This window comes from Streptomyces caatingaensis (assembly GCF_001187435.1).
GTDB lineage: Bacteria > Actinomycetota > Actinomycetes > Streptomycetales > Streptomycetaceae > Streptomyces > Streptomyces caatingaensis.
On record NZ_LFXA01000014.1, the window covers coordinates 1 to 57,671 of the forward strand.

Genomic DNA, 57,671 nt, shown 5'->3' on the forward strand with positions numbered 1-57,671 from the left:
TCCAGGATCACCCCGGAGGCGCCCACCTGTTCCAGTGAACGCACCACGTGGCAGGCCGTCTCGGGGTCCACGTAGCCGTCGTCGATGTCCACGAGCAGGTGCTGGCGCGGGAACGCCTGGCGCAGCCGCTGGACGAAGTGGACGAGGTCGGGCCAGGCGATGAACCCGATGTCGGGCAGTCCGTAGTGGGAGGCGGCGAAGCCGAAGCCGGAGACGAACATGCCGTCGTAGTGCTGGGCCGCCACGGATGCGGAGAACATGTCGAAGACGCCTATGAGCGGGGTGGTGCCGTCGGCCTTTATCGCCTCGCGTAGCCGAGCCGGGTGGTTCACGGTACCCTCCGGGGTGAGTGGGGAACGCGCCGGCCACACTGCCGCCAAGCATCTGTGAACGGCCGGGGCGTGCCGATCCGTTGAGGACCCGGGTGTGCGCCGTGGCGACGGCGTGCACCCGGGTTCTTCGTGTGTGCGGTGGTGCTCCGGACCCGGAGATTAGTCAAGCAATGGTCATGGAGCAATGATCGGAAGGTAAAGTCCCGGGCGGTGCGATGCTTTTGCGCCGACTGTGCGGCCGCATGCGCGTGAGCCGCCCGGGCCCGGCGGGTCAGCCGCGCACCGGCACCCGGTGCGCCACCGCGGTGACGTGCAACTCCCCGAAATCAACGGTGTCGTCGAGCGGGACCGTACGGTAGGAGCGCGCGGCCGGCGGCGTCACCCGCAGGGACGCCCCCTTCTGCGCGTCCGTCCCCGTGTGCGTCCAGGCGACGACGGCCTGCGCGGCCTGCCCCGGCTTCAGCAGGACGAGCTGGTTGCCCGGGTCGTCCGCGTACCAGGTGGTGCCCCGCACCGTCGTGGTGGGCAGCGCCTTGTGCCGCGCGTCCTCCAGCCCCAGGCCGGGGTACCCGCGCAGCGCGCACGTGCGCCCCGTCGTGTTCCTGAACTCCAGCGTCCCGCCGGCGTGGTTCATCCCGCCGCCGAGCCGGTCGGCGAACGAGATCCGCAGGTCGTCCGTCCCGCACGTGGGCGTGGCCCGCCCGGCGGCCTGGACGGTCCCCGGCGCGGCGACGGCGAACGCGATCCCCACGGCCGCGGCCGCCCCCGCGATCCGCATGACGGTCTGACGTGTCACGAATACCCATCCTTTCCCCGGAGTTCACCCGTGTGTTCCTTGCCAGGGGGGCGCCTACCCGCGCCGGAGGGCGCGCGAACGCCCGCGCACCACCGCGCGTTCCCCGCCCTTCACCCCTCCGTCACGACGGACGGCGCGAAACGGACCTGCCCCCTCCACAGCCGTCCCCGCCCCCGCTACCCTGCTCCGCTCCCACCCCTCCCCTGCTCCACCAGCACCTCCAACACCCCGCGGATCCGCCCCCGGACCTCCTCGGCCCCCATGACTCCATCCGCTCCAACCACCCCCGGAGCCACCGGAATCCGCACACAGACCGCCTCCGCCACGGCGCCCCTGAACGGCGTCGGCCGGGAGGGCTCGCAGTCCGGCGTGGACGCTGGTGTGGGACGACCCGGGCCGACGAGCCGGGCCCCTATACCCCCTCCGCCAACTCCCATGCCTCCCGGGCGCCTTGACCACCTGCGCGGGTGGTGCGACCCCGTACGCCCTGTGCGTCACTCTCCGTGCCTGACAGGATCCTCCTCGTACGTGCCGGCCGTGTCCGCGGGGGGAGAGCCATGGCTCAGGACGACGATGTCATCGCCATCGTGGGCGCCGCCTGCCGGCTGCCCGGGGGGATCGAGGACCTGGCGGGGCTGTGGTCCGCCCTGGAGGCCGGCCGGGATCTGGTCACGATCGTGCCGGCGGACCGGTTCGACCCGGGCGCCTTCGTCGACGAACACCGGCGCCGGCCGGGCCGCAGCTGCACCCCGGCCGGCGGGTTCCTGGCCGACGTGGCGGGTTTCGACGCCGAGTACTTCGGCGTCTCCCCGCGCGAGGCCTCCCGCATGGACCCCCAGCAGAGACTCCTGCTGGAGCTGGCCGTCGAGGCGCTCGACGACGCGGGCATCGCCCCGGCCGCGACCGCCGGTTCGGACACCGCCGTGTTCATCGGCGTCTCCAGCCACGACTACGGGGACCTGCAGTCCGCCGACCCGGAGAGCGCCAACGCCTACTCCATGTCCGGCGCTGCCATGGCCAACACCGCCAACCGCCTCTCCCACACCATGGACTGGCACGGCGAGAGCATGGCCGTCGACACCGCCTGCGCCTCGGCCCTCACCGCCGTCCACCGCGCCTGCGAGCACCTGCGCGCCGGCCGCTCCCGCACCGCCCTCGCGGGCGGCGTCAACATCCTGCTCAACCCCTTCGGCTTCGTGGGCTTCTCCGCCGCCGCCATGCTCTCCCCGACGGGACGCTGCCGCACCTTCTCCGCCGCCGCCGACGGCTACGTACGCGCCGAGGGCGGCGGCGTCGTCGTCCTCAAACGGCTCTCCGACGCGCTCGCCGACGGCGACCGGCCGCACGCCCTCGTCCTGGCCTCCGGAGCCAACAGCGACGGCCGCACCCCGGGGATCGCCCTGCCCAACAGCGCCGCCCAGGAAGCCCTGTTGCGCGAGGTCTACGCCCGGGCCCGCGTGGAGCCCGACGACCTCGCCTACGTCGAGGCCCACGGCACCGGCACCCCCTCCGGCGACCCCATCGAGTGCGCCGCCCTCCACCACGCCCTGACCGCCCGCCGCACCAAGGGCCCCCTGCCCATCGGATCGGTCAAGAGCAACCTCGGCCACCTGGAGGCGGCGTCCGGCATGCCCGGACTGTTCAAGGCCCTCCTCGTGCTGCGCCACCGCCGGGTGCCGCCCACCCTGCACGCCGAACCGCTCAACCCCCACGTCCCCTTCGCGGACTGGAAGCTGGCCCCGGCCGTCCGCCCCCTCCGGCTCGACGCGACGCCCCGGCCCGTCGCCGGCGTCAACTCCTTCGGCTTCGGCGGCGCCAACGCCCACGTGGTCCTCGCCCCACCGCCCGACACCCCCGCGCCCGTACGGACCACCACTCCGTCCGCCCTGCCGGTGCTCGTCACCGCCCGCACCCCCGCCGCCCTCGCCGCGGCGGCCGCCCGCCTCGCCGACCGGCTGACCGGCCCCGACCGCCCCGACTTCCACGACGTCGTCCACACCCTGGCCCGCCGCCGCGGCCGGCACGAACACCGCGCGGTGGTCCTGGCGGCCGGCCCCGCCGACGCCGCCCACGGACTGCGGGCCCTGGCCGACGGCCGCGAACCACCCGCCGGTGCCGCCGCCGAGGAGGCGGTGACCAGGGGCAAGGTCGCGTTCGTCTACTCCGGAAACGGCTCGCAGTGGGCCGGGATGGGCGCCGACCTCCTGGCGACGGAACCCGTCTTCCGTACGGCCGTGGAGGAGGCCGACGCCGCCCTCCGCCCCCACCTGGGCTGGTCCGTACGGGCCGAACTGGCCGGCCGCTGCGCCCGGCCGGCCGACGCCGAGTTCTCCCAGCCCCTCCTGTTCGCCGTCCAGACCGGGCTGACCGCCCTGCTGGCCTCCCACGGCATCGTCCCCCGCGCCGTCCTCGGCCACAGCGTCGGGGAGATCGCCGCCGCCCACGCCGCGGGCGCCCTCGACCTCCCCTCCGCCGCCCTGGTGGTCGCCGCGCGCAGCCGCGCCCAGGCACCGACCGCCGGCCACGGCCGCATGGCCGCCGTCGGCCTGTCCGAGCAGGACGCCCGCGCCGAACTCGCCGCCCGCCCCGGCACCATCGAGATCGCCGGGATCAACAGCCCCGTGGACGTCACCCTCTCCGGCCCCGAGCACGACCTCCTGGCGCTCGGACGCGACCTCACGGCCCGCGGCGTCTTCCACCGCATGCTCGACCTCCACCACGCCTACCACAGCCGCGCCATGGACCCCGTCGAGCAGCCCCTGCGCGCGGCCCTCCGCGCACTGCGCCCCCGCCCCGGCACCCTCCCGTTCCTCTCCTCCGTCACCGGGGAACTCCTGCCCGGCGACCGGCTGGACGCCGCCTACTGGTGGCACAACGTCCGCCGCCCCGTCCTCTTCGCCCCGGCCGCCGAAGCCCTGCTCGACGAGGGCTGCGACATCCTCGTCGAGATCGGCCCCCACCCCGTCCTCACCCCCTACCTCAAGCGGACCGCCGCCCTCTGCCCCGAGCCCGTCGCCACCGTCACCACCTGCACCCGCTCCGGCGACGGCCCGGCCGAACTGCGCCGGGCCGTCGCCCGCGCCCTGGCCGCCGGGGCCGACGCCGACTGGACCCGAGCCCTCCCCGGCACCGGACGCGTGGTGGACCTCCCCGCCTACCCCTGGCAGCGCGAACGGCACTGGAACGGAGAGCCCGGCTGGTGGACCCGCCGCGGACACGGCCGTCCCTCCCCGCACCCCCTCCTCGGCACCCGGCTGCCGGCCGCCGAACCCGTCTGGTCCGGCACCCTCGAACCCGCCCGGCTGCCCTGGCTCGCCGACCACCGGGTGGACGGGGCCGTCGTCATGCCCGCCGTCGGCTACGCCGAGATGGCCCTCGCCGCCGTGCGGCAGACCGCCGGCGGACCCGCCGAGATCCACCACCTCACCATCGGCCGGCCCCTGCCCGTCCCCTGGGACGACGAGACCACCGCCCTGGAGGTCCAGGTCTCCCTCTCCACCGAGGACCGGACCCTCCGCGTGGCCGGGCGCACCGCCGGAACGGACGGCGACTGGCAGGAACACGCCCGCTGCCGCGCCCGCCGGCTGCTGCGCCCCGCCCCCGAGCCGCTCGACATCGACTCCGTCCTCAAGCGCGTCCACACCGACATCTCCGTGGACGAGGCGTACCGCACGGCCGCGGACCGCGGCCTGCACCTGGGGCCCGCCTTCCGCACACTCCACCGGCTCGTCCTGGGTGACGGGGAAGCCCTCTCCGCCTACCGGGCCACGTCCGACACCACCGGCCCCGGCACCCAGCCGGCCCTGATGGACGCCGGACTGCAGACGGCCTCGCACCTGACGGGCGTCATCAACGGACTCGACGCCCTCTACCTGCCGGTCGCCGTCGACACCATCAGCTCCTGGAACGACCTGCCGCCCGCCGGCTGGATCCACGCCCGCCGGCAGGGAACCGGCGAGCTGGAGTCCTGCTGGGACCTCACCTTCACCGACGACGACGGCACCGTCGCCCTGGAGATGACGGGCTGCCGGCTGCGCCGCGCCGCCGGCTCGGCCGCGCCGGTGCAGCGACTGGAGACCGTCCTGCGCGCGGCACCGCGGCCCGACGACGACGGCCGGCCGTCCCCCATGCCCGCCCCCGGCGCCCTGCTGGCGGCGACCGCCCCGCGCCGCGCCGCACTGGCCGCCGCGTACGAGCGGACACACCCCGCCCGCACGCGGGCCGCCGAACAGGCCGTGCGGGCCCACCTGTTCCTGCGCACGGTGACCGAAATCCTGCCCGGCGCCGACACGTTCACCGTCGAGAGCCTCCTGGCCGCCGGCGTGCGGCGGGAGCAGGCCGGAACCGTACGGCTGTTGTGCTCCCTCGCCGAGGAACAGGGCCTCCTGGAGCGGACCACCGCCGACGGCGACGCCCCCCGGTGGCGGCCGGCGGGCCCGCCCGATCCCGGCGCCGCGCTGCGCGCCGCCCTCACCGAGGGGCCGCCGCCCGACCCCGCGGCCCTGGCCCTCACCGCCCGGTGGGGCGAACGGCTGACCGGCATCCTCCGCGGCCAGGCGGCGGAGGAGGACGCCGAGACCGACCTGCACCTCGTCCGGCAGTGCCAGGAGGGCGGGGCGGAACGCCGGTTCCTCGACCGCACGGCCCGCGAGCTGGTGCGGGCGACGGCCGAGGCGTGGCCCGCGGACCGGCCCCTGCGGATCCTCCAGACGGGCACGTGCGGGGAGGCGGGCACGGCTGCCGGCGGGCTCACGGCCGAGCTGCTGTCCGTCCTGCCTCCCGACCGCACCCGGTACGTCCTCGGCGACGCCGCGCCGCCCTCCGGAACGCGGCCCCGGCCCCACACCCGGCACACCCTCGACCACCGCCGACTGGACCTGAACGCCGATCCGGCCGCCCAGGGTTTCACCGAGGGCGGTTTCGACCTCGTCGTCGCCGTCGGCCCGCCGGGCCGGGCCGCCGACCCGCGCCCCGCGCTGCGACGGTGCGCGTGGCTCCTGGCCGACGGCGGAGCGCTCCTGGTGCTCGACGGGCAGGACACCCCGGCCGGAGCCCCGGCCCGACGTCCCCACCCCCTCACCACCGCCGGGCTGTTGGAGGAGGCGGGCTTCGGCGACGTGCACGCGGTCACCCCCGGCCGTACGGTCCTCCTCGGCCGCCGCACCCCGCGACCCGCACCCCTCCCTCCCGCCGCCCCGCCCCCCGCCTCGCCGCCGCCGTCCCACTGGATCGTCGCCGCCGAGCGGCCCGACGACGCCCTCACCGGGGCCCTCGCGGCCGCGTTGGAGAAGTACGGCACGGTGAACGTCACGCGCCCGCCCGCCGGGGACGACGCGGACGGCGGCTGGGAGGCCGTCCTCACGGCCGAGGCGTCCCGGCGCCCGCACATCGTGCTGCTCCTCGGCGAGGACCCGGCCGCCGCCGACGACCCGCACGCCGCCCTGGACGAAGCCGTGACCCGCCTCGGCACACTGGCCGCGCTCGCCCGCCGCGACCGCTTCACCTCGGCGGCGCACCCGGCCCTCTCCCTGGTGACCCGGCCGTGCGGGGCCCTGCCCGCGCCCGAGGCCGCCACCCACCCGCGCGACGCGGCCGTCTGGGGCGCCGCCCGCACGTTCGCCAACGAACACCCCTCGGCCACCGTCCGCCGCGTCTCCCTCGAACGCGGCCCCGACCCCGAGCACGACGCCCGCAGGCTCGCCCGCGAACTGGCCGTCCCCACCGAGGACGACGAGGTGGTGCTCACCCCGGGCGGCCGGTTCACCCCCACGACCGCCCCCCAGCACCCGCCCGCCGGCCCGCCCGGCACCGGCGGCCCGGGCGCGTACCGGCTGGAGCTGCGCGAGCCCGGACTCTCGCCCCGGCTGGCCTGGACGGCGGAGGAACCCGTCACGCCGGACGCCGGCCAGGTGGTCATCGACGTCCGGGCCGCCGGACTCAACTACCGCGACGCGCTGTTCGCGGCCGGCCTCCTGCCGCCGGGCGCCGACCCCGACGCGGCCTCCGCCCGCGGGCTCGGGCTCGAATGCGCCGGCGTCGTCACCGCCGTCGCACCCGGAGCCGGCGCGTTCGCCCCCGGCGACCGCGTCTTCGCCATCACCCGGGGCGCCCTGGCCTCCGGCCCGGTCGCGGACGCCCGGCTGGTGGCCCCGATCCCCTCCGGAACGGACTTCGCCGCGGCCGCCACCCTGCCCGTGGTCCACCTGACCGCCCACTACGCCCTGAACCACCTCGCGCGCCTCGCCCCGGGAGAGACGGTCCTGGTCCACGGCGGAGCGGGCGGCATCGGACAGGCCGTCCTCCACGTCGCCCGGCACCGGGGCGCGACGGTGATCGCCACCGCCGGCACCCCCGCCAAGCGCGCCCTGCTGCGGCTGATGGGAGTCGAGCACGTCCTCGACTCCCGCGGACCCGGCTTCGCCGACGCGGTCCGCGGGATCACCGGCGGCCGGGGCGTCGACGTCGTCGTCAACTCGCTCGCCGGCGAGGGCCTCACCCGCAGCGCCGAGGCGATGGCCGCCGGAGGCCGCTTCATCGAGCTGGGCAAACGCGACATCTACGCCAACAGCCCCTTCCCCCTGGGGCTGTTGAGGGACAACCAGGCCTTCTTCGCCGTCGACCTCGCCCGGCTGCTCCGGGACCCGGGAACCCTCGCCGCCGCCTTCCGCGAGACGGCCGGGCACATCGCCGCCGGACACTACCCGCCCCTGCCGTACCGCCTCTGGCCGGCCCCGCGCGTCGACGAGGCGCTGCACACCCTCCAGCACTCCCGCCACCTGGGCAAGGTGGTGGTGGACCTGGGCGAACGCCCGCCCGTCGAAGCCGCCCCGCGCCCGGCCCGCCTCGACCCGGACGCCACCTACCTGCTGGCCGGCGGCCTCGGCGGCCTCGGCGCCGCCACGGCCGGCTGGCTCGTCGAGCAGGGCGCCCGGCACCTGGCCCTCGTCGGCCGCCGGGGCGCGGACACCCCGGGCGCCGCCGGCCTCGTCGCCTCCCTCGCCGCCGCCGGCGCCCACGTCACCGTGCACGCCGCGGACGTGACCGACGCCGGCGCCCTGGGCCGCGTCCTGGAGACCGCCGCGGCCGCCGGACACCCCGTGCGCGGCGTCGTCCACAGCACGATGGGCGTCGACGACGCCCCGCTCGCCGAGCTGACCCCCGAGCGCGTCCGCGCCGTCCTGGCCCCCAAGATGCTCGGCGGCATGCTGCTCGACCGCCTCACCGCCGGCCGGCGGCCGGACCTCTTCCTCGTCCACTCGTCCGTCGCCGCGCACGTCGGCAACCTCGGCCAGGCCCCCTACGCGGCCGGCAACCTCGCCCTCGAAGCCCTCGTCCGCGCCCGCCGGCGAGCCGGGCTGCCCGGCCTCGCGGTCGCCTGGGGCGCGCTGGCCGGCACGGGCCACGCCGCCCGCGACCGGCAGGTCACCGAGCGGCTCTCCCGGGCCGGCATCGGCACCCTGACCGCCCAGGAGTGCCGGGCCGCCGTCGAGGCGTGCCTGTCCGCCGGCACCACCCACCTCACCGCCGGACGCTTCGACTGGGAACGCGCGCGGCACGTCCTCCCCGCCCTGGACCGCCCCCGCTTCGCCCCCCTCCTGGCCTCCGGCGCGCACCGGCCCGACGCCGGCCCCGGGGAGCTGCGGCGGCGCGTCGCCGCCCTGCCCCCGGACGACGCGGAGGCCCTGGTGGCCGACGTCCTCACCGAGGAGCTGGCGGCCGTCCTGCAGACCGACGCCGGCCGGATCGACCGGGCCCGCCGGCTCGACCGCCTCGGACTGGACTCCCTCATGGCCGCCGAACTCGTCGTCGCCGTCCGCCGCAGGCTCGGCTGTTCCCTCCCGTCCGTCGAAGTCGTCCAGGCGGCGGGCGTCACCGACCTCGCCCGCCGCTCCCTGCCCAGGATCCTCACCGCCCCGGCCGGCCGCACATGACCCGCACCGGGCAAGGACCCGCACGAGCCGCACCCACGCCAGGAAGGCCCATGCACGAAGACCCCGCCGAGATCCGGAAGACCGCGTACGAGGGCTACCCGATCGCATGCCGCATCGTGCCGAGCACCGCGCCGCCGGACGGCCGGCTGCTCCCCGACCCCCTCCTGTTCGTCGGCGGCGCCTTCCAGAACAAGGACTCCTGGCTGGTCCACCAGCGGTTCCTCACCCCGTACGCCGACGTCATCACCGTCGACCTGCCCGGCACGGGCGACACCGGACGGCTGCCGGTCCGCCACGGCAGCGCCTTCTACGCCAGGGCGCTGGACCATCTGCTCACCGAGCTCGCCCGCCCGCGCGTCAACCTCGTCGGCGTGTCCTACGGCGCCTTCGTGGCCTACGGATTCGCGCAGCGCAGCCCGGAGCGCGTGGCGCGGATGGCGCTGTCGGGCATGTCCGACCGGCTGCCCGCGGAGATGCGCGCGGTGTGCACGCGCCTCGCGGGGCTGCTGAGGTCCGGGCGCACCGTCGAGTTCGCCGAGACCGTCCTGGCCCACATCATGCCCTCCCGGCCGTCCGGCCCGGCCGGCCGGGGCGAGGCGCTCGCGTTCATGCTGCGTTCCCAGTTCACCGGCCTCCCGCGCGGGACGGCCGAGCAGTACGCCGACCACTACGAGCGCGTCCTCGCGCACCCCCGGCTCCGCCCCGGCCTCCGGGACGTCCCGACGCTGGTGTTCACGGGCGAGCACGACGCCTGCACCCCGCCCGACGCCGGGCGCCGCGTGGCCGCGGCGATCCCCGGATCCCTCTTCGCGACCGTGGCCGACGCGGGCCACCTGGTCTGCCTCGAACGCCCCGAGGAGTTCTCCGAGATCCTCCTCCGCTTCTTCTCCGGCCGCCGGATCGACGAACTCCCGTACTGCGCCTGTGAACCGGGCGTCCCCTCACGGGCGGGCTGAACGGGGATGCGAACCGGCCGGATCAGAACGTTCCTCGGCATGGCGGCGGCCGTCGTCCTCCTCACCGTCTCCGCCGCGGCCGCGCCCGCCGCCGGACGGGCGGCGCCCGCCGCGCCACTTGTCACCGTCGTCCGGACGGCGCCCGGCGTGGGCCTGCGGACGGAGGTCTACCGGCCGGCCGGCCCCGGCCCGCACCCGCTGCTCGTGATGCCCGGTCCCTTCCTGGTGCCCGCCGAGGTCTACTCCCTCCGCGCACTGCGCTTCGCGGCGGCCGGGTTCGTCGTCGTCGCCTACCAGCCGCGCGGCTTCCTCGGCTCGGGCGGCACGTACGGCCTCGCGGGCCCGGCCGACGTAGCGGACGCCTCGAAGATGATCACCTGGGCGCTGGAGCACACCGCCGCGGACCCGCACCGCGTGGGCCTGTGCGGGGTCTCGTACGGGGCCGGGCTCGGTCTGCTGACGGCCGCCGCCGACCGGCGGGTGCGGGCGGTGGCCGCCCTGTCCGGCTGGGCGGACCTGCTCGACGTGACGTACGGGGGCGGCACGCGGAGGCTGCGGGTTCCGCTCCTCCAGGCCCTGATCGCCCTGGCCGAGGCCCGCCTCGACCCCGAACTCGGCCCCGTCCTGCGCGACTTGGCGACCAGCCCGGAACCGACCCCCGCCTTCCGCGCCTTCGCGCGGGCCCGTTCCCCGCTGACGTACCGGGACCGGCTCAACGCCAACGGCACCGCCGTCCTGATGGCGCACGGCTGGCTCGACCCCCTGGAACCCCCCAACGGGATCGGCGCGTTCTTCGACGGGCTCACGGTGCCCAAGCGCCTCGAATACCGGCGCGGGGGCCACGCGACCCAGGAGATCCCCGGGTTCGCCCTGCCCAGCGAGGAGTGGGCCGGCGCCCAGCGCTGGCTGGAACGCCGGCTCGGCGTCCGGAGCGACGGCGTCGGCGAGGGGCCGCCGGTGCTCGTCGAGGTCCGCGGCCACGGCCTCGCCCACCCCGAGGAGCGCTTCGCCCGCCCCTGGCCGGCGGCCACCGCCCCGCGGGCGCCCCGTCTGGAGCCGCTGACGGGCGCCGACCCCACGATCAACGCCTTCGCCGACTCCGGGGCGAACGGCGGGTCGTTGATGGTCAGCGGCCTCCTCGACCAGCTCCTCGGCATCTCCCCGCCCGCCCTGCCCCGGCTCCTGCCGCCCACCGCCGCCGCCGTCTGGCAGACGGCCCCCGCCCGCCACGTCCAGCGCCTCAGGGGCATCCCGGCCCTGCGGACCACGGTGACCCCCTCGGCCCCGGCGGGCACCTTCATCGCCTACCTCTACGACGTCACCCCCACCGGCACCGCCCAACTCATCACCCACGCCCCCTACTCGTTCGCCCACCACACCCCCGCAACCCCTCTCCACGCGCACCTCGACCTCTTCGCCACCGCCTACGACCTCCCCGCCGGCCACCGCCTCGCCCTCGTCATCGACGGCCTCGACCCCCTCTACCTCTCCCGCAACCGCCCCGGCTCCACGCTGACGTTCCACTCGGACCGGACGGAGCTGGTCCTGCCGACGCGGCCGGACTAGCCGACGGCTCGTCAACTGCCCGGGTTCCCCGGCCGTGCCGGGTGGGGGGATTGCTTCGCGACGGCTTCGCGTACGGCCGGGGCGATCTCGGTGGCCCAGCGGCCGACGGAGGCGGGGTCCGGCGTTCCGCCGCGGGGCGAGAAGAGCGTGAAGCCCGCGGCGCCGTGTTCCAGCACGGCGTGGGTGAGTTCCTCGGTCCACTGGGCGGTGGAGCCGCCGAGCCAGCGGCCGTCACGGTCGCGGGTGGCGGGCAGGGGACGGTCGGTGATGCGTCCGGGCAGGTTGAAGACGGTGCGGATCTCGCCCGGATCACGGCCCACGGCCGCCGCGGCCTCGTCGATGACCGGCCGCGAAGTGCGGTAGCGCTCGCTCTGCCAGTCGGCGGCGTGGCCGGGGATCCAGCCGTCGGCGACCCGGCCGGTGGCGGCCAGGGATTTGGGGCCGACGGAGCCGGTCCACACGGCGGGTGCGGCCACGGGGGCCGGTTCGATGTCGTTCACCCGGTAGTGGCGGCCTTGGTGGGTGACCGGTGGGCCGCCTCCGGACAGCTTCTTGACCAGGACGACGGCCTCTTCGAAGGCGTCCACGGCCTCGGCCGGTGTCAGGCGCGGCACGCCCATGTCGGCGATGCGGTCCCACCGTCCGCCGGCGCCCATGCCGAGCACGATGCGGCCGCCGGAGAGCGCGGACAGCGTCGTCACGGTGCGGGCGAGCATGGCCGGCGGCCGGGTCGGCAGGTTGGTGACGTTGGCGAAGCCGGCGATGTGCCGGGTGCGGCCGAGGACGAAGCCGATGGTGGCGTAGGCGTCCAGGCGCTCCCCGAGGTAAGGGTGGTCGGACAGAGAGAAGTGGTCGAGCCCGTCGCGGTCGGCCTGTTGCGTCATGCGCAGCAGCTCGGCCGTGTCCTCGACGACGCTGTGCGCGCCGAAGCCGAAGACCACTGGTGGTACGGACATTGCTCCGCCTTTCGTTCGATGCGGCGACGGGGCCGTGCCGCTGGTCGATGAGCTTGCAGGTATGGCTACCAGGCGTATGCCTCGGGCGCGGGCCTGGTCCCGTTCGGCGCGGGCGGCGGTGCCCTCCCGCCGCTTGCGCAGGAAGCCGCCGAGGACGCCGCCGTTCAGCGGGCCCCCCGGGACCACGCCGATGCCGTAGTGGCGGGCCGCGGGCAGCACCGATGTTCAGCGCGCATGGTGCCCAGGACCGGCCGGGAGACCGACGGGCCGCTGCGGCCGAGGCGGGTGTACTGCACGGCGGTCACCACCCTTGGGCGGCGGTCGGGCCGAACTGGCCGGTGAAGCGGCCGGTGAACAGATCCGCGCCCTTGAACTCGGCGACCGTCGAGGCCGGGGCGGCGAACGGGCCCTCGGGCGAGGGCAGTTGGCCGACGCCGCCGTTCGGGCCGAGCGGCAGCAGGATCACGGGGTGCCCCAGCGGCTGGTACGTGGCGGTGGGCGGCCTCCCGTTCAGCTGGGCGGTGATGTCCTGCGCGACCACCTCGGCGTGCTGCATCGCGTAGCCGGCCATCTTGGCCTCGGGGACATCGGTGAGGTCGCCGACCGCGTAGACGTGTTCGTGGTCCTGGACGGTGAGGCGTCCGGTCACCGGCACCCGGCCCTCGGGTGTACGGGGGGTGAGCTTGCCGTCGGCCAGATAGTCGCTGTTGACGGTGGTGCCGTAGGCGCGGAACCAGATGTCGGCGGTGATCGTCCCGCCCCCGGTGGTGGTGACGGTGACGGTCCCGGCCCGGCCGGACTCGGTGCTCGGCGGCTCCGTCAGGGCCGTGTCCAGGCGCACCTCGATGCCCTGGGCCGCCAGTCGGCGGTGCAGGTCGGCGACGACCTCCGGCCGGAAGCCGGGCAGCAGCTCCTTCGCCGGATCGACGATGGTCACGTGCTTGTCCGGCCAGACCTCCTTGAGCTCCCCGGCCAGTTCCAGCCCGACCGGGCCGGCGCCGAGGATCAGCACCCGCTGTGCCGGCAGCAGTTCCTTTCCGCCGGGATCGACGGAGACCGCGCGGTCGCGTATCACCGTGCCCTTCGGCAGCAGCGTCTCGAACGGGAAGAACGTGTTCGGCGCCCAGTCGGGCCGGGCCGGCGCCCGCAGCGATCCTGCCGCGTTGACGAAGTCCTCCCGCGGATCGATGAGCACGACGTCCGCCCCGGGCTCGGACCCGAGCGCCTTGGCGACCGCGGCGCCTCCGTAGCCTCCGCCGACGACCACGACCGTGCGACTCATGGCATGACCTCTCTCGACACGAAATCACGTTCGCTGTACGAACTTAACTAGTTCGCCTCACGAACCAGAAGGTAATAGTTCGCAGCGCGAACCGCAAGAGGTCTTCCGTGCCGGACGCCCTGACCTGCGGCCGTGGCGTGAGAGTTCACAAGTAGTTCGTGGCGCGAATGTATGATGGCGGCATGAGAAAACCCTCGGACGAGGCCATGGGAGTCGTCGCCGGACTGGTGCGGTCCTCGTTCCTGGTGGACGCGGTCTACAGCGAGTCCGCCCGGGAGTACGGCATCACGCACCAGCAAGGACAGCTGCTCTGTGTGCTGATGGCGCAGCCGTACGGGATGAGCGAACTCGGCGGGATGCTCCGGCTGGCGAAGTCCAGCCTGACCGGTCTGGTCGATCGCACCGCCCGGCGTGGCCTGGTGCGGCGCGAGCCGTCACCCGACGACGGCCGCGCGGTCGTGATCGCCTTGACCGAAGCCGGCGCCGAGCTCGCGGACGACTTCTCCACCGAGACCTGCCGGCGGCTCTACGCCCTCACCCGCTGCCTGGACCACACCGACCGCACCCGCCTGGCGGCACTGCTCGCCCGAGTGGTCTCGGAGAACGAGGTCCCCGCCGTGTTCACCGACACCGGCCCCGGCGAGCCGAGCGCCAGCGCCTGACCTCCTGCCGGAGCGCGGCGTCTCGCGCGGTGACCTTCGGCGAGGACGTCTGCCGCGCCCGCACCGGCAGCCTGCCCCGAGCCCTCGCGCCCTTCCGCGGCCCGGCGATCGGGCTCGCCCGCCTCGCCGGGTGGAGGCGGAACGCCGCCGCCCGCGACCACGCCCTCCCCTGCCCGTCTACTCCGCTTGGTTCCCTCCGGGCTCAGCCGCCGCCGGCGGGACCGGCGCCCGGAACTTCTTCTCCAGGTCCGCGCCGCGGATCACGCCCGCCGTGTGGTAGGTCAGGCCCCACGCGTCGATGGCCGAGGCGTCCGCGAAGACGCACATGGTGTGCAGGTGGTCGCGGTCGACGGGGTCGCCCTGGCGGATCCAGCCGCCGGTGTCCGACGCGCGGTCGCCGAATCGGGTGGTGCCGCCGAGTTTGGCGCAGTAGGCGGAGGAGGGGTTGCCGACGGGGTGGGTGGGGAGGGCGGGTTTGCGGAGGTAGGCGAGGGAGGCGAGGGTGGGGGCGTCGGCGGCGAGGGTGTCGGTGGGGAGGACGAGTTGGGTGTGGTCCTGGGCCGACTGGAAGTGGCAGAGTTCGCGGACCGCGCCGAGGGGCGTCAGGCGGGCGCCGTTGTCGTAGTAGGCGCGGTACGCCGCGGGGTGGCCGCCCTGCCGGGCGCACCAGGAGGCGGGGCGGGGCGCCTCGTCGGCCGTGGCCTGGGTGGTGAGCAGGAGGGCCGCGCCCGTGGCGAGGGACAGGGCGGCGGCCGTGGCGCGTGCTCGCATGAGGTCCTCCCGGGGGGCGGGTTCCGTACGGGACGGGGGACAAGCCTGGGGGAGGGGTGGCGGGGCGTCAACGGGCGCATTCGGTCAGTCCGTTCGCGGACCTGTGCGGGCCGGCCGGTTCGTATTGATCGTTTTGTATCGAATGGGTGAATGCCCGGCTTGGGTCATATACGCGTTGTTGCGACGGGAAAAGCCTTTCTCCAGGCATGAGTTGGTCATCGGTCGCCACCCCTGGGGGAGTTGCCATGGAGTCGTGCGGGTCGTCCGTCCCGGTGGCGGTCGTGGGGGTGGCCTGCCGGCTGCCCGGGGGCATCACGCAACTCGACGGGCTGTGGCGGGCGTTGGCGGACGGCCGGGACCTGATCAGTCCCGGTCCGCCGGACGGGCGGTTCGACGCCGCGCGGTTCAGCGATCCGGATCCCGAGCGGCCGGGACGGGCGTACACCATGGCCGGCGGGTATCTGGAGGACGTGGCGGGCTTCGACCCGGAGTACTTCGGGATCTCGCCCCGCGAGGCCCGGCACATGGATCCGCAGCAGCGGATGCTGCTGGAGATGACGGCCGAGGCCCTCGACGACGCCGCCATCGCCCCGGCCGCCCTGGCCGGTTCCGACACCGCCGTGTACGTCGGCGTCAGCGATCTGTCCTACGGCGGGCTGCAGATGAGCAAGGTGGAGGAGATCTGCGGTCATTCGATGAGCGGTTCGGCCCTGTCGATCACGGCGAACCGGCTGTCGTACGCCTTCGACCTGCGCGGCCCCAGCCTCGCGGTGGACACCGCCTGCTCCTCGTCACTGACCGCCGTCCACCAGGCGTGCGAGGCCCTGCGGACGGGCCGCAGCCCGGTGGCCGTGGCCGGCGGCGCCAATCTGCTGCTGAGCCCGGCCCACTTCATCGGGTTCTCGAAGGCGATGATGCTCTCGCCGCGCGGGCGCGTCGCCGCGTTCTCCGCCGGGGCGGACGGCTATGTACGGGCCGAGGGCGGCGGGGTCGTGGTGCTCAAGCGGCTGTCCGACGCGCTGGCGGACGGCGATCGCGTGCACGCGGTGATCGCGGCCAGCGCGTCCAACAGCGACGGCCGCACCTCGGCGATGACCGTGCCGAGCACGGAGATGCAGCGGCGGCTGCTGCGCGAGGCGTACGAGCGGGCCGGGGCCGCCCCCGACCAGGTGCTGTACTTCGAGGCGCACGGCACGGGCACGCCGGTGGGCGATCCGCTGGAGTGCCGGGCGGTCGGCGAGGCGCTGGGCGTGCGCCGCACGACCGGGCCGCTGCCGATCGGTTCGGTGAAGACCAACCTGGGCCACATGGAACCCGCTTCGGGGATGGCCGGACTCTTCAAGGGCCTGCTCGTGCTGCGGCACCGCACCGTCCCGCCGTCCCTCCACGGCGACCCGCCCAACCCCGCGATCGACTTCACCGGCCTCAACCTGAGCCCCGTGCACGACGCCTGTCCGCTCGCCGGACGCGAGGACGGCGTGGTGGGCGTGAACAGCTTCGGCTTCGGCGGCGCCAACGCGCACGTCGTCCTGAGCCCGCCGCCCGCGCGGGCGAGGACGGAACTCCCGCCGGAGCACGGTCCGTTGCCGCTGGTCGTCTCCGCGCGCACCCACGACGCGCTCGCGCAGGCGGCCCGCGCCGTCGCCGGCCGCGTGCGCGAGGCGACGCCCGGCGACTTCTACGACCTGTGCTGGACCGCCTCCCGCCGGCGCGGCCGCCACCCGCACCGCGTGGCCGTGCTCGCGTCCGGACCGGACGAGGCCGCCGGGCGGCTGGAGGCCCTGGCGGCGGACGGGGCCGGGCTCGCCGCCGCCGAGGTGCGGGTGCCGGAGCCGGGCGGCACCGTCTTCGTCTACTGCGGCAACGGCACGCAGTGGCCCGGCATGGGCGCGGCCCTCATGGCGGGGGAGCCGGCGTTCCGCGCCGCCGTGGAGGCGGCCGACGCCGAACTGGAGCCGCTGCTGGGATGGTCGGTCGCCCGCCTCCTGGCCGGCACGCACGGCACGGCGGACGGCACAGCGGACACCGCGACGGACGCGATGACCGAGGCCATGACCGACACCGCCCGCGCCCAGCCCGCCCTCTTCGCCTACCAGCTCGGGCTGACGGCGCTGCTGGCGGAGCACGGGGTGCGTCCGGCCGCGGTGCTGGGCCACAGCGTCGGCGAGGTGGCCGCGGCGCACGCCTGCGGCGCGCTCGGCACGGCCGAGGCCGCCCGGGTGGTCGCCGCCCGCAGCAGGACCCAGGCCGCGACGGCCGGGACGGGCCGGATGGCGGCGATCGGACTGGGCGAGCCGGACGCCCGCGAGGCCCTCGCCGCACACGGCGGACGCCTGGAGATCGCGGCGGTCAACAGCGCCCGGGACGTGACGGTCTCGGGAGACCCCGCCGCCCTCGACGCCCTCGGCCGCGAACTGGCCGCACGCGGCGTCCCGTTCCGCGCGCTCGCGGTGGACCACGGCTTCCACAGCGCCGCCATGGACGTCATCGAGGAGCCGCTGCGGGCGGCCCTGGCCGGTCTGACCTCGCACGCCCCGCGCCTGCCGATGTACTCCACGGTGACCGGCGACCCCGTCGGGGCCGGCGAACTCGACGCGGCGTACTGGTGGCACAACGCCCGCCGGCCGGTCCGCTTCGCGGACGCCGTGCGCCGCGCGGCCGGTGCGGGGCTCGGCGCCGTGGTGGAGATCGCCCCGCAGCCCGCCCTGGCCGGGGCGCTGTGCCGCATCGCCGCCGACGCGCCGCGGGGCGCCTTCCCCGTCGTCTCGCCCGTCTCCAGGGAGCGGTGCGCCGGCGCCGACGTCCGCCGGGCCGCCGCCCGGCTGCTGGCCGCCGCCGAACCGGCCGCCCTCGACGCCCGGTTCCCCCGCCCCGGCGCCGTCGCCGACCTGCCGCCCTACCCCTGGCAGCGCCAACGGCACTGGCACGGCACGCCGGAGCACTGGATCCGTACCAGCGGCGACGGCGTGCTCGTCCACCCCCTGCTCGGCGAACGGGTGCCCGTCCTGGAGCCCACCTGGCACACCGCCGTCGAGCGCACCCGCACCCCGTGGCTCGCCGACCACCGCATCGCGGGCGCGGTCGTCATGCCCGCCGCCGGGTTCGTCGAACTCGCGCTGGCCGCCGCCCGGGAGGTCCACAGCGCGGGCACCCCGGCCGAGATCGACGACCTGGACATCGTCCGCGCCCTGCCCCTGCCCTGGGACGCCGTGACGGACGTCGGGCTCCAGACCTCCCTGTGCGACGAGGACGGCATCCTCCGCGTCGCCAGCCGCATCGGGGAGCCGGGCGGCTGGCGGCCGCACGCCCGGGCCCGGGTCCGGCGCCTGGCCGCCGCCCGGCCGGACGGCATGGACACCGACGCGGTGCGCGCCCGGCTCGGACGCGCCCTGGACACCGGCGAGTTGTACGCCGGACTGGCCGAGGCCGGCCTGGAGTACGGCCCGGCCTTCCGGGTCCTGCGGGACCTGCGCGCCTCCGCCGGGGAGGTCCTGGCCGGATACCGCTGCGACCCGCCGGACGACGGCTACGGCGGTTACGTCGTCCATCCCGCCCTGCTGGACGGCGCGTTGCAGGCCGGCGCCCCGCTGCTGGAGGTCGCGGAGGACGGCTACCTGCCGGCGCGCATCGACCGGGTGCGGTTCTGGGCGCCCCCGGCGCCGGACGGCCTGGTGCACGTCCGGCAGCGCTCGCGGACCGCCCGGGAGGCGGTGTGGGACGTCACCGTGGCCGGCCCCGACGGGACGGTGGCCCTGGAACTGACCGGCTGCCGTCTGCGGCGGGTGGGACTGCGCGCGGGCGGCCGCGCGGAGGAGTACGCGTCCGTGCTGCGGGCCGCGCCGCTGGCCGGACAGCCCGTGCCGCCGTGGACCCCTCCGGCGCCGAGCGAGGTGGCCGCGGCGGCCGCGGAAGGGGTGCGCCGGGTGTGGGAATCGGCTCCGGTCGTCGGACAGTTCGCGACCGGGGCCCCGATGTTCCGCCGCATGACCGCGGAGTGCGCGGTCCGGGCGTTCGCCCGGCTGCTGCCGGGGCGCGGGACGTTCACCTTCGACGACCTCACCGCGGCCGGGGTGCTGCCCCGGCACGGGAAGCTCGTGCGCCTGCTGGCCCGCCTCGCCCGGGACGAGGGGCTGCTGGCGGACGAGGGCGCGGGCTGGCGCCGGCTGCCGGCGGCCGACGCGCCGGAACGGCCGAGGGGCTGGGAATTCCTCTCCACACTGGCCTCCTGGGTCGCCACCGGCTGCCTCGGCCAGCGGTTCGCCCTGCACCTGCCGGACCTGCTGTGCGGCCGGCGGGACCCGCTGGACCTGCTGTTCCAGGACAGCGGCCCGGAGCTGGCCCAGCTGTACTACGACCTCGACCCGCCGACCGCCCTCCACAACCGGCTCGCCGCGGAACTGCTGGCGGCCGTGGTCCGGTCCTGGCCGCCGGACAGGCCGCTGCGCGTCCTGGAGATCGGCGCCGGCACCGGCGGCCTGACCGCGCACCTGCTGCCGCTGCTGGACGACCGCGCGCGGTACGTCTTCACCGACGTCTCCGCCGCCTTCTTCCCCGCCGCCCAGGCGCGGTTCGACGCCCCCGCCGCGCACCTGTCCTACCGCACGCTCGACCTCGACCGCGACGCCGCGGACCAGGGGTTCGACGACGGCTCCTTCGACGTGGTGGTCGCGGGATTCGCCCTGCACACCGCGGCCGACCTGCGGCGTTCCCTGGGGCGCCTGGCCCGGCTGACCGCCCCCGGCGGATACCTGCTGGCCCTGGAGACCCACGAACCGGAGCTGCTGGCACTGCTCTTCGGCGCGATGGAGAGCTTCTGGAGCGCCCAGGACCGCGAACTGCGCCCTGACAGCGTCCTGTTGCCCCACGACCGATGGCCGGGCGTGCTGGCCGACGGCGGCTTCGAGGACGTCGTCCAGACCGACGTGCCCGGAATGCGCGAGCAGTTCTCCGTGCTGCTCGCCCGGACGCCCGCCGGGCCGCCGCCGGAGTGTCCCGGCCCCGCACCGTCCGAGGACCGCTCCTGGCTGCTCGTCGCCGAGCACGAGGAGGAGCACGCCCTCGCCGGGCTGCTCGCCGCCCGGCTGGCCGCCGCCGGCGGCTCCCTCCCGGAGGTACGGCCCTGGCCGGCCGGGCCCGGGGAGTGGGAGAAGGCCCTCGCGGACGACCCGGACGCCACCGTCGTCCTGATGCTGGGCGCCGCGTGCGACCGGGCGGCCGGAGAAGACCCCGCGGCCGCCGTCGAGCTGGCGGTGCGCCGGGCCGCGGCGCTGCGCTCCCTGGCCCGCGCCGAGCAGGGCCGGACCGGTGACCGGGCGCGCCGCCTGGTGCTGGTCACCCACCCCAGCGGGGCGCTCCCCGCGCCCGAGCGCCCGGCCTTCCCCGGACAGGCCGCCGCCTGGGCGGTGACCCGTACCCTGTCGCGCGAACAGGACGTCACGGGACGGCGGATCTCCCTCGACCGGGGGCCGGACCCGGCGCTGGACGCCGCCCGGCTGGCCCGGGAGCTGCTGGCCGACGCGCCGGCGGAGGAGGGGGAGCAGGTGCACGACGAGGTCGCCCTGACCGGCGGCGGCCGCTTCGTGCACCTCGTCGAACGGGCCCGTCCCGCCACGGTCCTCGCCCGGCCGGACGACGGGACCGCCTACCGGCTCGACCTCCGGGACCAGGGGCTGGCCCACCGGCTGCGGTGGACCGAGACCGAGCCGCCGGTGCCGGGGCCGGGCGAGGTGGTGGTCGCGGTGCGCGCGGCGGCGCTCAACTACCGCGACGTCATGGTGGCGACGGGCCTCCTGCCGCCGGGGGCCGAGGACGGCCTGCCCTCCGAGGCGTTCCTGGGGCTGGAGGGGGCCGGGGTGGTCACCGCTGTGGGCGAGGGCGTCGGCCGGTTCGACGTGGGGGACCGGGTGTTCGGGTTCCTCCCCGGCGCCTTCGCCTCGCACGTCCGCGTGCCCGCGACGGCGGTGCGGCGGATCCCCGGGGGGCTGTCCTTCGCCGACGCCGCGACCGTGCCCGTGGCCTACTTCACCGTCCACCACGCCCTCGCCCACCTGGCCCGCCTCAGGAGCGGCGAGACCCTGCTGGTGCACGGCGTGGCGGGAGGTGTCGGCATGGCCGCGGGGCGCTTCGCCCTGCGCGCCGGCGCCAGGGTCATCGGCACCGCGGGCACGCCCGCCAAGCGGGACATGGCGACCGTCTTCGGCGCCGAGCTGGTGCTGGACTCCCGCACGCCCGCCTTCGCCGACGCGGTCCTCGCCCACACCGGCGGACGGGGCGTCGACGTCGTCCTCAACTCCCTCAGCGGCGACGCGGGCGCCCGGACCCGCGAGGTGCTGGCCCCGCGCGGCCGCTTCGTCGAGCTGGGGAAGCGCGACGTCTTCACCAACCAGCGCATGCTGCAACGGCCGTTGGCCGAGAACGCCTCGCTCTTCTTCGTGGACGCGGCCAACCTGGTGTGGCAGGACCCCCGCCACGCCGGCACGGTCTTCGACGAGGTCGCCGAACGGCTGCGCACCAGGACCTACTTGCCGCTGTTCCACCAGATCTACCCGGCCCACCGCATCGACGAGGCCTTCCGGCTCATGCAGCACTCCAAGCACCTGGGGAAGATCGTCATCGGCTTCGACGGGCCCGTACCCGTCCACCGGGCGCCCCGCCGCCTCCACCTGGACGGCGACGGCACCTACCTCGTCACCGGAGGGCTCGGCGGCTTCGGCGCCGAGACCGCCCGGCGGCTCGCCGAGCGGGGCGCCCGCCACCTCGCCCTGGTCAGCCGCCGGGGCCCGGAGGCCCCCGATGCCGCGCGACTGGTCGGGGAACTGGGCGCGCTCGGCGCGCGGGCCCGCGCCCACGCCGCCGACGTCTCCGACCCCGCCGCGGTGCGGGCCCTCGTCGAGGAGGTCACGGCGGCCGGCCGTCCCGTCCGCGGCATCGTCCACGCGGCCATGCACCTCGACGACGGCGCCCTGGCCGAACTCGACGACGACCGCTTCCGGTCCGTCCTCGCCCCCAAGTGGGGCGGCGCCCTCGCCCTCGACGCCCTCTGCCCGGACGCCGAGTTCATCGCCTACTCCTCCGTCAGCCCGCTGGTCGGCAACCCCCTCCAGAGCAACTACGCCGCCGCGAACCTGGCCATGGAGGCCCTGGTACGGGCCCGGCGCGCGGCCGGCCGCCCCGGCCTGGCCGTCGCCTGGGGCGCCATCGGCCGCGTCGGCTACGTCGCCCGCAACAACCTCACGGCCAGTACCACCGCGGTGGGCTGCCCTCCCATGGACCCCCGGGAAGCGCTCACCGCCCTGGAGGACCTCTGCGAACGGCGTGCGGAACGGACGACCTTCGGACGTATCGACTGGCAGCGCCTGTCGGTGCTCCTCGCCCCCGGCGCCGTGCCCCGCTTCGCCGCCGTCCTGCCCGACCGGATCGAAGGCTCCGACTGGCAGCTGGACGAGTTCCTCGAACGGCTGGCCACCGCCACGCCCGCCGAGGCCGCCGGCCTCCTGGAGGACCTCGTCGCCGGCATGGCCGCGTCCGTCCTCCACATGGCACCCGGCGAACTCGACCGCCACCGGCCCCTGCAGCAGTACGGCATGGACTCCCTGATGGGCCTGGAGATGCTCTCCACCTTCCGCAGCCGGCTCCAGCAGGACGTCCCGGTCATGGAACTCCTGCACTCCGACGGCTCCGTCCACGGCATCGCCGGGACCGTCCTGCCCCACCTCCTGCGCCAGGCCCGCGCACGCGTGCAGGACGGCGGCCGGTGACCGTCGTCCCCACCGGTGCCACCGGCTTCCCGGCTCCCGCCCGTCGCACGCCCTCCCGGCCACCGGGCGGAGCGCCACCGCCCTCGGGCGCGACAGCGCCACCCGCCCCGGCCCCGCCCCGCGCGCCGCCGAAGCCGGTGACCCCGAACTCCGCGCCCCCACAGGCAGGTTGACGGGCGTACGCGCCGGCCCGGCCCGGCCTCCGGCGACCGGCGGCCCGCGCCGAAGCCGTCCGGCACTGCGCCGCCTCCGTTCCCCCGACCCCCGCCCCCCGACCGAAGGAGCGACCCGCATGACCCCCCGCACCGAGGGGCGGACTGCCTGGCGCAGGGCCGCCGCCGTCGCCCTGCCGGCGGTGGCGGCCGTCGCCGCCATGGCCGTCGCCATGGCACAGGGCGCCCTCGCCTCGTCGTTCGCCGTGTCCGGCACCGCCTTCCAGGTCTCGGCCGGCCGGCTCACCAGCAAGGGCCTGGCCTCCTACGTCACCGTCGACCACGCCGCCGACGGCAGCGGCCACCCGGTGGCGCTGCTCGGCCTCGGCGAGGCCACCCTCTCCGACCTCTGCCAGTCCGCCCGCGTCCCCACCCCCGTCGGCACGGTCGTCTTCAGACTGACCGCGGGCGGAAGGGCCGGCCCGATCGCGGCGCGCGACCTGGTCATCGACGGCGAGGACCTCACCGGCGACGCCCGCTTCGAGCGGGTCGAGATCGGCCGGGACGCCGGCGCGCTCGACACCGTGCCCGGCGTCCGGGGGCAGCCGGGCCCCTTCGGCCTCCAGGCCGGCGGCGTCACCGTGACGGGCGTGCGGTCCCACGCCCGCTCCGCCACCGGCGGGGACCTCCGCCTCAAGGGACTCGCCCTGGACGTCACGCTGAACGGGAAGGCATGCTTCTGACCGCGTCCCCGCACGGCCGGTGGCGCGCCTGGCGCCGCGGCCGCCCCTTCTGGGCCGGCACCCTGCTCCTCCTCGCCGGCGCCGAGCTGGTGGCCGCGCCCCTGGCACCCGTGCGGATCCTCCTCGGGCTGGGCCGGGGCGGCATCGCGGCCCTCGGCCTCGGGGCCGCGCTCGTGCTGGCCGGGCTGAGCCTGTGGTTCCTGCCGCACGCCCACCACTACATCGGCATCCACGCGATGATCCTCGCGGTGCTCGCCTTCCCGGCCACCAACCTGGGCGGCTTCCTCGCCGGCACCCTCCTGGGCATCGCCGGCGGCGCCATGGGCTTCGCCTGGCAGCCCGGGACCGGGCCCGCCCCCGGTGCCCGCACGCCCCCGCCGCCCCGGGCGATGGCCGCGGCGCTGCCCCTGGTCCTGCTCACCGCCCACCTCGCGCCCGCCGCCCCGCCCGCCGCCCGACCCGCGGCCGCCGCCGTGCCGCCGGCCGTCACCACCACCCGCTTCGCCCCCGACGGACCCGTGCTCGCCCGGGTCGTGGAACTCCCCACCGCCTCCGGCCCGTTGCGCGTGATGGCCCTGAGCATGCGCGCGGCCTCGCTCAGCGACTACCGCCTGCGCACCCGCGACGGCACCGGCCACGACCTGACCCTGGGCGCCGGCACCCTCCGGCTCACCGGCCGGGTCACCCTCTACCTCACCCGGTTCAGCGGCTGCGTGGAGGGCCTGATGTGCCTCACCTTCACCCCCGACGGCCTGCCCGTCCCGCCGCTCGTGCCGCCCCTCGTCTTCCTGACGGACGTCACCGCCGAACAGGCCCTGGTCACCAGCGACGTCCTCGTCACCGACGGACTCGACCTGGCGGCGGAGCCGCGGCGGTGACTCCATGCCGGTCATGGCCGCCCGGGGAGCGGTAGCCCGCCGCGCCCGCCGGGCAGGCATCCGCCGGGTGAGGAGTGTTCTCGTCCGCGTGGGCGCCGCCGTCGCCGCGGCGCTGCCGGCCGTCGTGCTGCGGATCACCGGAGCCGAGCCGGGGGCCCCGGCCGCGATCGCCGTCTTCGGCGTCGGCGTGCTCGCCGCCGCGCTGCTGCTGATGTGGGCCGCCGAGACCGCGCGCGCGGACCTCTCCGGGCCCCTCGCGCTCGCGCTGCTGGCGTTCATCGCCGTGCTGCCCGAGTACGCCGTCGACCTGTACTTCGCGTACACCGCCGGCCGCCGCCCCGAGTACGCCGCCTACGCCGCCGCCAACATGACGGGCGCCAACCGGATGCTGGTCGGCGTCGGCTGGCCCCTCGTCGCCCTGGCGGCCGCCGTCACCGCGCGGCGCGGGGGAACCGGCGGCGCCATCCGGCTGCGCGCGCACCGGCGGATCGACGTCGCCTTCCTCGGCGCGGCCGGCGCCGTGGCCTTCGTCATGCCGGCGACACGGGAGATCGCCTGGTGGCTCGGCCCCGTGCTCATCGGCTGGTACGCGTACTACCTCTTCCGCGTCGGACGGTGCGCCGAGACGGACGAGGAGGAACCGGTCGGCGTACCGGCCCGGCTGGCCCGGCTGCCCGCCGGGCCGCGCAGGGCGGCGACCGTCGCCGGGTTCGTCCTCGCCGCCGGTGTCGTCCTCGCCTGCGCCGAGCCGTTCGCCACCGCGCTCGTCGACGCCGGGACGTCCCTCGGCGTCGACCGCTTCCTGCTGGTGCAGTGGCTCGCCCCGCTCGCCTCGGAGGCGCCCGAGCTGATCGTCGCCGTCGTGTTCGCCTGGCGGCTGCGCGGGGACGACGGGCTCGGGGCGCTGCTGTCGAGCAAGGTCAACCAGTGGACGCTGCTCATCGGCAGCCTGCCGCTCGCCCACCTCGCCGGCGGCGGCGGCGCGGCGCTGCCGCTCACCGAACGGCAGGTGGAGGAGGTGCTGCTGACGGCCGCGCAGACCGCGCTGGCCGTCGTCCTCCTGCTGGACCTGCGGTTCGCGCCGTGGAAGGCGGGCCTGCTGCTCGTCCTGTTCGGCGTGCAGTTCGCGCTGCCGGGGGCCGGGGCCCGGACCGTCCTCGCCTGGGTCTACCTGGGGCTGGCGGCCCTGCTGCTGGTGCCGCGGCTGCGCGAGCTCGGGCCGTCCGCCCGGGCCCTCGCCGGGAGGGTGGCGGGCGACCCGCACTGACCGGGCTCAGCCCGGCGAGCCCAGCTCGAACGCCGCGTGCAGCGCCCGCACCGCCTCGTGCAGCCGGTCGGCGCCGCAGACCGCCGAGATGCGGCTCTCCGCCGTGGAGATGGCGGTGATGTCCACCTCCGCCGCCGACAGCGTCTCGCAGAAGCGGGCGATGACGCCGGCCTCGGCCCGCATCCCCGTGCCGATGAGGGACACCTTGCCGATGGACGGGTCGTAGCGCAGCTCGTCGAAGCCGAGATCCGCCCGGCGTTCGCGCAGGGCGGCCAGCGCGGCCGGCCCGTCGCTCCGGGGCAGGACGAGGGTGAGGTCGCCGCAGCGCCCCGGCGGGCGGACGGCCTGCTGCACGGCCGTGTCGACGTCCACCCCCGCGTCGGCCAGGATCCGGAAGAGCGCGGCCGTGGTGCCCGGGCCGTCCGGGACGCCGCAGACGGTGAGTTCGGCGCCGGACCGGTCGTGGGCGACCGCGGTGACCGCCGACCGGACCTCCGCCGACGGCTGTTCGCCCTCGGCGCTGATCACGGTCCCCGGACCGGAGCCGTGCGCCGGCCGGACGTGCACGGTCACGCCGTAGCGGCGGGCGAACTCGACGCTGCGCGGCGCCAGCACCTTCGCGCCGCTGGCCGCCATCTCCTCCATGGTCTCGTAGGGGAGCCGGTCCAGCCGGCGGGCGTCGGGGACGATCCGCGGGTCGGCGGTGAACACCCCGTCCACATCCGTGTAGATCTCGCACACGTCGGCCTTGAGCGCCGCCGCCAGCGCGATGGCCGTGGTGTCGGAGCCGCCCCGGCCCAGCGTGGTGATCTCCTCGCTCTCCCGGTGGAACCCCTGGAAGCCGGCCACGAGCACGACCGACCCGCGGTCCAGGTGCTGCCGCACCCGGTCCGGCAGCACCTCGGTGATCAGGGCCCGGCCGTGGGCGGCGGTGGTGAACACCCCGGCCTGGTCGCCGGAGAGGGAGCAGGCGTCGGTGCCCAGCGCGTGGACGGCCATCGCGGTGAGGGCGTTGGAGATGCGCTCCCCGGCGGTGAGCAGCATGTCGACCTCGCGGCGCGGCGGCATGGGGCTCACGTGCCCGGCCAGGCCGAGGAGTTCGTCGGTGGTGTCGCCCATGGCGGAGACGACGACCACGAGGTCGTGGCCCGCCTCCCGGGCGGTGACGATCCGTTCGGCGACGCGCCGGATGCACTCGGTGTCCCGCACCGAGGAGCCGCCGTACTTCTGGACGATGAGAGCCATCGGAAGGGGCCTCCCCCTGAGGGCGGGCGTGCTAGGGCCGACGCGCGGTGGCGTGCGCGAGGGCGGCGACGAGGATCGCGCAGGCCGTGTCGACCACCTCCGCGGTCACGTTGAGCGGGGGCAGCAGACGGACGACGCTGTCGTCGCGGCCGCCGAGTTCGAGGATCAGGCCGCGCTGGAGCGCCTCGGTCTGCACGGCGGCGGCGAGCGCGGTGGCGGGCCGGCCGGTCGCCGGGTCGGCCAGCTCGACGCCCCACATCAGGCCGCGGCCGCGCACGTCGCGCACGTGGGGGTCGTCGGCCAGCCCGGCGAGGCGTCCGCGGATCTGCTCCCCGCGCCGGCGGACGTTGCCGAGGACGTCCTCCTCGCGCACGATCCGCACGGCCTCCACCCCGGCCGCGAAGGCCAGTTGGTTGCCGCGGAAGGTGCCGATGTGGGTGCCGGGGGCCCAGGTGTCCAGGGAGGCGTCGTAGAAGATGACGGCGACGGGGGTGCCGATGCCGCTGAGCGCCTTCGACGCGACGACGACGTCCGGCTCGATGCCGTACTGCTCGAAGGCGTACCAGGTGCCTGTGCGCCCGCAGCCGGTCTGCACCTCGTCGACGACCAGCGGGATGCCCAGGGAGCGGGTGACCTCGCGGACCCGGCGGGCGAACTCGGCGGAGGCGGGGTAGACGCCGCCCTCGCCCTGGACGAGCTCCAGGACCACGGCGGCGGGCAGCGGGACGCCACCGTTGCTGTCGCGCAGGGAGCGCTCCAGGTACGAGGCGCAGTCGGTGTCGCAGCCGTCGGCGCAGAACGGGAAGAAGTGGACGCCGGGCATGATGTTGGGCACGGCCTGCTTGGGGGAGAGGAGGCCGCTGAGGGCCATGGTGGCGTGGGTGCTGCCGTGGAAGCCGCCCTGGAAGGAGACCACGTCGCCGCGGCCGGTGGCCACCTTGCACAGTTTGACGGCCGCCTCCACGGCGTTCGCCCCGGTCGGGCCGCAGAAGTGCATCTTCATCCGGTCCCGCATCGTGGGCGGCAGCATGGACAACTGGGCCCGGACGAAGGCGTCCTTGGCGGGGGTGGGGAAGTCCAGGGCATGGGTGAGCTGCCCGAGCTGTTCGGTGACGGCGCGGACGAGCGCGGGGTGGTTGTGGCCCAGGGAGAGCACGCCCGCGCCGGCGAGGAAGTCGATGAAGACGTTGCCGTCGACGTCCCGCAGGAAGCTGCCGTACCCCTCGGCCGGGGCGATCGGCAAGTGGCGCGGATAGGTGCGGGCGTTGGACTCCCAGCGGTCCTGGCGGGCGAGGTACTCGGCCGAGAGGGGGCCGGGCACCGCTCCGGTGACACGGGGGCCGGCCCAGGTATCGGGGTGGACGAGCGATGTCATTGGCGTCTCCGGGTCGGGTCGGGGCGGAAATCGGGGGTCAGCAGGGACGGGAGGGAATGCCGCGCCAGCGGGTCCGGTCGGGCAGCCGCTCGCCCTTCATCACCAGGGAGAGGGCGTCGACGCCGGCCCCGGCGCCGACCCGCGCGTCGTACAGGACGACCGAGCGCGGGCCCACCGAGGCGCCGGCCCCGACGCGGACCCGGGACATCTTCATCACCCGGTCCTCGAACAGATGGGTCTGCAGCGAGGTGAACTCCCCGACCGCCGCGTCGTCCCCGACCTCGACGAGGTCGAACTCGGTGAGGTACGTGGTGTTCAGCCACACCCGGCGGCCGATCCGGGCGCCGAACAGCCGCAGGACCGGCGCGGCCCACGGGGAGCCGGTCAGCAGGTTGACCAAGGCCGGCACGACGAGGTTCTCGTACAGGCCGGTGACCAGTTCCGTGCGCCGCACCCACACGCTCCACAGCGGCTCGGTGCGCGGCCGGTAGCGGCCGACGACCAGCCACTTGAGCGCGACGGCGGCCAGCGTGGCGGCGAGCGCGGCGCCCAGCAGCAGGGCCGGGCCCAGCAGGAAGAGCACGAGGGGCGGGGCGGCGGCGGCCAGCCGCAGCGCGGCCCACAGGGCGGCCAGGGCGCCGAGCGCGGCGACGGTCGCGGGCAGGGTCACCCGGAAGTACTCGATGGCCAGGCGCGCCGCGATCAGGCCCCGGCCCGGGTCGTAGGTGAGCCTCGCCGGGAACGTGCGGCTCTCCTCCCGGCGCGGCAGGAATATCGCGGGGGAGCCCAGCCAGGTCGTCTCGGGGTCCACCGGCCGCTCGGGCGCCACGGAGTGGACCCCGAGCAGGCTGTTGTCGGCCAGGCGGCAGGAACCGGGCACCAGCGCGCCGTTGCCGACGAAGCTCATCCGGCCGACCTCGGCCGGCGCGAGGGCGACCCGGCCGCGGTGGAAGACGGCCGGGCCGACGACGCTGACGTCGGCGACGAAGCTGCGCTCCCCGATGATCAGCATGTCGGGGTCGACGAAGCTGACCGTGGCGACCTCGGACCAGCGGCCGGTGCGGGCGCCGAGCGCGCGCAGGAACGGCACCAGGTAGAGCGTGGAGTACAGGGCGTGCGTGACGGTCAGGCTCATGGCCAGCATCCCGTCGGCGATCCACTTGCGCACCCCGAAGGACCCGCGCTCCGCGTGGATGCCGGCCCGCGCGGACGGCAGGACGGCCCTCTTGACGGCGACCACCAGCAGACAGGTGGTCAGCACCACCAGGGGCCCGGCCGCCAGGGTGGCGACGGCGCCCCAGCCGAAGCCGTGCCGGTACGCCGCCCAGGCCACGGCGGCGGAACCGGCCGCCGCGACGGCCAGCGCGGCCACGACGGAGAGCACGGCGCCCGCCAGGTAGCCGGCGAGCACGGCGGGGGGCCAGGGCCGGTCGTCGGCGCGGGCGGTCAGGTCGCGGAGCAACGGCGGCGCCGCGTCCCGGCGTCGGGCCGGCGAGCCCGCCCAGTGCTCGCCCGGCGGGACGGAGGTGCCGGCCGGCAGCAGCGACTGGTCGCCCAGCGAGGCGTCGTCGCCCAGCCGGGCACCGGGCAGGACGACGCTGTTGGTGCCGACGTGGCAGCGCGCGCCCAGCCGCACCGGCGCCAGGGACAGCCGCCCGTCCTCGACCGCGTACGTCTGGAGGCGGGCGCCGTAGCCGACGGCCGTGTCGTCGCCGATCTCCAGCAGCGACGGCGGGGCGATCACGGACGACAGGTGGCAGCGGCGGCCGACGCGGGCCCCCAGCAGCCGCAGACAGGGGGCCAGCAGCGGCGAACCGGCCAGCAGCGGCAGGACGCTGAGGGCGAGCACCTTGCCGTGCAGCCAGAACCGCAGGTACGTCACGCCCCACAGCGGATAGCGGCCCGGACGCACCCCCGCCATCAGCAGGCGCCCGCCCAGGAGGGGCAGCACGAGCGCGCTGACGGACAGCCAGGCCGCGTCGAGCGCGACGAACGTGCCGAGCGGCAGGCCGATGACGCGGTCCAGGAGGCCGCCGGGCGCGGGCATCCGCACATCGGCGCCGGTGGCGGCGAAGGCCCGGTACAGCAGCACCACGGCGGGCAGGCCGAGCAGCAGCAGCCAGAGGTGGAGCCCCGCGGCCTGGGCCAGCCCGCAGGCCCACACCCGCGCGGAGGAGTGGCGCAGCGGCGGCTCGGCGGCGGCTCCCGTGCCCGGCTCCGGCGCGGCGGGCGCGGTGCCCGCGTGGGCGGCGAGGGAGCGGACGGTGGGGTGCGCGTACAGGTCGCCCATGGACAGGCCGCGCAGTTCCGGGTGCCGGCGCAGCCGCGACATCAGCCGGGCGGCGGTCATCGAGTGGCCGCCCAGGTCGCAGAAGAAGTCGTCCTCGACGGAGACCTCGCCGCCGCCGAGGATCTCCCGCCAGGCGGCGGCCAGTTGGCGCTCCCGCTCGGTGGCGGGGGCCACGTGCGGCCGGGCGCGGCGGGCCAGCGGGGGCGAGGAGGGGGCGGGCAGGGCGGCCCGGTCCACCTTGTCGGCGGCCAGCAGCGGGAACGCGGGGAGCACCTCGACATACGCCGGGATCATGTAGGACGGCAGCCGGCGCTGGAGCACGGCGTGCAGCCGGTCGCGCAACTCCTCGTCCCCGCAGGCGGCTTCGGAGGTGAGGGTCACGTAGCCGACGAGGTCCTGGACGACGCCGTCGCGTTCCAGCGGGGTGACGACGGCGTTCTCGACGGCGGGGTCCTCGCGGAGCACGGCCTCGATCTCGGCGGTCTCGATGCGGTAGCCGCGGATCTTGACCTGGGTGTCCACCCGGCCCAGGTACTCGATCTCCCCGGCGGGGGTGAAGCGCCCCCGGTCGCCGGTGCGGTAGATCCGGGGCACCTCGGCGCGGTCGCGCTCGACCGGGTTGGGCAGGAACCTTTCGGCGGTCAGCTCGGGGCGGTTGAGGTAGCCGATGGCCACCCCCGGACCGCCGACGCAGATCTCGCCGCTCTCGCCGTCGGCCACCGGCCGCAGCTCGTCGTCCAGCAGGTAGACGGTGTACGTGGGCAGCGGCGTGCCAATGGTGACCGGCCGGTGCGGGTCGAGCTCGGCGCAGGTGGCGGTGACCGTGGCCTCCGTCGGCCCGTACGCGTTGAGGATCCGGCGGCCCGGCCGCGACCAGCGGCGCACCAGGTCGGGCGGGCACGCCTCGCCGCTGACCAGCAGGGTGCGCAGCAGCGGCACGTCGGCGTCGAGGGTCGCGAGGAGGGTGGGGACGCAGCACAGCACGGTGACGCGCTGCTCGACGAGGAAGGCGGTCAGCTCGTGGCCGGCGCGGCGGCCGTCGGCGGGGCCGGCGACGAGGGTCGCGCCGCCCGTCCAGGCCGGCCAGATCTCCTCGACGGCGAAGTCGAAGGCGATCGACAGGCCCTGGTAGACCCGGTCCTCGGCGGTCACCCCGTACAGCGGCCCGGCCACGCGGAGGAAGTTGACGATGCCGGCGTGGGAGACGGCGACGCCCTTGGGACGGCCGGTGGTCCCCGAGGTGTAGACGACGTAGCTGACGGACGACGGGTCCACGTCCGGGCGCGGCCGGGCGTCCGGCCGCCGGGCCAGCTCGTCGCCGGCCCTGTCCACCTCCAGGACCGGGCAGGGCAGGCCCCGGGTGCGGGCGCGCAGGTCCGAGGCCGTCACCAGGTCGCGCAGGCCGGCGTCCTCGGCGATGAACGCCAGCCGGTCGGCGGGGAACGAGGGGTCCAGCGGGACGTACGCCGCCCCCGACTTGATCACCGCGAGGAGCGCCACGTAGAGCTCGGGGGACCGCTCCAGCAGGATGCCCACCGTGCTCCCGGGGCCCGCGCCGCGCCCGGCGAGCAGGTGCGCCAGCCGGTTGGCGCGCCGGTCGAGCTCGCGGTAGGTCAGCTCCCGGCCCTCGTGGACCACGGCCACGGCCTCCGGGTGGCGGTCGCACGAGTGCTCGAAGCAGTCCGCCAGGACGCGGGCCCCGGCCGGATGCCGGCCGGGGGGACCGGGCGGCACCCCGGAACCGGATTCCCCGGTCCTGGCGGGTGAACTCGTATGGGACATGGACTTCCCCCTGGGCGGAAGGTGATGAAACGACTTTGTCTTCTGGTCTGTTCGGGCGGCCGGCGGGCCGTATACGGTCCGGGCGCCGTCCGGCGGGAAATCGGGGGTGACGCCGAGGTGAAGGGCGGCGGTTCCGGCGGGCCTTCGCGCGTCCGCCCGATTCCTTGGAAGTCGCGCCTCGGAGCGGGGTGAAACCTAGGTGGCGTCCGGTGCGGGGACCAGCACTCCCCGCGCCAAGGTGCGCCGGCTCGTTCCGGGAGGTCCCCGGCACCGTCGGTGACGGTCCCCCGGGGAAGGCGCGGCCCGAGCGGGGCGGCGCCGGCACCCTGTTCACGGATCGTCACCACCGGACCGTCCGCCGGCGGTGGAGCCAGGACGCCCGGGGGGTGCGGGGCCCGGCTCGATCCCGCCGGTGAAGCGGTTGACGGGGCAAAGACTTTTTCCCGATTCTCCCTCCGGTCGCGCCGCCTTGTGCCGTCTCTTCGTCAACCGGGCACTGTTAAGCGGATGTTGCTCCCATATTGCGCTCCTAGGTCTCGGGGAGCGGCTTCAGGAGCAGCCGCACTTCGAGTTCGTGCTCGCCCGGCACCGTGCCGTGCTCCTCGACGCCGAAGGCCGCCGCGAGTTCCTCCTTGACCTGGTGCACCGGATCCGCGGCGCCGAACAGGTCGGCGGTCACCGGGGCCCCGAGAGCCGCCGGCGACGGCTCCCGGCCGGCCCGCCGGGAGCGGGTGTCGACCACGGTGCACCAGATGACCGGCTTGCCCTCCCCGGTCCTCGGCGGGCCCGGCGGCGCGGCCTCCCGCACCGGAACCCCGGCGCCGGCGGGGAAGGCGGCGTCCAGGGCGGCGATGACCGCGTCCGCGGCCCGTTCGTCGCAGCCGGTCAGATGGACGCTGACGTGATCCGCACTTTCGGGGGCGCTGCTCACCCGGGACTCCTTTGCCGTCGTCGGCCGCTGCCGCGCGGTTGTTCGGCTCGACCGTAAGGGAGGGCCGGACGGGCGGCACGCGGGGCGCGGCCGTCCGGGGGCAGGGTGCCGCGCCGCGGGCGCGGGTACCCGGTGGTCGGGGCCGCATGCCCCGACCGGGCTAACCCGGACCCGTCCGGCCCTGCCGGGTCGGGCCCCCATCCCCGATCCTGGGGACAGGGCGCCGCGTCGCCCGTGAGAGGGAGCGCTCCCGTGATCACTCGTATCCGTCTGCCGCACCGGCACCTGGCCCCGCCGGGCCACCCCGGGCCGCCGCCCGAGCCGCCCCGGCGGCCCGCCCCGCCGCCCTCGACCCCCTGGGGACGCTGGATCCTGGCCTTCGTCCTGGTGATGTTCGTCGTCGTCCTGCTGATCGCCCGCGGGCTGCCCGGGGAGAAGAGCCGGCAGGTCTCCTACAGCGACTTCGTCGCCAAGGTGAACGCCGGGCAGGTGCGGAGCGTCGACGTCGGCTCCAACGGCAGCGTCAACGGCAGGCTCAAGGACGGCACGCAGTTCACCAGCCAGCTCCCCACCGCGCTGGGCACCGGCCAGCTCCAGCAGCAACTCCAGTCCCACGACGTCCAGATCACCGCCACCACCAGCGGCGGCGGCAACCCCTGGCTCTCCGTCCTGCTGGCCTTCCTGCCGCTGCTGCTCCTCGGCGCCTTCTTCCTGTGGGGCGCCCGCCGCGCCGCCGGCTCCCTGACCGGCGGCATCAGCGCCATCGGCCGCTCCCGGGCGAAGATCATCGAGGCCGAGCGGCCCACCGCGGGCTTCGCCGACGTCGCCGGCTACGACGGCGTCAAACAGGAGATCAGCGAGGTCGTCGACTTCCTGCGCAGCCCCGAGCGGTATGCCCGGGCCGGCGCCAAAGGACCCCGCGGCGTGATCATGGTCGGGCCGCCCGGCACCGGCAAGACGCTCCTCGCGCGGGCCGTGGCCGGGGAGGCCGACGTGCCGTTCCTGTCGGTGACCGGCTCCGCCTTCGTCGAGATGTTCGTCGGCGTCGGCGCCTCCCGGGTGCGCGACCTCTTCGACGAGGCCCGCAAGCGCGCCCCCTCGATCATCTTCATCGACGAGATCGACGCCGTCGGCGGGCGGCGCGGCGGCGCCGGCCGGGTCGGCGGCAACGACGAGCGCGAGCAGACCCTCAACCAACTCCTCGCCGAGATGGACGGGTTCGACCCGCGCAGCGGCATCGTCGTCCTGGCCGCCACCAACCGGCCCGACGCCCTCGACCCCGCCCTCCTGCGCCCCGGCCGCTTCGACCGGCAGGTCACCGTGCCGCTGCCCAACCAGGCCGAACGGGCCGCCATCCTGGCCGTCCACGCCCGCGGCAAGACCCTCGACCCCGGCGTCGACCTCACCACCGTCGCCCGCGGCACCCCCGGCTTCTCCGGCGCCGACCTCGCCAACCTCGTCAACGAGGCCGCCATCAACGCCGTCCGCGCCGACCGCGCCGTCATCACCGCCCAGGACCTCGACACCGCCCGCGACCGCGTCCTGCTCGGCCGCCGCGAGACCTCCAACGCGCTGCTGCCCGAGGAGCGCCGCTCCGTCGCCGTCCACGAGTCCGGCCACGCGCTCGTCGCGGCGCTGTGCGAACACGCCGACCCCGTCGCCAAGGTCACCATCCTGCCCGCCGGTGTCTCCCTCGGCGTCACCGAACAACTCCCTGAGGCCGAACGCCACTTGTACAGCGAGGCGTACCTCACCGACCTCCTCGCCGTCCGCCTCGGCGGGCGGGCCGCCGAACTCGTCGTCTTCGGCGAGGGCTCCACCGGCGCGGCCAACGACCTGGCGGGCGCGACGCTCATCGCCACCCGCATGGTCCGCGAGTTCGGCCTCTCGGCCGCCCTGGGCCCGGTCGGCTACGGCTCCTCCACCCCCCAGTTCCTCGGCGAGTCCATGGAGGACCTCCAGCACCGCCCCTACAGCGAACAGACCCAGCGCATCGTCGACGAGGAGGTCGCCCGGCTCCTCGCCCACGCCGAACAGCGCGCCGTGACGATGCTGCGCGAACACCGCCCGGCCCTCGACCGGCTGGCGGAACTCCTCGTCGCCAAGGAGACGGTGGACGGGGCGGTGGTGCTGGAGGTCCTGCGGGGGGAGCCGGGGCCGGCGGCGTCCTGACCGCCCCGGCGCGAACACCCTTTCGGGATGGCCTTTCGGGACCGCACCGCCGGCGCTCACGCCCCGGGCCGCGCGGTCTACGGCTCCCAGCCGTACATCGGGGAGCGGCGTCCCTCCGGGCCCGCGCCGCGTGCCGCGACGTCCCGCTCGGCCGTGCCGATGAGCTTCTCGCCCAGTTCGCGCAGGGCGCGGCCGGCGGCGAACTCGTCGCCGATGAGGCGGACGTCCGTGTCCTCGGGGGAGCGGTGGGCGACGCCCTGGCCGGTGAAGGAGGCGGCGCCGGTGTCCAGGACCGCGCGGGCCTTGGTCGTCTCGCCGTCCTCGGTGAGGTTCACGCGGATCCGCCACTCCGTGGTGTGCTCCATGGCTGAACTCCTCGGTCGCGTCGTCGAGTGGCCCCGAGCCCGACTCCATTCTGCCGCCGCCCGTCCCGGCGCGAACGCCCGGGGCCGTGTTCGCTACCGTGGGTAGTGGGGTCCGTGCGGACGGTCGTACGAGAATGGGGGGCGGAGCCGGGGCCGTCCCGGGCCCGGTTGTGCCATGCTCGGGACCGTGACGAGCGAGTCTGTGCGGGACGGCGAGTCCGGTGTTGCGCCCGATGTGGCCCAACTGGCCAGAGTCGTGGCCAAGTTGCGGGAGGAGAACGAACGGCTGGAGCATCTGGCCTCCACGGCGGCCGTGTTGGAGCGGGCCAAGGGCGTCCTCATGGCCCGGACCGGCCGCTCGGCCCCGGCGGCGTACCAGGAGCTGACGCGCCGCGCGTCGGCCGGCGGCCGCACGCTGATGGAGGAGTGCTGGCGCGTCCTGGGCGACCTGGACGCCGGGGAGCCGGCCGCCGGCCGGGAGCCCGCGGGGCCGCCGGAGGACGGCCCGGAGGGCCACGCCCCCGGCCGCGGCTCGGTGTTCGACTCCGAGCGCTACCTCCGGCCGCGCCGGGACCGGGCGGCCGTGCCCTCGCCCAGGCGCCGGGAGGCGACCGGCGCGGAGATCCTGCGCGCCCTCGGCGAAGCGCTGACGGACGTCACCGACGCGCGAGAGCTGGCCGGCCGGCTGCTGGAGCACCTGGCGGGGCCGCCCGCCCGGCTCGACGCCGTGACGGTCCTCGTGCGGAACGAGGACGGCGCCCTGGAGCCCGCCGGGCAGGCGGGCACCGGGGCGGTCCTCTCGACGGAGTGGTGCTGCGTCCCGCCGCTCGACGTCATCCGATCGGGTGAAGCGATCTGGCTGGAGGACCCGGACCGGGACGGCGGCGGCCACCGGCCGCCCGGCGACCCGCCCCGGCGGTGGCCCACCCGGGCCTGGCTCCCGCTGGCCACCGGCGGCACCGTCACCGCCGCCCTGGGCGTCCTGCGCGCCACGGAGGCGCCCTTCGGCCCGGCCGTGCGCGCGCTGCTGCTTGAGGCGGCCCGGCTGTGCGCCGGCAGCCTCCGGACCTGCGAGGACGGCGGCGCGCCGGCGGGCCGCCCGCGGCCGGCCGAGCGCCCGGAGGGGCCCGCCGGCCGCACGGCCCGGCTCGTCCAGCCGGTCCTCGACGCCCTCCCCGGCGCGGCCGTGCTGCTCACCCCGGTCCGTTCGGCGAGCGGCGAGGTCGAGGACTTCCGCATCGACGCCGCCGCCCCGTACTCCGTCGACGTCGCCGGACGCCGCGGACGCCGGCTCGTGGGCCGCCGCGTCCTCGAGTGCTACCCCACCCTGGCCGGGACGGAGGTGTGGCGGGGCTACCTGGAGACCCTGCGGACCGGACGCCCGTACGCCTGCGGCCCCTTCCCGTACGAGGAGGTCGCCCCCGGCGTCCGGCGGCTGTCCACCTTCTCGGTGCGGGCCGCGCGGCTGGACGACGCGCTCGTCGTCACCTGGACCTGCCACGACGGCGCGGCCCGCCAGCGCGAGCTGCTGGGCGACGTCCAGCGGCTGGCCAACCTCGGCTGGGCGGACTGGAACCTCGTCACCGACACCATCACCTGGTCCCAGCAGGTCTACGCCATCCTGGACCGCGACCCCGCCGAGGGCCCGCTCAGCCTGGAGGAGCTGCCCCGCCACCTGCTCCCCGAGGACCTCCCCGCCTTCGGCCGGGCGGTCCGCGGGCTCCTGGAGGCCGGCACCCCCGTCGACCACCCCTTCAGGATCGTCACCCGGTCCGGCGTCCGGCACCTGAGGGTCGTCGCGGAGGCGGTCCTCGACGCCCAGGACACCCCCGTCGAGGTGCACGGCTTCGTCCAGGACATCACCGCCCAGCGGCTCGCCGAGCTGGCCCTGACGGAGACCCGGCAGGCCGTCCTGGCCCAGCGCACCGTCCTCCAGGCCGAACGCACCGTCGCCGCCCGCCTCCAGCAGGCGCTGCTGCCGCTGCCGGGCCAGTCGCTGAACCTCGCCGGCCTCCGCGTGGACGTCGCCTACCTGCCCTCCCACGACGACCTCAACGTCGGCGGGGACTGGTACAGCGCCGTCGAACTGCCCGACGGCGGAGTGCTGTTCGCCGTCGGCGACGTCGCCGGGCACGGCCTCGACGCGGTGGCGACCATGGCCCAGCTCCGGTTCACCGCCAAGGGAATGGTCCTCACCGGATCCTCGCTCGCCGACGCGCTGCGGCGCCTCAACACCCTGCTCCTGCACGTCCCCGAGACCCACCACACCACCGCCACCATGGTGCTCGGCCGCTACGACCCCGCCACCCGCTGCCTGGCCTGGGCCCAGGCCGGCCACCCCCCGCCGCTGCTCGTGCGCGGCGGAAAGGCGGAGTTCCTCACCCCGCCCGACGGCGTGCTGCTCGGCGCGGTGGCGGAGCCCTCCTACGTCCGCGCCGAGTGCCGCCTCCGGCCCGGCGACCACCTCCTGCTGTACACCGACGGCCTCTTCGAACGGCGGGGGGAGCTCCTCGACGAGGGCCTCGGCCGCCTCGCCGCGGCCGCCCGGCAGGAGTTCGGGGGCGACGGCCCCGGCTCCCTCGACGCCCTCCTCGCCCGGCTGCTGCCCAGGGAACAGCGCGACGACGTCTGCTTGATGGACGTGCACCTGCCGCGCTGACCGCCCCGGGCGGGGCGCCCGCCAGGCGTGTCGCCGGCGGCGCCGGCGTCAACTGGACAACAGCGACAGGCCCGTTGTGCGGGCAGTGGAGCGTTGCCATGGTGAACGGGTCGGCCAGACGGTAGACCGGTGTCGTCATCGCAGGCGACGGCCACTGCCAGGAGGTCCGGTGAACCATCGACGTGTGCTGCTGCGCAGTGCCTTGGCCGCTGTTCTCTGCGCGGCCGTGCTGCCCGCCTGGGGAGCGCCGGAGCGCGCCCGGCGGGAGGAGAACACGGCCGAGGCGGCCACCGCCGCGTACATGGAGGAGCTGCGCGGCCGCCCCCGCGCGCTGCGGGCGTTCCTGAGGGCCCTGCCCAAGGGCGCCGACCTCCACAACCACCTGGGCGGGGCGGCCCCCACGGAACTCATGGTGGAACTGGCCGCCCGCGACGGCCTGTGCATCGAGCCGGACACGCTGCGCGCCGTCCCGCCGCCCTGCCGCGCCGGCGGCAGACCGGCCGCGGACGCCGGACACGACGCCGCGTTCCACCGCCGACTCCTCCGGGCCTGGTCCATGCAGGACTTCGTGCCGGGCCGCGAGACGGGGCACGACCACTTCTTCGCCACGTTCGAGAAGTTCGACGAGATCGAGACCGGCCACATGGGCCGGCTGCTGGGCGAGATCGCCGACCGGGCCGCCGAGCAGCGCCAGTTCTACCTGGAGACCATGGTCAGCCACCCGGCGGCCGGCGTGGCCGCGCTCGCCGCCCGGGCCGGACACGACCGGGACCTCAGCCGCATGCGGCGCAGACTGCTGGCCGGCGACGGGCTCGGCCGGCTCGTCGCCCGCGCCCGCGCCGCGACGGACCGGGCGATGGCCGAGTTCCACGCCGCCTCCCGCTGCGACACGCCCCGCCCGCACGCCGGATGCGGCCTGCCGGTGCGCCTCATCACCCAGGTCGACCGCGCCGCCGCCCCCGAGCAGGTCTTCACCGAACTGCTGCTGGGCTTCGAACTCGCCCACCGCGACCCGCGGTTCGTCGCCGTCAACCTGGTGACCCCGGAGGACGGCGCGGTGGCGCTGCGCGACTACGGACTGCACATGCGCATGCTGGACCGGCTGCACGGCTGGTACCCGGAGGTCCACATCACCCTTCACGCCGGGGAGTTGGTGCCCGGCCTGGTCGCCCGCGACGCCCTGCGCTCGCACATCCGGCAGGCCGTGCGCACCGGGCACGCCGAACGCATCGGCCACGGCGTGGACGTGCTGTGGGAGGACGACCGCTCCGGGCTGCTCGCCACGATGGCCGCGCGGCACGTCCTGGTGGAGACGCCCCTGACGAGCAACTCCCAGATCCTGGGCGTCTCCGGCCGCCGCCACCCCTTCGGCCTCTACCGCCGCCACCGCGTCCCCGTCGCCCTGGCCACCGACGACGGCGGCGTCGAACGCTCCGACATCACCACCGAGTACCAGCGCGCCGCCACCTCCCACCGCCTCGGCTACCGGGCCCTCAAGGACCTCGCCCGCACCTCCCTGGAGTACGCCTTCCTGCCCGGCCGCAGCCTGTGGCGCGGCCGCGACGCCTTCACCCCCGTCCCCGAGTGCGCCCACGACCGCCCGGGCACCTCCCGGCCGCGGGCGGCCTGCGCGGCCGTGCTGGCGGCGAGCCCCAAGGCCGCCGTGCAGTGGCGGCAGGAGGAGGCGTTCGCGGCGTTCGAGGAGAGGGCTGCCCGGGGGCGCGGTGACGCGGGGCGCCGCCGCTGACCGGGCGCCCGCCGGACGGGGCGGCGGGGGAGGCGGCGCCCAGCGCCGGTGCAGGTGGGGGCGTTGCCGGCCGGAGACCGCACCGTCCCTATGCTGCCGGACGTACCAGCCGTCGGAACGCACCCGGAGGACCACCGTGCTCAGCTCGCCCCTCGCCCCCGGCGCCGGACTCCATCCCCTGGAGCCCTGGCAGGCCGAGGAGTTCGCCGCCTACATCGACGCCCACCGTGAGCACCTGGGCCGGTGGCTGCCGTTGGCCTCCGCCATCACCGGCACCGAGGCGGCGCGCGCGTACCTCCAGCGCTATGCGGATGCCCAAAGCGCCGATACCGGGCGTCTCTTCGCGATACGGCTCGACGGAGCCCTCGTCGGCTGCGTGCTGTTCCGGGTCTTCGACACCCGTTCGGGCGTCTGCGAGCTGGGGGCGTGGATCAGCCGCGGGGCGGAGGGGCGGGGGCTGGTCACGGCGGCGGCCCGGAGGCTGATCGACTGGGCCTTCGACGTGCGCGGCATGGCCCGGGTCGAGTGGCGCGCGGCGGTGGGCAACCACCGCAGCGCGGCGGTGGCCCGGCGGCTGGGCATGACCCGGGAGGGCGTGCTCCGGCAGGCGGTCGAGGTGGACGGGGCGCGGCTGGACATGGCGGTGTGGTCGCTGCTCGCCGGTGACCGCGGTGTCCCGTCCGGGAGCGGCGTCCGGCCGGCCCGGCCCGAGCGGGTCGGCTGACCGCTACCCGTCCGCCGGCCAGTCGGCCGTGAGCCGCCCGTCGTCCCCCTCGGTGACCGTCGTGCCCAGTGCGGCGCTCGCGCGGACGAAGCGGTCGCTGATCCGGCGGCGGGCGCCGTCCTCGGCCTCGACGGTGTGGCAGTGCTCCAGGCACAACGGTACGGCCTCCAGCCGGACGGGGCGGGGGCCGTCGAAGGCGACGAGGAAGAGCAGGCCGAGGTCGTTGCGCAGGACGGGGTCCACGGCGTAGTCGTCGACGAAGTCACCCATGTCGTAGAGGGTGCGGTGCCCGGCCCCGTGGAAGACGTGCGCGGAGTGGCCGGCGACCAGGGCGGCCCCGGCGGCGTGCAGGGCGGTGGCGGCCGCACGGACGTAGGAGGGCGGCCGGGCGGTCATGTTGGGGCCCCAGTGCGGGGTGACGAGCACCGCGTCGGCCGAGCGCCCGGCCTCCTCCACGGTGCCGCGCAGCCAGGCGGGCAGCCCGTGGCGCAGGTCGGCCAGGGCCACGCCGGGCCGGGAGGGGGTGGCCGCGAAGTCCTCGGGGTGGTCGGTGGCGCCCACCACCGCCAGGCGCAGGCCGGGGGCCTCCAGGACGGCCGGGGCGCGGGCGCGTTCCTCGTCGCGCCCCGCGCCCACGACGGCGATCCCGGCCGCGGCCAGCAGGTCCAGGGTGTCGGCGAGGGCGTCGTACCCGTAGTCCAGGGCGTGGTTGTTGGCCAGGGTCACGCAGTCCACGCCCAGTTCCGCCAGGACGCGCGCCGCCTCGGGCGGGGCCCGGAAGAAGAACGGCTTCCCCGGGGCGGGCCAGGGCTCGCCGCGGTCCGAGACGCAGCACTCCAGGTTGAGGACGACCAGGTCGGCCGCCGCGAGCCGCCCGCGCAGGGCCGGGCACAGCAGCGTCGCCGGCTCCGGCGCCGCCGCCAGCCGCTCGGCGACGCCGCGTCCCAGCATGGTGTCCCCGGCCAGGGCCACGGTCACGGTCACCGTCGCACCTCCCGCGTCCTCCTTCCCTCCAGTCTCGGCGGCCCCCTGGCCCGCGGGCAAGGTCAGCGGCGGAGCACCTTGCGGGCCAGGAGGTTGCCCAGCAGCTGGGCGATCTGCACCAGGACGATCAGGACGGCCACCGACACCGCCATCACGGAGGTGTCGAAGCGCAGGTACCCGTACGTCATCGCGAGGTTGCCGACGCCCCCGCCGCCCACCGTCCCGGCCACCGCCGAGAAGTCGATGAGGGCGACGAGCACGAAGGTGAAGCCGAGCACCAGCGGCCCGAGGGCCTCGGGGATCAGCACGGTCACCACGATGCGCAGCGGCCCCGCGCCCATCGACCGCGCGGCCTCGATCACCCCGGGCTCGACGGTGAGCAGGTTCGTCTCGACGATCCGGGCGACGCCGAAGGTGGCGACGACGACCATCGGGAAGACCGCCGCGTCGGTCCCGATCATCGTCCCGACCACGCTGCGGGTGACGGGGGAGAGGGCGACGATCGCGATGATGAACGGCACCGGGCGGATGACGTTGATCAGGGCGTTGAGGACGGTGTGGACGAGGCGGCTGGGCAGGAGGCCGCCCTTGCGGGTGGTGTGGAGCGCGAGGCCGACGCCGGTGCCGAGGAGTGCGGACAGGGCCAGGGTGACGAGCACCATGTAGACCGTCTCGCCGGTGGCGTCCACGACCTTGGGCCAGAAGGTGTGCCAGTCGGCGTGCATCAGGCCACCGCCTTTCCGTGCGCCTCTTCGCGGGTCGCGCCGTGGGGCGCGTCTTCGGTCGCGTCCCGGGCCGCTTCGCGGGCTGTGAGGCCGGCGAGGAAGGCGTCGACGTCGGCGTCCTCGCCGTGCAGGGCGAGGGTGACGCTGCCCAGCGGGGCGCCGCGGACCTCGCCGACGCCCGCGTGCGCGACGGTGAAGTCCACGCCGTGCGCGCGCAGCAGCCGTGACAGCCGTGCGGAGGCGGCCGCGTCGCGGGTGACGGGGACGGTCACCAGCCGCCCCGGGTGCCGGGCGCGCAGCCGCTCCCGCGCGGCGTCCCCGGGCAGGTCGCGCAGGGCGGAGCGGACGAAGACCTCGGTGACCGGGTGGCGCGGGCGCGCGAAGACGTCGTAGACGTCGCCGTGCTCGACGAGGCGGCCGCCCGACATGACGGCCACCTCGTCGCACAGCGCGCGGACGACGTCCATCTCGTGCGTCACCAGGACGATGGTGACGCCCAGTTCGGTGTTGACGCGGCGGAGCAGGTCGAGGACCTCGCCGGTGGTGTGCGGGTCGAGGGCGGAGGTCGCCTCGTCGCACAGCAGCACGCCCGGGGAGGTGGCGAGCGCGCGGGCGATGCCGACGCGCTGGCGCTGTCCGCCGGAGAGCTGTTCGGGGTGGCGGCGGGCCTGTTCCTCCAGGCCGACGAAGCGCAGGACCTCGGTGGCGCGGGCGCGTGCCCCGGCGCGGGACACGCCCGCCAGCCGCAGCGGGTAGGCGACGTTGCCGAGGACGGTCCGGGAGCGGAACAGGTTGAACTGCTGGAAGACCATGCCGATGGAGCGGCGGACCGCCCGCAACTCCCTCCCGTCCAGGGCCCCGAGGTCCCGCCCGTCCACCAGCACCCGCCCGGAGGTGGGGACTTCGAGGTGGTTGACCAGGCGCAGCAGGGTGCTCTTGCCCGCGCCGCTGTGCCCGACGATCCCCAGGACGCGGCCCGCGGCCACGGTGAGGGAGACGTCCTCGACGGCGGTGAAGGGCTTCGCGCCCCGGCCCGCGCCGGGGTAGGTCTTGGCCACGTCACGCAGTTCGATCACGGTGGTCATCCCTCCTGCCGGGTGAGGCGGTCGAGTTCGCTCCGCAGTGCGGCGCGGGGGATGTCGACGACGTAGCGGGCGCCGCCGGAGGACTTCCGGACGGCCTCCTGCACCTTGGGCGAGCGGTAGATCCTGACGATCTTCCGGAGCCGTTCGTCGTCCTCGTCCCCGCTCCGGGCCGCGATGACGTTGACGTACGGACGCGTGGTGGCGGCGCGCGGGTCGTCGTGGAAGATCGCCCGGCGCACGTCGTAGCCGGCCTGTTCGGCGACGCCGGCGTTGATGACGGCGGCGGCGGTGTCCTGGAGGGCGCGGGGCGTCTGCTGCGCGTCGACGGGTGTGATGACGATGTGCCGTGGGTTGTCGGTGATGGCGTCGGGGGTGGCGTAGACGCCCGCCTTCTCCGCGACGCGGACCAGGCCCGCCGCCTGGAGCACCAGCAGGGCCCGGCCCTGGTTGGACGGGTCGTTGGGGACGGCGATCCGCGCGCCGTCGGGAAGGGCGGCCACCGAGGCATGCTTGAGCGAGTAGAGCCCCATCGGGGCGACGGAGGTGGAGGCGAGGGGGACGATGCGGGTGCCGTGCTGCCGGTTGAACTTGCCGAGGAACGCCAGGTGCTGGAAGGCGTTGAGCTCGATGTCCCCGTCGGCGAGCGCCTTGTTGGGGAGCTGGTAGTCGTCGAACGTCACGGTCTTGACGTCGACGCCCTGTTTCCTCGCCTCGTCCGCCAGGACGTCCCACTCGGGGTCGGCGCCGCTGATCCCGATGCGCACCGGCCCGCCGGCGCCGGAGCCGGACGGGCCGCAGGCCGGGAGCAGGACGGCGAGGGCGGCGGCCAAGGACGTCGCCGCGGCGCGGCGCAGGGTGGTTCTCATCGGGGCTCATTCCGGTGGGTACGGGACGGAGGGCGGGCCGCGGAGGCGCGGCGGTCCGGTGATCGTATGGTCAAAAACGCCTACGGCCTGGCAATGAAAGGAATGATTCACGGTTTCGCAATGGAACGAAGGTTGCCTGGTGCGGGGGCACCGCCCGGCGGACCGAGGTACAACGGAGGGAGCGACGACTCCCGCCCGGGGAGGGACGGCCGATGACCTACGACAGCGGCCCGCGGCACCCCGACTACCTGCCCATCGAGGACCACGGCATCATCGGCGACCTGCACACGGTCGCCCTCGTCGGCGCCGACGGCACCATCGACTGGTGCTGCCTGCCCCGCTTCGACGCCCCCGCCGTCTTCGGCGCCCTCCTCGACGCCCGCATCGGCGGCCACTTCCGCGTCACCGCCCGCGACGCCGAACGCACCCGGCAGATGTACATGCCCGACTCGAACGTCCTCCTGACCCGCTTCCTGGGCCGGAGTTCCGTCGCCGAGCTCTACGACTTCATGGTCCCCGACCACCCTTCCTTCCCCGGGCGCCGCGTCCGGCAGATCGTCCGCCAGGTGCGCGTGCCGCGCGGCCGGGCCGTCCTGGAGGTGTGCTGCCGGCCGGCGTTCGACTACGCCCGCGCCCCGCACAGCCTCACCGTCACCGACCACGGCGCCGTCTTCGCCGCCCCCCGCGGTGCCCTGCTGCTGCGCTCCTCGGTGCCCCTGGAGCCCGCCGGGGACGGCCGCGAGGTCCGCGCGACGGTCACCCTCGACCCCGGGCACACCCTCGAACTCGCCGCCCAGTGGGCCGACGTGCCCGCCCCGCCGGCCCCCCTCGACGCCCACGAGGCCGCCGGACTGCTCGACGACACCCTGGAGTACTGGGACCGCTGGGTGCGCAACTCCCAGTACCGCGGCCGCTACCGCGAGAGCGTCGAACGCTCCGCCCTCGCCCTCAAGCTCCTCGTCCACCAGCCCACCGGCGCCCTCGTCGCCGCCCCCACGACCTCGCTCCCCGAGTCCCCGGACGGGGGAAGCCGCAACTGGGACTACCGCTACACCTGGATCCGCGACGCCGCCTTCACCCTCTACGCCCTGATGCGCCTCGGCTTCACCGAGGAGGCCGCCGCCTTCATCGACTGGCTCCACCAGCGCTGCGTCGAAGCCCCGCCCGGCAGCGGACTGCACGTCCTCTACGGCGTCGACGGCCGCGCCGACCTCCCCGAGACCGTCCTCGACCACCTCGGCGGTTACCGCGGCGCCCGCCCCGTGCGCATCGGCAACGCCGCCGCCCGCCAGACCCAACTCGACCTCCACGGCGAGCTGATGGACTCCGTCTACCTCTACGACAAACACGGCGAACCCCTCTCCTACGAACTGTGGGAGGCGCTCGCCCGCCAGCTCGAATGGCTGGAGAAGCACTGGGAGGACCCCGACGACGGCATCTGGGAGACCCGCGGCGGCCCCCGCCGCTTCACCTACTCCGCCCTGATGACCTGGGTCGCCTTCGAACGGGCCCTGCGCATCGCCCGCCACCGCGGCATGCCCGCCCCCGTCGAGCGGTGGCGCGACAACGCCGCCGAGGCGTACCGCTTCGTCCAGGAGCGCTGCTGGTCCCCGGAGCTCGGCGCCTACTGCCAGAGCGCCGGCAGCCGCACCCTGGACGCCTCCCTGCTGGTCATGCCGCTGGTCAAGTTCTCCGGCCCGCGCGACCCGCGCTTCCTGTCCACCGTGCGCCGCATCGAGGAGCACCTGGTCAGCGACAGCCTCGTCCGCCGCTACCGCACCGACGGCGCCGACGGCGTCCCCGGCGACGAGGGAACCTTCAACCTCTGCTCCTTCTGGTACGTCGAGGCCCTCGCCCGCGCCGGCCGCGTCGGCGAGGCCCGGTACATCTTCGAGAAGATGCTCACCCACAGCAGCCATCTCGGCCTGTACGCCGAGGAGATCGGGCCCGCGGGCGAGGCGCTCGGCAACTTCCCCCAGGCGTTCACCCACCTCGCACTCATCAGCGCCGCCACCAATCTCGACCGTGCCCTCACCGCGCACCACGGCGCGCCGGCCGCGCGCCGGTGCGGCGGCTGACGGCCGGCGCACCGGCGCCCGAAAGCGCGAACGAGTGATTCGCCCACCCCCGGGGCAGGCTGTGCGGCAACCCGGGAAAGGGGAACAGCGTGACCGCACTCGGCCTGCCCGCCCACGTCCGCGCCTGCCTGTTCGACCTCGACGGCGTCCTGACGAAGACCGCCGTCGTGCACGCCGCGGCCTGGAAGGAGATGTTCGACGCCTTCCTCGCCCGGCGCGAGGGGCCCGCCTTCCGGCCCTTCGACCCCGTCGCCGACTACGACGAGTACGTCGACGGCAGACCACGCGCCGACGGCGTCCGCTCCTTCCTCGCCTCCCGCGGCATCACCCTCCCCGAGGGCACCGACACCGACCCGCCCGACGCCGACACCGTCCAGGGCCTGGGCAACCGCAAGAACCTCCTCGTCCTGGCGAAGATCCGCAGGGAGGGCGTCGAGGCGTACCCCGGCTCCGTCCGCTTCGCCGAGGCCGCGCGCGCCGCGGGCCTGCGCCGGGCCGTGGTCTCCTCCAGCGCCAACTGCCGTGACGTCCTGGCCGCGGCGGGCATCGAGGACCTCTTCGAGGTGCGCGTCGACGGCATCGTCGCCAAGGAGCGCGGCCTGCCCGGCAAACCCCGTCCCGACACCTTCCTCGCCGCGGCCGAGGACCTCGGCGTCAAGCCCGCCGAGGCCGCCGTCTTCGAGGACGCCCTGGCCGGCATGGAGGCCGGCCGCGCCGGGGGCTTCGGCTTCGTGGTGGGCGTCGACCGGGTGGGACAGGCCGGGGCGCTGCGCCGGCACGGTGCCGACATCGTCGTCGACGACCTCGCCGACCTGCTGGAGGACGACGCCACATGATCACGCATCCGGCCTATCTCGTCGAACCCTGGTGCCTGCGCGAGACGGAGCTGAACCTCGACATCCTCTCCCAGAGCGAGTCGGTCTTCGCCCTCTCCAACGGGCACGTCGGCTGGCGCGGCAACCTCGACGAGGGCGAGCCCCACGGCCTGCCCGGCAGCTACCTCAACGGGGTCTTCGAGTTCCGCCCGCTGCCCTACGCCGAGGCCGGCTACGGCTATCCCGAGTCCGGCCAGACCGTCATCAACGTCACCAACGGCAAGGTCATCCGGCTCCTCGTCGACGACGAGCCGTTCGACCTGCGCTACGGCAAACTCCACCGCCACGAGCGGCTGCTGGACTTCCGCACCGGCCTGCTGCACCGCACCGCCGAGTGGACCTCGCCCAGCGGCCGCAGCGTCCGCGTCCGCTCCACCCGGCTCGTCTCGTTCGCCCAGCGCGCGGTGGCGGCGATCGCCTACGAGGTCGAGCCGCTCGACGGCGACGTCCGCATCGTCGTCCAGTCCGAACTCGTCGCCAACGAGCCGATGCCCGACATCGGCGCCGACCCGCGCACCTCGGCCCAGCTCAAGGATCCGCTGGTGCCGGGCGAGCACGCCGCCCACGGTGCGCGGATCCGGCTGCTGCACTGCACCGCCCGCAGCGACCTGAAGGTCGCCGCCTCCGCCGACCACGTGGTGGACGGGCCGGACCGGACCGTGCTCGCCGCGGAGAGCAGCGACAACCTCGCCCGGCTCACGGTGACGTCCCGCCTCGGGTCCGGACAGCGGCTGCGGCTGGAGAAGTTCGTCGCCCACGGCTGGTCGGCGGCCCGCTCCGTGCCCGCCGTGCACGACCAGGTGGACGCCGCCCTGGCCGGCGCCCTCAGCACCGGCTGGGACGGCATGGTGGCCGAACAGCGCGCGTTCCTCGACCAGTTCTGGAGCCGCGCCGACGTCGAGGTGGACGGCGACGCCGAGATCCAGCAGGCCGTGCGGTTCGCGCTCTTCCACATCCTGCAGACCGGGGCGCGCGGGGAGGCCCGCGCCCTGCCCGCCAAGGGCCTGACCGGGCCCGGCTACGACGGCCACTGCTTCTGGGACACGGAGACCTTCGTCCTGCCCACCCTCACCTACACCGCCCCGCAGGCCGTCGAGCAGGCCCTGCGCTGGCGCCACAGCACCCTGCCCGCCGCCCAGGAGCGCGCCCGCCAACTGGGGCTGCGCGGCGCGGCGTTCCCCTGGCGGACCATCAACGGCGACGAGTGCTCGGCCTATTGGCCCGCGGGCACCGCGGCCTTCCACGTCAACGCCGACATCGCCGACGCCGTGGTGCGCTACGTCGCCGCCACCGGCGACGCCGTCTTCGAGCAGGAGGTCGGGCTCCCGCTCCTCGTCGAGACCGCCCGGCTGTGGCGCTCGCTCGGGCACCACGACCACCACGGCGACTTCCACATCGACGGCGTCACCGGCCCCGACGAGTACAGCGCCGTCGCCGACGACAACGTCTACACCAACCTGATGGCGCAGCAGAACCTCCGGGAGGCCGCGGCCGCCGCCGAACGGCACCCCGACGCGGCCGCGGTGCTCGGCGTGGACGACGAGGAGACCGCCGCCTGGCGCGACGCCGCGCTGCGGATGACCGTGCCGTACAACGAGGAGCTGGCCGTCCACGAACAGTCCGCGGGCTTCACCGGCCACCAGGTCTGGGACTTCAACCGCACGCGCCCCGACCAGTACCCGCTCATGCTGCACTTCCCCTACTTCGACCTCTACCGCAAACAGGTCGTCAAACAGGCCGACCTCGTCCTCGCCATGTGCCTGCGCGGCGACGCCTTCACCGCGGAGGAGAAGGCCCGCAACTTCGCCTACTACGAGCCCCTGACCGTCCGCGACTCCTCGCTGTCCGCCTGCGGCCAGGCCGTGATGGCCGCCGAGGTCGGCCAGATGCGCCTGGCCTACGACTACCTCGGCGAGGCCGCGATGATGGACCTGGAGGACCTGGAGGGCAACACCCGCGACGGCATCCACATCGCCGCCCTCGGCGGCACCTGGTTCGCCCTGGTCGCCGGCTTCGGCGGCATGCGCGACCAGAGCGGGTCGCTCACCTTCGCCCCCCGGCTGCCCGAGCAGATCGGCCGGCTCGCCTTCACGATGGTCTACCGCGGGCGCCGGCTGCGGGTGGAGATCACCGGGACGACGGCCACCTACACGCTGCTCGACGGCGAGGCCCTGGAGCTCGGGCACTGCGGGGACGCCTTCGAACTCGTCCCCGGCACACCGGTGCCGCGCGCCATCCCGCCGCTGCCGGCCGGCCCGCCCCCCGAGCAGCCGCACGGGCGCTGCCCCGCCACCCGCAAGGCACCCCAGCGGCTCAAGCGGTAGCCGCTCCCCGGCCCGGCGGTCAGACCACCGACCCCAGCAGCGACCCCACCGCGTACGTCACCCCCATCGCCAGGGCCCCGCCGATCACGTTGCGCAGCACGGCGGGACGGGCCGGGGACGCGCCGAGGCGGGCGCTGGTCCAGCCCGTCAGGGCGAGGGTCGCCAGCACCGAGGTGATGGTGACCGGCAGGCGCCAGGAGGGCGGCGGCAGGACGATCATCAGGAGGGGCAGCAGCGCGCCCGCCGTGAAGGCGCAGAGGCTGGCGGCGGCCGCCCGCCAGGGGTCCGTGAGGTCGTCCGGGTCGATGCCCAGCTCCACCCGGGCGTGGGCCCGCCACGCGTCCTTCGCGCTCAGCTCGCGGGCGGCCGCGTCGGCCACCGCCGGGCTGAGGCCGCGCCGCTCCAGCTCCTCCTCCAGCGCCTCGCGGCTCGCCTCGGGACGGGCGCGCAGTTCGCGCCGCTGCACCTCCAACGCGGCCCGCTGGGCGTCGCGTTGGGTGCACACCGAGACGTACTCGCCCGCCGCCATCGAGATCGAGCCCGCCAGCAGGCCCGCCAGGCCGGCCGTCAGCAGCGTGCCGCGGCTGTCGGTGGCGCCGGCCACGCCGACGACCAGGCCGGCCGTCGAGACGACGCCGTCGTTGGCGCCGAGGACCGCGGCGCGCAGCCAGTTCAGCCGCCCGCCCGTGCTGCTCGCGGACGGGTGCCGGGGCGCGGGCGCCCCGCTCATTCCCCGGCGTCCCTCTCCTCCAACGGCCGTAGCGCCGGCCCCTGGAGGACCGAGCCGTCCGTGGCGAATCGCGACCCGTGGCAGGGGCAGTCCCACGACCGCTCGGCCGCGTTGAACGCCACCAGACACCCCAGGTGCGTACAGCGCGCCGAGACGGCGTGCGCCGTGCCGTGCTCGTCCCGGTACACCGCGCAGTGCCGGCCGTCGACGCGGACCACCGCGCCCGTGCCCGGCGCGATGTCCGCGACCCGGTCCGGGCCGGGCGCGCGCAGCCGGTCGCCGAGGAAGTGCCGGGCCACCCCGGTCTGGTGGCGCAGGAACGCCGGGGCCTCGCGCACCGCGCTCCACAGCCGCCGCGGGTCGTACAGGTCCGCCCACGGCGGGCGCCGGCCGTCGATCAGCTCGGCCAGCAGCGTCCCGGCCATCACCCCGCCGCTCATGCCCCAGCCGCCGAAGCCGGTCGCCACCCAGGTGCGGCGGGCGCGCGGATGGAACCGGCCGACCAGCGGCACGGTGTCCGTGGAGTCGTTGTCCTGCGTCGCCCACCGGACGCCCGGCTCCAGCGCCGGGAAGCGCTCCCGCGCCCAGGCCGCCAGCCGCTCGAAGCGGGCGGCCACGTCGGCGGTGCCCGGGGCGAAGCTCTCGCCCGTGACGATCAGCAGCCGCCGCCCGTCGGGCAGCGGCGCCGTGCGCACCGAACGCCTGGTGCCCTCCTCCGTCACGAACATCCCGCCCGGGTCCTGCGCGGCCGGGATCGCCCCGGTGACCACCAGCTCCCGGCGCGGCGACAGCCGGGAGAACAGCAACGCCCGGTCGAAGACCGGGTAGTGCGTGGCCACGACCACGTCCCGGGCGGTGACGGCCGCGCCGTTCTCCGTGCCCAGCCGGCACGGCGTGCCCTCGTGCAGCCGGACCACCCGCGAGTGCTCGAACACCGCCCCGCCCCGCGCCACCACGTCCTCGGCCAGCGCCAGCAGGTACTTGCGCGGATGGAACTGCGCCTGCCCGGGCAGGCGCACGGCGGCCTCCACGCGGAACGGCAGCCCCGTCCGCTCCGTGAACGCGGCCTCCAGACCCGCCTGCTCGGCCGCGTTGACCTCCTCGCGCACCGTGCCCCGCCCCGCCGCCTCGGTCACGTACGTGTACGCGGCCCGCCGCTCCAGTTCGCAGTCCACGCCCAGCAGCCGCGCGACCTCCGCCACGTGCTCCACCGCGTCCTGCTGCGACCGCGCGTACAGCCGGGCGCCGTCCGGCCCCCGGGTGCGCCGCAGCCGCGCGTACACCAGGCCGTGCAGCGCGGTCACCTTGGCGGTCGTCCGCCCGCTGACCCCTTCCGCGATCCGCCCGGCCTCCAGCACGGCCACCGACCGCCCGGCCCGCGCCAGCTCCCAGGCGGTGCTCAGCCCCGCGATGCCGCCGCCGACCACGGCGACGTCGACGTCCACGCCCGCCCCCGTACCGAGCGGGGGGTAGGACGTGACGGGGGTCGTGGACATCCAGTACGGCTCGTCGGGAGGCTGCGTCACCATACGGGACGGATTCCCGGCCCGTCCCCCGGTACCCCGAGCGGCGGCCCGGGTTCCTCCGTTCGGCGGCGCGGTGTCCACCGCCCGGGAGGAACGCCCTGCCGGCCGCGCGGAGCGCGCCGCCGCCGGGACCGGCCCCCAGAATGGCACCGGGTCCCGGCGGGACCTCCGCCCCCACCGAGAGAGGAACGGTGATCGTCATGACCGGCGTGCCCACGATCTGCCCGGTGCTGCGCTACCGGGATCCGCACGCGGCCGTCCGGCAGCTCACGGAGGCCTTCGGCCTCACCCGCGGCGCGCTGTACGAGAGCGAGGACGGCACGGTGCTCCACGCCGAACTCGCCCACGGCGACGGCGTGGTGATGCTCGGCGGCCGGGGGCGCGGCGGCGTCTTCGACGAGGCCATGGGCGCCGGCGGACCCGTCGGCGTCTACGTCGTCGTCGAGGACCCCGACGCGCACTGCGAGCGGGCCCGCGCCGCCGGCGCCGAGATCCTCACGGCGCCGGCCGACCAGCCCTACGGCTCGCGGGACTACATGGCCCGCGACATCGAGGGCAACATCTGGACCTTCGGCACCTACGCCCCCGGCGGCGAGGGCGAGGGCTGACCGCCGGCCGCCGTTGTCGCCACAGGGGCCTTCCGGCCGCCGGTACGGCCGGAAGGCTCCCTTGACGGTTGGATGCCGGCGCCCTCAACTCCGGTGCGCGGGGCGGTCGCCGTCCTCGGCCGTCGTCCGGTAAGGGGCCGCCGCCCGCTGTGCCGCGTACAGCAGCGCGGGCTTCAGCTTGGGCCAGAAGTAGTCCTCCTGGCAGGAGAAGGCCGGGGTGAAGCCCGAGCAGCCGCGGCCGTCGCTGTCGCCGATCTCAATGGTGAGGCCGGCGACGCCGAGCTTGTCGTACGTCCAGTCGTCGGAGCCGCCGGACGCGTCGTAGAGGATCTCGCCGGCCTGGCCCGACTGGTAGCCGGTGAGCGAGCCCAGGTGCCGGGCCAGCGCCCGCAGTGAGGCGTCGTTGCCCGTGTGGATCGTGTGGTCGGACTCCCAGGGCAGCAGGACCATGCTCGCGTCGCTGTGCAGGCTGATCATCAGGCCCTTGGCCGTGTCCGGCGCGGGGTCGCCGTCGCCGGTGCCCGTGCGCACGGCCGGGTACAGCTTCCTGAACAGGCCCTCCAGCGCGGCGTTCTCCGGCTCGGAGTCCGCCTTGGGCCCGAGGTAGGTCTCGCTGCACGGCTGCCGGGAGGTGCCGGCGCCGCCCCAGTGGGTGCCGGCGTTGCGGTTGAGGTCCACGCCGATCTGCCCCGTCCAGCCGCAGTCGGTGCCGCGGGCGTCGTCGGCGTTCTTGCGCTGCAGGATCGGGTTGTCGCCGCCCTGGGCGACGATGTCGACGCCGTCGGGGTTGGTGATGGGCACCACCCACATCTCCGTGGAGTCCATCAGCGCCGTGATCGCGGGGTCCTTGCCGTAGCCGTCCGTCAGGGCGTCGATCCAGCGCCAGGACACCTCACCCGTGGTGATCTCCCGGGCGTGGATCTGGCTCATGAGGAAGAACCGGGGCTTCGCCGCGTCCGGGCTCAGCCGGCAGTCCCCCTCCTTCTTCTTGGTGACACAGATGGCCTTCAGGTCGTTGCCGCCGCGCCCCTGCTGCTTGAGCCAGGACTGTCCGTAGGTGACCACGCTCGTCAAGTCCGGGTGCCGCGCGGCGACTTGGTCGAGGTGCGCGTAGTGCGCGCCGACGGTGTGGTAGCCGCCGTAGTAGGTGTCGTTCACGCTTCCCGCGCCGTGGCGGACGGGCGACTTGTGCGGGAGTGGCTTCTTCATCGTCTCCGCGACGGTGGGGGAGAAGCCGAGTCTGCGCAGGCCGGACGCCGTCGACGGGCCGCCGATGACGAACAGGTCGTCGCCCTGCCGGCGCTCGATGAGATCGAACCCCGACGTGATCAGCTTCTGCGCCGCGTCCTGCCGGCCGTGCGTCGGGACGCGGTACACGACCACGGTGCGCTCGGCGGGCGCCGCCGCCGTCTGCCGGGCGGCACCGGCGAACGCCGGGGACATGCCGGGGGACAGGGCCGTGAGCGCCATGACCGTCGCTCCTGCGGCCAGCGCCGCGAGGGTCTTCCGGGACATGAGAGGGCCTTCCGTGGGGGGATGCGGGGCACGTGCCCGGCCGGTGCCGACGACCGGCCGAGCGCATGGTGCCATGTCCATGCCACAGAATGAAGGCTCTATTCCGGGCAGTCGGAAGAACCGCCCGTCCGGCCGTGACCCCGCCGCTCCGCGCGGCGGCATGCCGGCACCGTACGCGTCCGGGCCCGCGCGGACGGCGCGCGGCTCGCGGGCCGGCCCGGAAGGAGGTGCGGACGCACCGCGACCGCGTCGCTGCTCACGGTGGCGAGAACGTGACGGACGGGGTTGCGGGGATCCGGGGCCCCGGGAAAGATCCTCCGGCGGGAGCCCGGCCCGCCGGGCCGCCGGCTCCCGCAGGTCCGGTCCGTGGGAAGAGGCGTGATGAAGAGCCTTGGGAGCGGCCGGCGTTAGGCCGCCGCGCGCGGGCCGGCGCCGGCCCGGGGGCGATCCGGGCGGCGACCGCGCCGTGCGGAGCGCCCGTTCGCCGGCAGACCTCGTCCGCCCGGTGCGACGGACCGGCGCGACGGCTGCCTCTCGTGCGCCTTTCCGATTGCCCGCAGCGTGCAGTGGCCCTGGAGTGCTTCGTGCAGGACACCGAGACCCCCGAGACCCTCGACCGCGCCGGACGGCGCGGGGACCCCTTACCGCTCGTGATCGTGCTCCTGACCGTGACCGGAGGCATGCTCGACGCCATCAGCTTCCTGGAACTCGGCCAGGTCTTCGTCGGGATGATGACGGGGAACGTCGTCACCTTCGGCTTCGCCCTCGGCGGTGCGCCGCACTTCACCGAACCGGCCCCGCTGCTCGCGCTGGCCGGGTTCGCGGCCGGGGTGGTCACGACGGGCCGGGTGGTGCGGAGGCAGCGGGTGACCGGGTGCGGGCGGTGGTTCGCGGCGGTGCTGCTGCTGGAGATGGCGCTCCTGCTGACCGCGGCGCTGCTCAGCGCCGCCCCGCGGGCCGCGACGGGACGGCACGCCGTGATCACCGTCCTGGCGGTGGCGATGGGCATGCGGTGCGCCGCGCTGCGCAGCCTGGCCGTCCCGGAGCTGCAGGCGACGTTCGCGCTCACCGGCGCCCTGATCGCGCTGCTGCACGACCTCGGCGCCCGGTCCGGTTCGCCCGCGCGGACGGCGCGGCGGCTGGGCGTCGTCGGGGCCACGGGGGCGGGCGCCGCGGCCGGGGCCACGGCGGTGACGCACTGGGGGCTGGGCGGTGCGCTGGTGGCCGTGGCCGGGGTCGTCGCCGTCCTCGCCGGCGCGCTGCAGTGGCGCTCGGCCCCGGCGCCCGCCCGGTGCGGGGGCTGACCGCCCGTGCGGGGGCCGGGCCCGCTCAGCCGAGTTCGCCCGCCAGCAGCGCGGCCGTCTCGGCGATCAGCACGTCGGTCTTCGTCTTGTCCAGCTCCTTGTCGCCCGTCGTCGTCAGGACGGACAGGACGACCGGCGGACGGCCCGGAGGCCAGGCGACGCCCACGTCGTTGTTGGTGCCGTACTTGCCGGCCCCGGTCTTGTCCCCGAGCGCCCAGTCCCGCGGCAGCCCCGCGCGCAGCTGGTTGCGGCCGGTCGTGTTCGCCAGCAGCCAGCCCGTCAGCCGCTCCCTGTGCCGGGCCGGAAGGGCGTTGCCCAGCACCAGCCGCGCGTACGTCAGGGCGATGGCCCGGGGCGTCGTGGTGTCCTCCACCGCGCCCGGCACGGCCGAGTTCAGCGCGGGCTCCCAGTGGTCGAGGCGGGTGTCGTCGTCCCCGAGGGACCGGCAGAAGCGGGTCACGCCGCCCGGCCCGCCCAGCCTGCGCAGCAGGAGGTTCGCGGCGCAGTTGTCGCTGTACGAGACCGCGGCGCCGCAGAGCTCGGCGCCGGTCATGCCGTCGCGCAGGTTCTCGGCCCGGCCCGTGACCGGGGCGTAGCCGGACTCCTCGGTGTCCCGCCGCGGGTAACGGACGCGTTCGTGGAGGAAGCGGTCGCCCTGGCGCAGGTCCCGCAGGACGGCCGCGACGGCGAGCGTCTTGAACGTCGAGCACATCGGGAAGGCCTCGCCGGCCCGGTGTTCGACGGTCGTGCCGCCCGCCGGGCTGTACGCGAAGACGCCCAGCCGGACCGGCACCTGGAGGCGCTCCGAGTGCGCGGCCTCCAGGCGGCGCAGTCTCGCGGTGACCTCCTCCCCGCCGCGTCGCCCCGACGGCGCCGCGGCCGCCGCTCTGCCGTCCGCGGACGCGGCGGGCGCGACGCCGAGGCCGGTGGCCAGGGCCGCGCCCGTACCGAGGGCGAGCAGGGAACGGCGGGTGGGGCGAACGCGAGGGGGAGTCAAGGTCGTACACGCTCCTTTTCCGAACAGTGGTTCTGTTCTTGGGGACGACGGGAGAGGAGGGACGGTTGCGGACCCGGGGGATTTTGTTCACCTCCGGCCGGGTCCGCGCTGTTCGCGCTGTTCGCGCGGCTCTCGCGGCTCGCGGGGACGGAGTTATCGGTTGCTGGGGAAGCCCAGGTCCACGCCGCCGTCGGCCGGGTCCGGCCAGCGTGTCGTGACGACCTTGCCGCGCGTGTAGAAGTGGACGCCGTCGTTGCCGTAGACGTGGTGGTCGCCGAAGAGGGAGTCCTTCCAGCCGCCGAAGGAGTGGTAGCCCACGGGCACGGGGATGGGCACGTTCACGCCCACCATGCCCGCCTGCACCTCCAGTTGGAAGCGGCGGGCCGCGCCGCCGTCGCGTGTGAAGACGGCCGCGCCGTTGCCCCAGGGCGAGGCGTTGATGAGGGCGACGCCCTCCTCGTAGGTCTCCGCGCGGACCACGCACAGCACCGGGCCGAAGATCTCGTCCCGGTAGGCGTCCATCTCCGGCGTCACCTTGTCGAGGAGCGAGACGCCGATCCAGTGGCCGCCCTCGTGGCCCTCGACCGTGTGGCCCGTGCCGTCGAGGACGACGTCCGCGCCCTGCGCCGCCGCGCCCGCCACGTATGAGGCGACCTTGTCGCGGTGGGCGCGGGTGATGAGCGGGCCCATCTCGGACGCCGGGTCGTCGCCGGGG

Annotated in this window: 36 protein-coding genes (1 of these 36 running past the window's edge); 17 read left to right on the forward strand and 19 right to left on the reverse strand. The window is 75.6% G+C overall.

What is annotated here, in order from left to right:
* Together AC230_RS20765 and AC230_RS20770 are read right to left on the reverse strand one after the other, a co-directional pair.
* Nucleotides 1–332 (reverse strand): isocitrate lyase/phosphoenolpyruvate mutase family protein (locus tag AC230_RS20765; RefSeq protein WP_049717843.1); only part of this gene is annotated, 332 nt, incomplete at its 3' end.
* A 271-nt stretch (nt 333–603) separates the two neighbouring features.
* Nucleotides 604–1,128 carry a DUF4232 domain-containing protein gene (locus tag AC230_RS20770; protein ID WP_157868626.1) on the reverse strand — a complete coding sequence of 175 codons (525 nt, stop codon included), beginning with the start codon at nt 1,126–1,128 and terminating at the stop codon, nt 604–606.
* A gap of 557 nt (nt 1,129–1,685) precedes the next feature.
* Between AC230_RS20770 and AC230_RS20775 the strand changes: the two genes are divergently transcribed.
* From AC230_RS20775 to AC230_RS20785, 3 genes are read left to right on the forward strand one after another with little or no spacing between them, the layout of a single operon-like run.
* Entirely contained in the window at nt 1,686–9,059 is a 7,374-nt protein-coding gene (locus AC230_RS20775) for a type I polyketide synthase (protein WP_049717844.1), read from the forward strand.
* Between the two features lie 50 nt (nt 9,060–9,109).
* On the forward strand, nt 9,110–10,015 hold the full coding sequence (locus AC230_RS20780; RefSeq protein ID WP_049717845.1) for an alpha/beta fold hydrolase: 906 nt from the start codon (nt 9,110–9,112) through the stop codon (nt 10,013–10,015).
* Nucleotides 10,016–10,021: 6 nt separating this feature from the next.
* Nucleotides 10,022–11,581 (forward strand): CocE/NonD family hydrolase, encoded by a 1,560-nt coding sequence (locus AC230_RS20785; RefSeq protein WP_049717846.1) that lies wholly within the window; start codon nt 10,022–10,024, stop codon nt 11,579–11,581.
* 11 nt (nt 11,582–11,592) lie between these two features.
* Here AC230_RS20785 and AC230_RS20790 read toward each other — a convergent pair whose 3' ends face one another.
* Together AC230_RS20790 and AC230_RS20795 are read right to left on the reverse strand one after the other, a co-directional pair.
* A complete protein-coding gene (locus AC230_RS20790; RefSeq protein WP_049717847.1) occupies nt 11,593–12,537 on the reverse strand; it encodes an LLM class flavin-dependent oxidoreductase in 945 nt (314 codons plus the stop codon).
* A gap of 301 nt (nt 12,538–12,838) precedes the next feature.
* Complete coding sequence (locus tag AC230_RS20795) at nt 12,839–13,819, reverse strand: FAD-dependent oxidoreductase (RefSeq protein ID WP_049717848.1); 981 nt, start codon at nt 13,817–13,819, stop codon at nt 12,839–12,841.
* Nucleotides 13,820–14,001: 182 nt separating this feature from the next.
* On the opposite strand from AC230_RS20795, the gene AC230_RS20800 reads away from it, so the two are divergent.
* Complete coding sequence (locus AC230_RS20800; protein ID WP_422125613.1) at nt 14,002–14,481, forward strand: MarR family winged helix-turn-helix transcriptional regulator; 480 nt, start codon at nt 14,002–14,004, stop codon at nt 14,479–14,481.
* Nucleotides 14,482–14,658: 177 nt separating this feature from the next.
* Here the strand turns inward: AC230_RS20800 and AC230_RS20805 are convergent, their stop codons facing one another.
* On the reverse strand, nt 14,659–15,252 hold the full coding sequence (locus AC230_RS20805) for a hypothetical protein (RefSeq protein ID WP_053161314.1): 594 nt from the start codon (nt 15,250–15,252) through the stop codon (nt 14,659–14,661).
* 245 nt (nt 15,253–15,497) lie between these two features.
* On the opposite strand from AC230_RS20805, the gene AC230_RS20810 reads away from it, so the two are divergent.
* The 4 genes from AC230_RS20810 (at nt 15,498) to AC230_RS20825 (ending at nt 26,049) form a co-directional block, all read left to right on the forward strand.
* Complete coding sequence (locus AC230_RS20810; protein ID WP_049717850.1) at nt 15,498–23,009, forward strand: type I polyketide synthase; 7,512 nt, start codon at nt 15,498–15,500, stop codon at nt 23,007–23,009.
* 292 nt (nt 23,010–23,301) lie between these two features.
* The gene (locus AC230_RS20815; RefSeq protein ID WP_049717851.1) at nt 23,302–23,904 is read left to right on the forward strand and encodes a DUF6230 family protein; all 603 of its coding nucleotides are present in this window, start codon (nt 23,302–23,304) and stop codon (nt 23,902–23,904) included.
* Complete coding sequence (locus AC230_RS20820) at nt 23,895–24,782, forward strand: DUF6114 domain-containing protein (protein WP_049717852.1); 888 nt, start codon at nt 23,895–23,897, stop codon at nt 24,780–24,782. Before AC230_RS20815 ends, AC230_RS20820 begins: the two co-directional genes overlap by 10 nt.
* A gap of 88 nt (nt 24,783–24,870) precedes the next feature.
* Entirely contained in the window at nt 24,871–26,049 is a 1,179-nt protein-coding gene (locus tag AC230_RS20825; protein WP_198535582.1) for a hypothetical protein, read from the forward strand.
* A gap of 6 nt (nt 26,050–26,055) precedes the next feature.
* Here AC230_RS20825 and AC230_RS20830 read toward each other — a convergent pair whose 3' ends face one another.
* The 4 genes from AC230_RS20830 to AC230_RS20845 form a co-directional block, all read right to left on the reverse strand.
* Nucleotides 26,056–27,294 (reverse strand): aspartate kinase, encoded by a 1,239-nt coding sequence (locus AC230_RS20830; protein WP_049717853.1) that lies wholly within the window; start codon nt 27,292–27,294, stop codon nt 26,056–26,058.
* 31 nt (nt 27,295–27,325) lie between these two features.
* Nucleotides 27,326–28,669, reverse strand: coding sequence for a diaminobutyrate--2-oxoglutarate transaminase family protein (locus tag AC230_RS20835; protein ID WP_049717854.1), 1,344 nt, complete (start codon nt 28,667–28,669; stop codon nt 27,326–27,328).
* A gap of 37 nt (nt 28,670–28,706) precedes the next feature.
* The gene (locus AC230_RS20840; RefSeq protein WP_049717855.1) at nt 28,707–32,693 is read right to left on the reverse strand and encodes a Pls/PosA family non-ribosomal peptide synthetase; all 3,987 of its coding nucleotides are present in this window, start codon (nt 32,691–32,693) and stop codon (nt 28,707–28,709) included.
* A 577-nt stretch (nt 32,694–33,270) separates the two neighbouring features.
* A complete protein-coding gene (locus tag AC230_RS20845) occupies nt 33,271–33,672 on the reverse strand; it encodes a hypothetical protein (protein WP_049717856.1) in 402 nt (133 codons plus the stop codon).
* Nucleotides 33,673–33,924: 252 nt separating this feature from the next.
* Here AC230_RS20845 and ftsH point away from each other — a divergent pair, with 252 nt between their 5' ends.
* A complete protein-coding gene (gene ftsH / locus AC230_RS20850; RefSeq protein WP_049717857.1) occupies nt 33,925–35,844 on the forward strand; it encodes an ATP-dependent zinc metalloprotease FtsH in 1,920 nt (639 codons plus the stop codon).
* A 77-nt stretch (nt 35,845–35,921) separates the two neighbouring features.
* Here ftsH and AC230_RS20855 read toward each other — a convergent pair whose 3' ends face one another.
* Nucleotides 35,922–36,209 carry a dsRBD fold-containing protein gene (locus AC230_RS20855; protein ID WP_049717858.1) on the reverse strand — a complete coding sequence of 96 codons (288 nt, stop codon included), beginning with the start codon at nt 36,207–36,209 and terminating at the stop codon, nt 35,922–35,924.
* Nucleotides 36,210–36,396: 187 nt separating this feature from the next.
* On the opposite strand from AC230_RS20855, the gene AC230_RS20860 reads away from it, so the two are divergent.
* The 3 genes from AC230_RS20860 to AC230_RS20870 all read left to right on the forward strand — a co-directional run bounded on the left by AC230_RS20860 (nt 36,397) and on the right by AC230_RS20870 (nt 41,339).
* Nucleotides 36,397–38,868 (forward strand): SpoIIE family protein phosphatase, encoded by a 2,472-nt coding sequence (locus tag AC230_RS20860; protein WP_241833311.1) that lies wholly within the window; start codon nt 36,397–36,399, stop codon nt 38,866–38,868.
* 169 nt (nt 38,869–39,037) lie between these two features.
* Nucleotides 39,038–40,615 (forward strand): adenosine deaminase family protein, encoded by a 1,578-nt coding sequence (locus tag AC230_RS20865; RefSeq protein WP_049717860.1) that lies wholly within the window; start codon nt 39,038–39,040, stop codon nt 40,613–40,615.
* A gap of 136 nt (nt 40,616–40,751) precedes the next feature.
* Nucleotides 40,752–41,339 (forward strand): GNAT family N-acetyltransferase, encoded by a 588-nt coding sequence (locus tag AC230_RS20870; protein WP_049717861.1) that lies wholly within the window; start codon nt 40,752–40,754, stop codon nt 41,337–41,339.
* Nucleotides 41,340–41,342: 3 nt separating this feature from the next.
* Here AC230_RS20870 and AC230_RS20875 read toward each other — a convergent pair whose 3' ends face one another.
* The 4 genes from AC230_RS20875 to AC230_RS20890 form a co-directional block, all read right to left on the reverse strand.
* Entirely contained in the window at nt 41,343–42,323 is a 981-nt protein-coding gene (locus tag AC230_RS20875; protein WP_049717862.1) for a CapA family protein, read from the reverse strand.
* A gap of 62 nt (nt 42,324–42,385) precedes the next feature.
* Nucleotides 42,386–43,048 (reverse strand): methionine ABC transporter permease, encoded by a 663-nt coding sequence (locus AC230_RS20880; RefSeq protein ID WP_049717863.1) that lies wholly within the window; start codon nt 43,046–43,048, stop codon nt 42,386–42,388.
* Nucleotides 43,048–44,133 (reverse strand): methionine ABC transporter ATP-binding protein, encoded by a 1,086-nt coding sequence (locus AC230_RS20885; RefSeq protein WP_198535583.1) that lies wholly within the window; start codon nt 44,131–44,133, stop codon nt 43,048–43,050. Before AC230_RS20885 ends, AC230_RS20880 begins: the two co-directional genes overlap by 1 nt.
* Complete coding sequence (locus AC230_RS20890; protein ID WP_049717864.1) at nt 44,130–44,999, reverse strand: MetQ/NlpA family ABC transporter substrate-binding protein; 870 nt, start codon at nt 44,997–44,999, stop codon at nt 44,130–44,132. The genes AC230_RS20885 and AC230_RS20890 overlap by 4 nt, the downstream gene beginning before the upstream one ends.
* A gap of 212 nt (nt 45,000–45,211) precedes the next feature.
* On the opposite strand from AC230_RS20890, the gene AC230_RS20895 reads away from it, so the two are divergent.
* The 3 genes from AC230_RS20895 (at nt 45,212) to AC230_RS20905 (ending at nt 50,276) form a co-directional block, all read left to right on the forward strand.
* Nucleotides 45,212–47,077, forward strand: coding sequence for a glycoside hydrolase family 15 protein (locus AC230_RS20895; protein WP_049717865.1), 1,866 nt, complete (start codon nt 45,212–45,214; stop codon nt 47,075–47,077).
* A gap of 89 nt (nt 47,078–47,166) precedes the next feature.
* Nucleotides 47,167–47,913, forward strand: a complete 747-nt coding sequence (locus tag AC230_RS20900) for a beta-phosphoglucomutase family hydrolase (RefSeq protein WP_049717866.1) — start codon at nt 47,167–47,169, stop codon at nt 47,911–47,913.
* Complete coding sequence (locus AC230_RS20905; protein WP_049717867.1) at nt 47,910–50,276, forward strand: glycoside hydrolase family 65 protein; 2,367 nt, start codon at nt 47,910–47,912, stop codon at nt 50,274–50,276. The genes AC230_RS20900 and AC230_RS20905 overlap by 4 nt, the downstream gene beginning before the upstream one ends.
* Nucleotides 50,277–50,295: 19 nt before the next feature.
* Here the strand turns inward: AC230_RS20905 and AC230_RS20910 are convergent, their stop codons facing one another.
* Both AC230_RS20910 and AC230_RS20915 read right to left on the reverse strand, forming a co-directional pair.
* On the reverse strand, nt 50,296–51,006 hold the full coding sequence (locus tag AC230_RS20910) for a VIT1/CCC1 transporter family protein (protein ID WP_049717868.1): 711 nt from the start codon (nt 51,004–51,006) through the stop codon (nt 50,296–50,298).
* Entirely contained in the window at nt 51,003–52,535 is a 1,533-nt protein-coding gene (locus tag AC230_RS20915; protein WP_049717869.1) for an FAD-dependent oxidoreductase, read from the reverse strand. The genes AC230_RS20910 and AC230_RS20915 overlap by 4 nt, the downstream gene beginning before the upstream one ends.
* A 197-nt stretch (nt 52,536–52,732) precedes the next feature.
* Between AC230_RS20915 and AC230_RS20920 the strand changes: the two genes are divergently transcribed.
* Nucleotides 52,733–53,140: a VOC family protein gene (locus AC230_RS20920; protein WP_049718048.1), complete on the forward strand. Its 408-nt coding sequence runs from the start codon at nt 52,733–52,735 to the stop codon at nt 53,138–53,140.
* An 84-nt stretch (nt 53,141–53,224) separates the two neighbouring features.
* On the opposite strand, the gene AC230_RS20925 is transcribed toward AC230_RS20920, so the two are convergent.
* Entirely contained in the window at nt 53,225–54,655 is a 1,431-nt protein-coding gene (locus tag AC230_RS20925) for a M14 family zinc carboxypeptidase (protein ID WP_049717870.1), read from the reverse strand.
* Between the two features lie 584 nt (nt 54,656–55,239).
* Between AC230_RS20925 and AC230_RS32145 the strand changes: the two genes are divergently transcribed.
* The gene (locus AC230_RS32145; RefSeq protein WP_157868627.1) at nt 55,240–55,959 is read left to right on the forward strand and encodes a YoaK family protein; all 720 of its coding nucleotides are present in this window, start codon (nt 55,240–55,242) and stop codon (nt 55,957–55,959) included.
* Nucleotides 55,960–55,984: 25 nt separating this feature from the next.
* Here AC230_RS32145 and bla read toward each other — a convergent pair whose 3' ends face one another.
* Together bla and AC230_RS20940 are read right to left on the reverse strand one after the other, a co-directional pair.
* Nucleotides 55,985–56,956, reverse strand: coding sequence for a class A beta-lactamase (gene bla, locus AC230_RS20935; RefSeq protein ID WP_049717872.1), 972 nt, complete (start codon nt 56,954–56,956; stop codon nt 55,985–55,987).
* A 153-nt stretch (nt 56,957–57,109) separates the two neighbouring features.
* Nucleotides 57,110–57,671, reverse strand: partial view of a CoA-acylating methylmalonate-semialdehyde dehydrogenase gene (locus AC230_RS20940; RefSeq protein ID WP_049717873.1) — the end only. It continues 932 nt past the right edge of the window; only the last 562 of its 1,494 coding nucleotides appear in the window; its start codon lies beyond the right edge, outside the window — the gene reads right to left on this strand; the stop codon is at nt 57,110–57,112.

Excerpts from the sequence above, each read along its gene's own strand:
- AC230_RS20775 (WP_049717844.1), top strand. The coding sequence starts at position 1,686 with ATGGCTCAGGACGACGATGTCATCGCCATCGTGGGCGCCGCCTGCCGG.
- AC230_RS20780 (WP_049717845.1), top strand. The coding sequence starts at position 9,110 with ATGCACGAAGACCCCGCCGAGATCCGGAAGACCGCGTACGAGGGCTAC.
- AC230_RS20785 (WP_049717846.1), top strand. The coding sequence starts at position 10,022 with ATGCGAACCGGCCGGATCAGAACGTTCCTCGGCATGGCGGCGGCCGTC.
- AC230_RS20790 (WP_049717847.1), bottom strand. The coding sequence starts at position 12,537 with ATGTCCGTACCACCAGTGGTCTTCGGCTTCGGCGCGCACAGCGTCGTC.
- AC230_RS20795 (WP_049717848.1), bottom strand. The coding sequence starts at position 13,819 with ATGAGTCGCACGGTCGTGGTCGTCGGCGGAGGCTACGGAGGCGCCGCG.
- AC230_RS20800 (WP_422125613.1), top strand. The coding sequence starts at position 14,002 with ATGAGAAAACCCTCGGACGAGGCCATGGGAGTCGTCGCCGGACTGGTG.
- AC230_RS20805 (WP_053161314.1), bottom strand. The coding sequence starts at position 15,252 with ATGCGAGCACGCGCCACGGCCGCCGCCCTGTCCCTCGCCACGGGCGCG.
- AC230_RS20810 (WP_049717850.1), top strand. The coding sequence starts at position 15,498 with ATGGAGTCGTGCGGGTCGTCCGTCCCGGTGGCGGTCGTGGGGGTGGCC.
- AC230_RS20815 (WP_049717851.1), top strand. The coding sequence starts at position 23,302 with ATGACCCCCCGCACCGAGGGGCGGACTGCCTGGCGCAGGGCCGCCGCC.
- AC230_RS20820 (WP_049717852.1), top strand. The coding sequence starts at position 23,895 with ATGCTTCTGACCGCGTCCCCGCACGGCCGGTGGCGCGCCTGGCGCCGC.
- AC230_RS20830 (WP_049717853.1), bottom strand. The coding sequence starts at position 27,294 with ATGGCTCTCATCGTCCAGAAGTACGGCGGCTCCTCGGTGCGGGACACC.
- AC230_RS20835 (WP_049717854.1), bottom strand. The coding sequence starts at position 28,669 with ATGACATCGCTCGTCCACCCCGATACCTGGGCCGGCCCCCGTGTCACC.
- AC230_RS20855 (WP_049717858.1), bottom strand. The coding sequence starts at position 36,209 with ATGGAGCACACCACGGAGTGGCGGATCCGCGTGAACCTCACCGAGGAC.
- AC230_RS20880 (WP_049717863.1), bottom strand. The coding sequence starts at position 43,048 with ATGCACGCCGACTGGCACACCTTCTGGCCCAAGGTCGTGGACGCCACC.
- AC230_RS20885 (WP_198535583.1), bottom strand. The coding sequence starts at position 44,133 with ATGACCACCGTGATCGAACTGCGTGACGTGGCCAAGACCTACCCCGGC.
- AC230_RS20890 (WP_049717864.1), bottom strand. The coding sequence starts at position 44,999 with ATGAGAACCACCCTGCGCCGCGCCGCGGCGACGTCCTTGGCCGCCGCC.
- AC230_RS20895 (WP_049717865.1), top strand. The coding sequence starts at position 45,212 with ATGACCTACGACAGCGGCCCGCGGCACCCCGACTACCTGCCCATCGAG.
- AC230_RS20905 (WP_049717867.1), top strand. The coding sequence starts at position 47,910 with ATGATCACGCATCCGGCCTATCTCGTCGAACCCTGGTGCCTGCGCGAG.
- AC230_RS20910 (WP_049717868.1), bottom strand. The coding sequence starts at position 51,006 with ATGAGCGGGGCGCCCGCGCCCCGGCACCCGTCCGCGAGCAGCACGGGC.
- AC230_RS20915 (WP_049717869.1), bottom strand. The coding sequence starts at position 52,535 with ATGGTGACGCAGCCTCCCGACGAGCCGTACTGGATGTCCACGACCCCC.
- AC230_RS20920 (WP_049718048.1), top strand. The coding sequence starts at position 52,733 with ATGACCGGCGTGCCCACGATCTGCCCGGTGCTGCGCTACCGGGATCCG.
- AC230_RS20925 (WP_049717870.1), bottom strand. The coding sequence starts at position 54,655 with ATGTCCCGGAAGACCCTCGCGGCGCTGGCCGCAGGAGCGACGGTCATG.